The sequence below is a fragment of the Streptomyces sp. NRRL WC-3618 genome, assembly GCF_001280005.1.
GTDB lineage: Bacteria > Actinomycetota > Actinomycetes > Streptomycetales > Streptomycetaceae > Streptomyces.
Genome location: NZ_LGDW01000467.1, coordinates 115,344 through 173,014, shown reverse-complemented (window position 1 = coordinate 173,014; position 57,671 = coordinate 115,344). Strand labels below are relative to the sequence as shown.

Genomic DNA, 57,671 nt, shown 5'->3' with positions numbered 1-57,671 from the left:
TCGAGAAGCCGGCCGCCGAGTTCGCCGAGCGTCTCGCCACCGCCCTGGCCACGGACGCCCCGCTCACTCCGGAGGAGCGGCGCGCCCGCGGCGGCCTGACCAACCGACAGGTGACTCTCAGCTGACGCCCCGTCGGATTCACGGGCGCCGATGCCCGTGAATCCGGCCACAACTCCCTGTGAAACCAAGGGAATCGGTGTCCGAATAGCCGAGATCGAATTTGCGAACAGCCGATCTCTTGTTAGCGTTGTAGTTGCCCGGTTGCTGGTGCATCCCCCGTCGCCAGCAACCGGGTCTTTCTGTACCCGGGCTTCTGTACGAAACCGGGCCGAGCGTCAACTCCCGTCAGTTGCCCCGGAGTTGCTCCCCGACCGCAGCAGCAGCGGTCCCTGCTCGCCCGCTCCCGCGAACTCCACGACAGCCGTGTACGCCCCCGGCTCGCCCGCCGTGCGTTCCCTGGGCGTCTCGCACATCCCCGGCTCGTCGTCGGCACCCACCGCGCACCGCAGCTGCACTGTGCGGGCGTCGGGCCCCATGAGGCTCAGCTCGGACGTCAGTTCGTGGCCGGTCGCGTTGCGGTAGTAGGTGCGCGCCCAGGTCTCCTCCCCCTGCGACAGGACACAGGTCTGTGCCTCGATGCCGTCGGGGGAGGTGAGTTCGGGACCGCAGCGAGCGGCAGTGGCGAGTCCCAGGCCCAGCAGCAGCGGGGAATCGGCGGAGGGATCGGCGGCTTCTCGCACCTTGCCGTCCTGAGAGCCCTTCTCGGGGCTCTCCTCAGGGGTCTCCTTTGGGCCTGCTTCCGGCATCAGAGAAAGGAGGGCGTCGCGGTCCGCGTCGCCCACGGGCCCCGCGGACGCCACGGCCAGCGGCAGCGCGACCGTGAGCGCCACGACGCCCGAGAGCGCGAGCAGACGGAGGTTCATGGAGCTGAACATAACGACAGGGGACGGGCGCCCGGTTGTCCGCGCGCCCGACACCCCTACAACTCGGGCGCGCTCACACCCGTACGAGTGAGAGCCTCGACCACGGCGTCCACCACGGCCTCGACATCGGGCACCCAGGGCGAGGCCGAGCCGGGCAGCGGGGCGCGCTCCCAGCGGATCTGGCCCTGGCCGGTCTCGGACGGGGGCAGCGCGATGTAGCCGCCCTCGCTGTGGAAGCGGAGGGAACCAGGCACGAAGTCCTTCGCGTACAGCAGCTCGCCCAGCTGTTCCATCGTGTACGGCTTCACGAGCAGCGACCAGCGGGTGGGGGCCGCGACGACCGGACCCAGGCGCATGCCCTTGCGGTCCAGGGCGTCGAGCGCGCGGGCCGCGGCCAAAGCAGGCAGGCTGACCGCGCACGGGGCCGCGCCGCCGGTGGCGAGGATGATGGGGGCCGTCGGCCGGTTGGTCCACCACCAGCGCACCATGCGCTCGTCGGTGGTGGCCGCGAGCAGGCCGGGTTCGAACGGGTGAGCGCCGGGAACCGTGCACTCCGGATCAGGGCAGCCGCAGCGCGCGCGCCCCTGTGGATCCGGTGCCACGCCCGGGAGTACGGGCCACTGCCATCCGGTCGCGAACATCAGAGCCGCGCCGAGCACCTCAGGCTTCCCGCCGTCACGCCGGGACAGGAGCCTGCGTCGCCTTCCGAGCCTTCCGAGGATCTCGCGCATGAGCGCTCGTTCCTTTCCGTTGCACGCCTGGCAACACCGTGGGCCACATCAACATCACGTCATGTGCAGATCACTTCACTGTGCGTACCTTCTGGCGCATCCCACCCGTGGGAGGCAAGGGGCAGCCCCCCTGTGCGCCGAGCGCCGAGCATTGGCTGTGTCCGCGTCCATACTGCGTTCATCAAAAGCATGGGCATGGCGCGGGGTGGCGGAGTCTGGCGTTTTGCCGTCCCGCTGTTTCTCTCCGCCTCCGCCAAGGGAGGATGGGGCACGGTCGTCGGTGGTTAAGACGCCCGGGTCCGTCGCCAGGTTCCGGGCGGTTTCCACAACCACCCCTGGCCTTCACCGAGTACGTACCCATCAAGACCGCTGTAACGCTCCGTCGAACCAGGCCAGTCGACCTCAATAACCCACTACCCGAGTCAGTTTTAGGCCAACTTCGGCTTTTCGCAAGGGGACACCGGGAAACCCACGGACACCAGGAATCCCGGCAGGACAATGCTGGACATCCCCTCACGAGTGCGTGTACATGTGGAGACACTGCTAGCGACGCAGAATCACATGGGGGTTTGCGATGCTATTGAGCAATAAGCGCCGGTCGGAAGGCCGGACGCCATGAACGCCCCGCACCTCCCGAAAGTGGCTGGAATCGATTCAACGGTTCCCTCGCCCGCACACACTGTCGCGCCCGCGCCCGCATCCCCGGCCGCCCCTGCGGACACCAACGCACTGACCTGCCCGAACGGCCCCGGTGCCCTTCTGCAGGACCGCCTCGCCGCCTGGGTGTCCGACCTCACAACACTGCACGAGCTCACCGAGCGCCTGGCGCGCACGGCAACACTCGCCGACGCCCTCCAGGAACTGCTGCGCGCCGGATCCGCTCTCGTGGGCGCCCGGCGCGGTCTCGTCGTCCTGGAACCGGGTGACGGCCTCGGCCCCGACACCACCATCGGCCTGGGGCTGGCCCGCGCCGACCTCGGGCACATCGAGACGATCCCGCGCGTAGCGATGCCGTACGGGCAGCTCCTCGACACGGCCGCCGGGCTGCCGGGCGGCGAGAGCGACATCACACACCCCGACCTCCTCGCCGAGGACGGTCTCGACCCCCGCCACCGCGAGGTGGCCGCCCGCCTCGGCTACGCGGCGAGCTACGCGCTCCCCCTGACCACCGAGTCCGCGGGCCGCCTCGGCGCCGCCGTCTGGCTGTACGACGAGCCCGCGGAGCCGGTCGAACGCCAGCGCCACCTCGTCGGCCTGTACGTGCGGCACGCGACCGAGCACCTGGCCCGGCTGGTCGAAGTGGAGCGCACACGCGCGTGCGTGCGGACGATTTCCGCTGAGCTGCTGCCCGCCCGCCTGCCCCGGACGGCCGGTGTCCAGCTCGCCGCCCGGCACCGCACCGGCCCGCGCGGCGGCGGCGACTGGTACGACGCGCTGCCGCTCCCGGACGCGGCCCTCGGCCTGGCCGTGGGCGCGGTGACCGGCTCGGGGCCCAGCGCGATCGCCGCGATGGGCCGTCTGCGGGCCTCCCTGCGTGCGTACGCCGTGATGGAGGGCGAGGACCCGGTGGCGGTCCTCTCCGACCTGGAGCTGCTTCTGCGCCTCACCGAGCCCGCCCGCTGCGCCACCGCCCTGTTCGCGTACTGCGAGCCCGCGCTGCGCAAGATCACGCTGGCCGGCGCCGGGCACTGCCCGCCGCTGGTGATCGGCGAGCGGCGCACGGAGTTCGTGGAGACCACCGTGTCGGCACCACTCGGGATGCTCACCTGCTGGGAGGCGCCCAGCGTGGAGTTCCGGACCGAGCCCGGAGAGACGGTTCTGCTCTACACCGACGGGCTGCTGTACCGAACCGGCGACCCGGTGGACCGGGCCTTCTCCCGGCTGCATGCGGCGGCGGCCGGCGTACCCAGGCAACTGAGGGACGATCCGGGCGCGATCGCCGACCACGTCCTACGGAGCATGCTGCCGGACGAGCTGGACGCGTCGGACGGTCAGGAGGACGTCGTGCTGCTGTCGGCGCGGTTCGAGTGAACCGCCGCTCGTCCGGAGCACCTCTGGGCCCCGTCCCGTACGACCGTACGATGGACGGGGTCCAGTGCCGTATCTAGGAGGATGACCGTGGCGGACGAGCTCAATCCGGTGACCCCGGAGACTGAGACCGAGCCCGAAGAGCCCATCAAGCAGCGGAAGAACGGCCTGTACCCGGGCGTGACCGACGAGCTTGCCGAGAGCATGAAGTCCGGCTGGGCCGACACCGAGCTGACGGGTCTCGAGCCCATCGCGCAGGCCGGGCACACCGCTGCCCGCCGCGCCGCGCTGTCCGCGCGCTTCCCGGGCGAGCGTCTGGTGATCCCCTCCGGCAATTTGAAAACGCGTTCGAACGACACGGAGTACCCGTTCCGGGCCTCGGTCGAGTACGCGTATCTGACCGGGAACCAGACGGAGGACGGCGTCCTTGTCCTGGAGCCGGTCGCCGACGGTCACAAGGCGACGATCTACCTCCTTCCCCGCTCCGACCGCGAGAACGGCGAGTTCTGGCTCTCGGGACAGGGCGAGCTGTGGGTCGGCCGCCGGCACTCGCTCACCGAGGCCGAACAGCTGTACGGCATTCCCGCCGCGGACGTGCGTGAGCTGGCCGGTGCGCTGACGGAGGCCACCGGACCGGTGCGGGTCGTACGCGGGTTCGACGCCGGTATCGAGGCCGCGCTGACCGACAAGGTCACCGCCGAGCGCGACGAGGAACTGCGGGTCTTCCTCTCCGAGGCGCGGCTGGTCAAGGACGAGTTCGAGATCGGTGAGCTGCAGAAGGCCGTCGACTCGACGGTGCGTGGCTTCGAGGACGTGGTGAAGGTCCTCGACAAGGCCGAGGCGACCAGTGAGCGGTACATCGAGGGAACGTTCTTCCTCCGCGCGCGCGTGGAGGGCAACGATGTCGGCTACGGCTCCATCTGCGCCGCCGGCCCGCACGCCTGCACGCTGCACTGGGTGCGCAACGACGGGGCCGTGCGCTCCGGTGAGCTGCTGCTGCTGGACGCGGGCGTCGAGACGCACACGTACTACACGGCCGACGTCACGCGGACGCTGCCGATCAACGGCACGTACAGCGAGATCCAGAAGAAGATCTACGACGCGGTGTACGACGCCCAGGAGGCCGGTATCGCGGCCGTTCTGCCCGGGGGCAAGTACCGGGACTTCCACGATGCGGCGCAGCGGGTGCTGGCCGAGCGGATCGTGGAGTGGGGGCTTGTCGAGGGGCCCGTGGAGCGGGTGCTGGAGCTGGGGTTGCAGCGGAGGTGGACGCTGCATGGCACCGGGCACATGCTCGGCATGGACGTTCACGACTGTGCGGCGGCGCGGGTGGAGTCCTATGTCGACGGGACGTTGGAGCCGGGGATGGTGCTGACGGTTGAGCCCGGGCTCTACTTCCAGGCTGATGATCTGACCGTGCCTGTGGAGTACCGGGGTATCGGGGTGCGGATCGAGGACGACATCCTGGTGACGGAGTCCGGGAATCGGAATCTGTCGGATGGGCTTCCTCGGCGGTCTGATGACGTGGAGGCTTGGATGGCGCGCCTCAAGGGTTGAGTTTCGTCTGCGGGTAGTTCGTGGCTGGTCGCGCCCACGCGGCGGTAGCCGCAAATTCACCACAGCCCCGCGCCCCTGGGGGTTGGTGTGGATCTGCATCTGGAAGTGATCGCCGCTGAAGGGCGTCGCGCGGGGATCGAGCGGGCCCTGCGTGACGCCGTGCGGGACGGACGGTTGACACCCGGCGCCTTGCTGCCCGCCACTCGGCGGCTCGCGACCGAACTCGGTGTGTCCCGAGGGACCGTGAAGGCTGCCTACGACCAGCTTGTCGCCGAGGGGTATCTCACCGCTCGGCAAGGGGCCGGTACGCAGGTGGCCGCGCTGCCATCCGTGGGCGCCGAACCGCCGGAGGCACACGCACGCGCGCGTGTGCCTCGTCTCGATCTGCGGCCCGGGAGCCCGGACGTGGCGACGTTCCCGGCGGACGCCTGGCTACGGGCGCTGCGCCGGGCCATCGCGACGGCGCCCTCCCCGGCGTACGACTATGGCGATCCGCGCGGCCGGATCGAGCTGCGGACGGCGCTGTCGGACTACCTGGGGCGGGCCCGCGGCGTGCTCGCGCCCCCGGAGCGGATCGTGATCACCTCCGGGTACGTGCAGGGGCTCGCGCTCCTCACACGTGTGCTGGACGGCGCCTCGATCGCCATGGAGGACCCGGGGCTGCCCTTCCACCGGGAGGTCGTCCGGCGGGCCGGCGGGCGGGTCGTGCCGGTGGGCATCGACGAACGGGGCGTCCGGGTCGAGGGGTTGACGGGTCCGCGCGAGGTCGCCGCGGTCGTCGTCACACCCGCCCACCAGTACCCGACCGGCGTGACCCTGCACCCTGAGCGGCGTCGGGCGCTCACCGACTGGGCACGCGCGCGTGACGGGCTGATCGTCGAGGACGACTACGACGGGGAGTTCCGGTACGACAGACAGCCCGTCGGCGCTCTCCAGGGCATGGCTCCGGGGCAGGTCGCCTATATCGGCACCGCCTCCAAAACGCTCGGGCCCGCCCTGCGCCTCGGCTGGATGGTGCTGCCGCCCCACCTGGTCGACGCGGTCGCCGACGCCAAGCTGCACAGCGACCACCACACCGAGACCATCGGTCAGCTGGCCCTCGCCGAACTGATCACCAGCCACGCGTACGACCGGCACGTGCGCGCGTGCCGCCTGCGCTACCGGCGCCGCCGGGACCGGCTCGTCGACCTGCTGGGCGCGCGTTCGAAGGTGCGCGGGATCGCGGCGGGGCTGCACGCCCTGGTGGAGGTGGCCGACGAGGCGGAGATCCTGGCGCGGGCCGCGGAGGCGGGCCTCGCGGTGGGGTGTCTCGGGGAGCACTGGCACGAGCCGGGCGCGGTGGCGGCGGGGCGGGCGCAGGGGCTGGTCGTGGGGTACGGGACGCCTCGGGAGCGGGTCTACGAGGAGGCGCTTGCGGTGCTCGGGCGGGTTCTGGAGGGCGGCTGAGGGCGGCTGAGCGCGGTCCCGTCGGGGAGGAAATTGGGCCATGAAAGGGCGCGACTATTGGGCCTGCCCATCGGTCCACCGGGCTTCTAACGTCGTGCGTATGACCAACTCCCTCGTGCCGCCCGCAGGCCCGCAGCGCGTGCTCGCCCTGGCCCAGCTGACCAATTCGGTCGGCGACGGGGCGTACTACGTCACCTCCGCCCTCTACTTCACCCACGTCGTCGGGCTCGCCCCCGCGCGCGTGGGACTCGGGCTGACGCTCGCCTGGGCGGTCGGCTCGCTGGTCGGGGTGCCACTCGGGCGGCTCGCCGACCGGCGTGGGGCGCGCGGGACCGCCGTACTGCTGGCGCTCGCCACGGGAGCCGCGGTGGCGTCCTTCCTCGTCGTGCGGGGCTTCGTGCCGTTCCTGATCGCGGCCTGTGCCTACGCGTCCGCGCAGTCCGGGCTCGCGGCGGCCCGGCAGGCGCTGCTCGCCGGGCTGGTGTCGGCCGGGGACCGGACACGGCTGCTCGCCCACCTCCAGTCCACGCTGAACGCCGGTCTCGCGGTGGGCGCCGGGCTCGGCGGCCTCGCACTGAGCGCCGGGACGCGGGCGGCGTATCTCGGGGTGTTCGCGCTGGACGCGGTGAGTTTCCTGGTGTGCGCGGGCCTGCTGCTGCGGCTGCCGTCGGTGGCGCCCGTCGCCGCGACGGCGTCGCACGGGCTCGGGGTGCTGCGCGACCGGCCGTACGTCGTGGTGACGCTGCTGAACACCGTGCTGCTGCTGCGCATGCCGTTGCTGAGCCTCGGCATCCCCCTGTGGATCACTGAGCGGACCGCTGCTCCGGCCTGGGTCGTGTCCGCGCTGTTCGTGCTCAACACCGGGGCGGTGATGGTGTTCTAGGTGCGGATGGCGCGCGGGGTGACGGGGCTCGGTTCGGCCACGCGCGCGGTACGGCGCTCCGGGTGGGTCATGCTCGCGGCGTGCGCGGTGTTCGTCCTGTCGGCCGGGGTGAGCCCCTGGGTGAGTGTGGGCGTCCTGGTGGTCGGCGCGGTGCTTCAGGTCGTCGCCGAGATGGGACAGTCGGCGGGGTCCTGGCAGCTGTCGTTCGACCTGGCTCCGGCCGACCGGGTCGGCGAATACCAGGGCTTCTTCGGCGCCGGCGTCACCGTGGCCCGTACCGCGGGCCCCCTCGTCCTCACCGCCCTGCTGGTGGGCTGGGGCACCCCGGGCTGGCTGCTCCTGGGCGGGGTCCCACTGGTCGCGTCGTACGCGATGGGACCTGCGGCACGGTGGGCCGCTGGCGGCGAGGTGGGCGCGGCTGCCAGGCAGCCTGTGCCGGCGGCCTGACCGGCAAGGGCACCCGGCGCCGCAGAGCCTCCACACACACGTGGAGGCCGGCGCCGAACGCGTGCCGTGGCACCCGCCGCCCGTGGACGTGCCCAAGGGGGGCCCGCCGTGTACGGGGACCCTGTGGGCGTCGTACGCCATCGGGCCCCGGCCCGGTGGGCGCGGCCGTCAGGCAGCCCGTGCCGGTGAGCTGACCGGCAGGGTGCCTGACGCCCCACGGCCTCCACACGCGCGCGTGGAGGCCATCGCCAAAGGCGGCCAGCGCCATGGCCCCCCGCCGTGGACCAGCGAACGAGTGTGCGAGCCCGCCGGGTACGGGGACCCTGGGGGCTCGTACGCCGCCTCCACACACACGCGCGTGGAGGCGTCGCCGAAGGCGGCCAGCGCCGTGGCACCCGCCCGTGCAGCGACCCGGTGCGCTGGAGCATCGCCGCGCCCACCGCACCCCCCGGGCGCCGACCGCGCCGGTACCGCGTCGCGGGCGCGGGTACGTCAGTCCGCCGTAGGGCGCCAGTGGGCCGCTGCCCGGCTCGCCGTTCTGGCGCCCAGGGCGCCGATCAGTACGGACAGCAGCGCGCACGCCGCCACCGCCGCCCAGTACACGCCCCAGGAGAAGGTGGCGCCCTCCTGTGCCGCCGTGGTGAAGAACAGGGAGTGCCAGGCGGTGACGACGGCCGCGACGGCGGTGGAGATGAGCAGCGGGACCGTCAGGTGCCAGAGGGCGACCGAGCGGTAGATCCGGTCGCTGCCGGTCACGACGGCGAGCGGCGCCAGCGCCGACCGCACCCGGACGAACTCCGCCGCCACGCCGATGCTGCCCGCCAGCAGCAGGAGAGCGAGGCCCGTCGAGCCGAACAGCAGGACCCAGTTGCCCAGCCGGGCCTTCTCGGCGGCGCCGACGGTCCAGGTCTCGCCCAGGGTCTCGACGGTGATGCCGGGCACGCGCGCGTACGCCGCCCGCTCGACCGTCGCCTGGAGCCCCGGCCGCGGGTGCGCGGTGACGACGAGAAGCGTGCCCTGGAAGGCGTCGGCGCCGAGCTTCGCGGGGTCGGCGACCTGGGCGTGCGGGTTGCGGCCGAACCAGTTGGCGATCTCCGCGACGCGCGGGTCACCGCTGCGGACCGCCTCCGGTGCCTGTGGGCAGGGCAGGGCGAGTGAGCGCAAGGCGGCGCAGGAGCCTTGGATGAGCACCGACTCGGTCGGCTGGTCGGTCCGGAGGGAGACGATGTGCGAGTCCGCCGGGAGCGCTCGGGCCAGGTCCTCGATCACCGGGGGTGTGAGATACCGGCTCTGGACGCTGAGCGCGCTCGCGCCGACACGGGCCCGTGACGCCTGCGCCGCGGCGGCCTTGTCACCGAGCCGGCTGTTGCCCGCCTCGAGCTGGCACACCAGCCCCAGGCCGATGATCATGGCCGCCGAGATCCGGACCACGACACCGGGGTGCGCGGCCGTCCACCGTCCGCCGATCAGCTGTCCGGCGCGGCCCGCGCGGAATCCTCGTACGGCCAACTTCTTCCCCAGTTCGCGGCTGGCCACGGCTGCCACGGACGGCAGCAGCACCCACATCACGACGGTGCCGCCCACGAAGACGGCGAGGTCGACGCCCTCGCCCGCGTACTGGCTGCACGCGATGGCGGCGACGCCCACGCCACATCCGACGAGCCGCCATCGCGGCACCTGTGACGAGAACGAACGGGGCCCGGTGGCGGTTCCGTCCCGACCTACCCGGTGCAGCAGGACCACGGCGGCCAGACAGCCCGCGAACGACAGCAGCAGCGCGAGCGCGAACCGGGGCCAGGCCGTCCGCAGGTCGCCGCTGTCGAGCAGGTAGCCGGTCGGGGGCAGTCGTACGTCGGTGACGAGAGCCGGAAGCAGCACCAGCGCCGCGAGGGCCGTGCCGACCGCCAGGGGCAGCACCGCCTCGCCGAGGTTGACGAGCGCCCGGTGCCGCCAGGTCCCGCCGAGCGCCTGGAGCAGTCCGCCGCGCCGGTCCCTGGTGCGCGAGCCGACCCGCGCGGCGAGGACGAGCAGCGCCAGCGCCGGTACGCCGGTCAGCGCGCCCAAGGGGCGCAGCACATCGGAGAGGGTGCGGCCGTTGAGGGCCTCGCCCATCGGGTAGTCCTGCCCGAACCCGCGGACGAACCACCAGGAGTCGTCCTGTGTCACGGGCGGGTCGTGCGCGACCCTGACGTACGCCAGCCGCTCCGACGGAGAGACGAGGCCGGACTTGGCGATCGTGCCCCCGAACCGGCCGTACCGGCTCTTGATCCCCTCGTCCTGGCCGTCGCGGACCAGCTCCGGGGAGAGCATCGCCTCGCCCGGGGCCGGCCAGCGGGACAGACCCGGCGGGGGCGCGGCCCCGGCCTTGAGCGGCTCGACGTAGATCACGCTGTGCTGGACCTCGCCGACGACGTCGAACGCCTCGCGCCACAACGCCACGGCATGCTGCCGGTCGGAGAGCAGCGGGCCGCGCGCGGTGTTCCGCGCGTCGCGGCCGTCGTGGGTGGCGACGGCAGCGACGCCCGCCAGCGCGACGACGGCGACGGCCAGGGCGGCGGCGCACAGCGACCAGAAACGCAGCCGGTCACCGGGGGTGCCGCGGCCGGCCGCGAGCCCCATCCGGATGAGCTGCCCGGAGAGCCTCCCGCCGGTCCGGCCCGCAGTGGTGGCGGCAGTGCGGGTGGGGCTGGGGGCGCCGCTCTGCCGGGACGTGTGAGGTTGCGCGGGAATACGCGACTGCGAGGGGGTTTGCTCCCACTCAGGGAAATCGGCGCCGGGTACGGAGTTCTGGGCGTCCGTACTCACGCGCCCACCCCGGTTTCCCGCAGCAGGCCGGACTCCAGACGCAGGGTGCGGTCCGCGCGGGCGGCCACCGAGGGGTCGTGGGTGACGACGAGCAGAGCGCAGCCCCGGTCGCGGGTGACCTCGAAGAGCAGGTCGGCCACGGCCTCCCGGGCCTGCGGGTCGAGGGCGCCGGTCGGCTCGTCGGCGAGCAGGACGTCGGGGTCGGTGATCAGGGCCCGGGCGACAGCGGCGCGTTGACGTTCGCCGCCGGAGAGCATGCCGGTCGGCGTACCGTCGTGCGGCACGCCCAGTTCGGCCAGGAGTTCGACGGCGCGCCGGTACGCGGCCTCGTGATCGCCGCCGTCCAGGAGGACGGGCAGGGCCACGTTTTCCACAGGCGTGAGTTCGGGCAATAGTTCGCCGAACTGGAAGACGACGCCCAGGTGTCGCCGACGCAGCTGCGCCAGCTTCCGCCCCGACAGCCCGGTGAGCCTGTGGCCGTTGACGGCGACCGTGCCTTCGTCCGGGGCGATCAGGCCAAGTACGCAGGTCAGCAGGGTCGACTTGCCGGACCCGCTCGGTCCGGTGACGGCGACCGACCGGCCGGGGCCGACGGCCAGGTCGACGCCGGCCAGCAGGACGCGGTCCCCGAGCCGGTAGCGCAGGCCCTCCACCTGGAGTCCGGCGCCGGTTCGCGCGGTGGTGCCGGTGCGGGTCGGGGCTCCGGCTGCCACCGTCGTTCGCTCGTTCATGTCCTTACACCTTCGTTCCCCCGTGCCGATGGCCTGTTCGGCTCGGCACTCGGATGCCTCGATGCGACAAGACGCGACCCGCCGGGCCGGCCGAGGAACGGCCGGCCCGGCGGGCGGAACCAGGGTCAGCGCTTGACCAAGGTCAGTACTTGACCAAGGTCAGCGCTCGACCAGGGGCAGCACTTACGGAGCGACCCAGCCCGAGCAGTCGTCCCCGCTGCCGTCGTTCTCGTCGCAGGCCTTGAACTTGATGATGGCCGAGCCGTCACCCGAGATCACGCGCGTCCCGGGACCGCTGTGGTTCCAGAGGGTGCGCTTGGTGCCCGCGCTGTCGTGGCGGTAGTACTCCGCCTTGCCCGGGTCGCCGTCGTTACTGCCGTCGTAGACGGAGATCTTGCCGGTGTCGCCGCCGTACGGAGCGGTGGCGGTCACACCGCCGCCCGTGACACTCCGGGCTACAGCGGTGGTGGTCGGAAGCGCGATGCCGGTGGCGAGGAGTGCCACAGCGACAACCTTCATTCGGTTCACATTTCCCCCTTGCGTCTGACGGACCGTCAGGTGCCGTCAATTCCGTCAAGTGACTGGAAAGCCACCGGAGTTGGGACGCGAAACGGCGCCTGTGCCGCGGCCCGCCCGGCGGCCCCAACCATCACACAGGCACCGCGCGGCCCGACAGGTGCTTTATTCCCCACAGAGCAGAACCGGGCATCTTGCCGAAGGGCCCGTCCGGCGCGTCGGCGCTCGGCGCGATCGGGAAGGGCCGGGCACCGGTCGGGGGTAAGCGGAACTCGCTGTCCGCGAGGAGCCGTTGCCGATCACGGCCACCGTCCCGCCCGACCGATTCGAAACGGAGTCGAATGCGTCATGCGCTCACGATTGGCGAACGCACAAGAGGTTCGCGGTCGCGAGCAACGTATGACTACCGGCCGCGAATGACCGAAAACCATCGGCACCGTGAACCCCATCGAACCCGACGCGACAAGTACTCGCCGCGTCACACCGCCATCAGCGGAGCGCCCTTCTGCCACTTGAGGATCTTGTCGAAACTGACCACCGCCCCGCCCCGGCCCGGCTTGTTGCCGATGGTGACGTGATCGGCGAGCTCCTCGATCAGCGACAGCCCCCGGCCGCTCTCCGCGTCGTACGGGACCGCGGCCACGGGCACCGGGCGGCGCGGAGTCTCGGGGACCGCGGGACCCGCCGGGAAGCCCGGCCCCGAGTCGGCGACCTCGATACGGCACTTTTCCCCGTCGAGGTACGCGGTGACGCGATAGGCCCCGCGGGAGTCACCGTGCCCGGCGTCCCCGCCGTGCTCGACGGCGTTCGCACAGGCCTCGCTGAGCGCGACGGAGAGGTCGTAGCAGATGTCGGGGTCGACGCCCGCCGTCTCCATGGTGCCCAGCAGCAGGCGTCTGGCAAGGGGAACGCTCGCAGCCTCTCGCCGAAGATGGAGTGACCACCAGATGCTCATGCTCCAGCCTCCAGGCCGCGGCTCGACATACCTGTACGTATTGCCGCGAGTGGCAGTGTGTAAGCACACCATTGACGTGATGCCGCCCATACGGGGGATGCGCCGAGGGCTGCAATCGGTGTATGTAGTGCATCAAAAGGCAGAAGCGACCTTCCGGTTTTACGTCTTTTTACGTACCCATATATGGCGGTACCTGACCGCACGCCACCTTGTGGACCTGCCGTACGGGTGCCGTGGGGCCAGTGCGATGATGAGCCCGCCATGACTGCCCGCCGCAGGCGCACAGCGCCCTCCGGAAGCCCCCTCCGGATGCTGAGGGCCGCGGTGTTCGCCGCGGTCTGTGTCGTGCTGGCCGGAGCCGGTCATGCCCTCGCCTCCTGCGCCACCGTTCCGCTGTGGACCCTGGGCGCCGGTTTCCTCGGGGTCCTCGGGTGCGCGGCTCCGCTCGCCGGACGGACCCGCTCACTTCCGGGCATCGTCGCTCTGCTGGCCGTCGGCCAGACGGTCCTGCACACCCTGTTCGGAATCGGGCAGCACGCCATGTCGTCCACGGTGGCCGCCACGACGGACACCGCCCTCGTCGCACGGGCCGCCCGGCTGCTGTGCGGGGTGCCGCTCGCGGCCATCAGCCCGGCCCGGGCCCAGCAGATCCTCGCCGACGCGCGGATCAGCGCTGGCGGTACGGGGACGAGCGCCGGCATGGACATGGGGTCCATGAACCACCAGGCGGACGCCCTCGCCTCCGCCGGGTCGGTCACCGCCCTGCTGCCGACGCTGCCCATGCTGCTCGGTCACGTCCTCGCGGCCGTCGCCACCGGCTGGCTGCTGCGCCGGGGAGACCTCGCCCTGCTGCGGCTGATGCGGCTGTCGGCGCACGGGGTGGCCGAGGGAGCACTCGTACGATCCCTGCGCGGGGCGCTCGCGCTGGCGCGCGCACTCCGTGCGGGCCTTCCGGGTACGCCCGGTACGGCACCGCACGCACCGAGCGCGTGGACCCTCGTCCCCCTCGGCCCGTCCGCCACGGAGCTCCAGCACACGGTGATCCGGCGCGGTCCGCCTACCGCCCCGCTCGTTCTCGCCGCCTGACACGACGCGACCGCTCCCCGTCGGGTCCCCTGGGTCTTCGGATCCGAGGGTCCGAGGGCCGGAGGAATGGGCCGCCGTCGTGCGGCACACGCGCGTGTGCACCCTTTCGCCCGCGCGTCCCTCTTCCTTTCCGACCAGTCGCACTCTCCGACCCGTCGGAGACTCCGACCCCGTCGGACCTCACCCGAAGTGGAGCGCCTTCCGTCATGAAGGTTTCCCGTATCGCCGCCACCGCCGCTGTCGCCGGTGCCACCGTCCTCGCCCTGTCAGGCCCCGCCTTCGCCCACGTCAGCGTGTCGGCCGAGGGCGCCGCCGCCAAGGGCGGCTACGCGACCGTCAACTTCAAGGTGCCGAACGAGCGCGACAACGCCTCGACCACGAAGCTCGAGGTCAGCTTCCCGGCGGACCACCCGCTCGCCTCGGTGATGCCGCAGGCGATCCCCGGCTGGACCGCCAAGGTCACCAAGGCCAAGCTCGACAAGCCCCTGGAACTGCACGGCAAGAAGATCACCGAGGCCGTCTCCCAGGTCACCTGGACCGCCAACGACGGCAAGGGCATCCAGGCCGGCTTCTTCCAGAAGTTCCCGCTCTCCCTCGGCCAGCTGCCCGAGGACACCGACGAACTCGTCTTCAAGGCGCTGCAGACGTACTCCAACAAAGAGGTCGTCCGCTGGATCGAGGTCCAGCAGGACGGCGCCGAGGAGCCCGACAACCCCGCCCCGGTGCTCGCGCTGTCCGCCGCCACCGAGGGCGGCCACCACGGCGCCTCCGCGGCCACGAAGGAGTCCGCCGCGGCCGCGGAGCCCGCCGCGAAGACCACGACCACCGTCGCCGAGCCGGCCGACAGCAGCGACACCACCGCGCGCGTGCTGGCCGTCGTCGGCATCGTCGTCGGTGTCGCGGGCGTGGCCTTCGGCGTCCTGGCCGGCCGTCGCCGCACCACCGTCTGACGTCCGCTCACCTCCGGTGCGCGCCGGGGGCGTGCGGTCGCTCCGTACGCCCCCGGTGTCCCGTACACCCCGTTGGGTGCGCGCCGGACCTCCCACGAACCACACCTTCGGGAACCTCCTTATGCGCAAGAAGCTGTTCGCCGCGTCCGCCCTGCTCGTCGCGGCCACCCTGACCCTCTCCGCCTGCGGCAGCGGCGACGATGCCAACCAGTCCGTCGCCGATGTGTCGGTCGAGGCCGGCTCGGACAGGGCCGCCACGATCCTCGACCAGCCGTTCGAGAAGCCCGACCTCGTGCTCACCGACACCCAGGGCAAGCCCTACGACTTCCGCGCGGAGACCAAGGGTCGCCCCACTCTCATCTACTTCGGCTACACCAACTGCCCCGACGTCTGCCCGCTGACGATGAGCAACATCGCCGTCGCCAAGAAGCAGCTGTCCCCGGCCGAGCAGGACAAGCTCCGCATCGTGTTCGTCACCACCGACCCGAAGCGGGACACCCCGGCCGCCCTCGGCAAGTGGCTCAAGGGGATCGACCCCCAGGTGATCGGGTTGACCGGCGACTTCGCCACCATCCAGGCCGGCGCCCGCACCCTCGGCATCTCCATCGAGCCGACGTCGAAGGACAAGAACGGCAAGACGATCTCGATGCACGGCACCCAGGTCATCGCCTTCTCCCCGAAGACCGACGGCGGCTATGTCCTGTACGGCGAGGACGCCACCGTCGACGACTACATCAAGGACCTCCCCAAGATCATCAAGGGGCAGAACCCGTGAGGCGGCTCTCCGTCGCGACAGCCGCCGCGCTCGCCGGGGCGCTCGCCCTCGCCGGGTGCGGGAGTTCGGACTCCGGGGACGGCGCCGGACTGTCCGTCGGCGCCGCCTACATGCCCCAGCCCGTCTCGGACTCCATGGCGGCCGGATTCCTCGTCATCACCAACAAGGGCGCCGCCGGTGACACACTCACCCGCGTCACCAGCGAGGTCGCCGGCGCGGTCACCGTGCACAAGACCGTCGGGCAGACCATGGAGGAGGCCGAGCGCCTCGACATCCCGGCCCACGGCGAACTCGTCCTGCAAAGCGGCGGCGACCATCTGATGTTCGAGCAGCTCAAGCGCAAGCCGCGAGAGGGCGAGAAGGTCTCCGTCCAGCTGCACTTTGCCAAAACCTCGCCGATCACCGTCGAGATGCCGGTGAAGTCGGCGACGTACAACCCGAAAACCGGACACTGAGACCGAGGGAGGGATCACCGTGACACAGACCATCGCACGCCGCGTACGGCCCCTGGTGCTGCTGTTCCTCGCGGCCGCCGCCGCGCTGCTCGCCGGGCTGGCCGGCGCCGCGCCTGCCTCCGCACACGCCGCGCTCACCGGCAGCGCCCCGCAGCAGGGTGTGGTGGTCGACAAGGCCCCGACCCAGGTGACGCTGACCTTCTCCGAGAAGGTCGCGCTCTCCGACGGCGCGTTCCGCGTGCTCGACCCCCAGGGCAAGCGCGTCGACACCGGCAAGGCGACCGAGCTGAGCGGCACGACGTACGGCGTCCCGCTCCACGCCGGCCTGCCCGACGGCACGTTCACCGTCGCCTACCAGGTCGTCTCGGCGGACAGTCACCCCGTCGCCGGCGCGTTCACCTTCTCCATCGGCGCCCCCTCCGTCACCTCCGTCTCGGTCTCCGACCAGACGGCGGGCGGCGGAGTCGTCGGTGCCCTCTACGGCTTCGGCCGGTACGTCTCCTACGCCGGCTTCATCGTCATGGTCGGCGGCGCCGCCTTCGTCCTCGCCTGTTGGCAGCGCGGCGCAGGCGTACGGGCGTTGCAGCGGCTCGTCGTCTCCGGGTGGCTCGCGATGACCGCGGCCACGCTCGCGCTGCTGCTGATGCGCGGCTCGTACACCGGCTCCGGCAAGGTCGGTGCCATCTTCGACCTGGGCCTGCTCGGGGACGTCCTCCAGACCAAGACGGGCGCCGCCCTCGTCTCCCGGCTGCTGCTGCTCGCGGCCGGCGCCCTGTTCATCGCGGTCCTCTTCGGGGCGTACGCCCGGCCCGAGCCGGCGGACGACGAGGCCGGGGAAGAAGGAGAAGACGGCGAGAACCGGGCGGAGCTCGACGACAGTTCCGCGCGGCGGGACCTCACCTTCGGGCTCGGCATCGGCGGCGGTGTCGTGGCGATCGGGCTGGCCGCCACCTGGGCGCTGGCCGAACACGCCTCGACCGGCCTCCAGTCCGACATCGCGATGCCCGTCGACGTGATGCACCTGCTGGCCGTCGCCACCTGGCTCGGCGGACTCTCGGCACTCCTGGTCGCCCTCTTCCGGGCGCCCGCGGACACCCCGATCGAGGGTTCGGCCGTACGCCGCTTCTCCCGCGTCGCCTTCGGCAGCGTGCTGGCGCTGGTCGCGACCGGCGTCTACCAGTCGTGGCGCCAGCTCGGCTCCTGGTCGGCGCTCACCGACACCTCGTACGGTCAGCTGCTGCTCGTCAAGATCGGCCTGGTCATCGTCCTCGTCGGCATCGCCTACATCTCGCGCCGCTGGACCGCCCAACTGCCGGAGACCGCCACGACCGAGGCGGCCGAGTCCACCGAGGACCAGGCCGCCGACCCCGAGAAGGAACCGGTCGCGGCGGGCGCCGCCGGCGGCTCGGACGCCAAGCGGGCCACCCAGCTCGCCCGGCAGCGGGCCGCCGTGGACACCGCGCGGCTCAAGCGGCTGCGCAACGCCGACCCGCTGCGCTCGGGGCTGCGCCGCTCGGTGCTCGCGGAGGCGGGCGTCGCCGTCGTCCTGCTGGCCGTCACGACCGTGCTGACGTCCACCGAACCGGGCCGGACGGAGGAGGAGGCCAAGGCCGCCACCTCGGCATCGTCCTCCTCGTCGTCGTCCTCTTCCTCCTCGGACCCGGACGGGACGGGCGCCCTGACCCTGGACATGCCCTTCGACACCGGCGGCCAGGACGGCAAGGGCCTCGTACGGCTCGACATCAACCCCGCCCGCGTCGGCGGCAACGTCATGCACGTCTATGTGGAGCGGCCCAACGGCAGGGCGTTCGACGTGCCCGAGGTGAAGGTCGCCTTCACTCTCACCGCCAAGAACCTCGGACCGCTGCCCGTGAACCCGGACCGCGTCGCCACCGGACACTGGACGGCGAACGAAGTCCAGATCCCCATGGCCGGCGACTGGAAGATCGCCGTGACCGTACGGACCTCCGACATCGACCAAGTGACCGTCGACAAGAACGCGCAGATCGGCTGAACCGCACCATGGCTGACCAGTCCATCAAGGAAAGCAACAAGGAAAGCAGCGGTGAACCCGCCGCGGGGAGCGCCGACGGGAAGCCCGAGCAGGGCATCTCGCGTCGGCGGCTGCTCGGCACCGCCGGTGCCACTGGGCTCGTGCTCGGTGCGGCGGGCGGGGCCACCGGCTACGCCGTCGGCTCCTCCGACGCCGACTCCTCCGGCTCACCCGGCCAGTCCCTGGCGCTTACTTCGGTGGGCGCGGACAGGGCGATGTTTCACGTGAAACATCAGGCCGGCATCACCGACGCCCTCCAGGCCCGCGGCCACCTCGTCGCCTTCGACCTGGCGGCGGGCTCCGGCCGCAAGGAGGCTGCCGCGCTGCTGCGCCGCTGGTCCGACACCGCCCAGCGGCTCATGGCGGGCGAGGCCGCCGCGCACGACGACACGGATGTCGCCCGGGACGCGGGGCCCTCGTCCCTGACCATCACCTTCGGCTTCGGATACGGCTTCTTCGCCCGCACCGGGCTGGAGAAGCAGCGCCCGGTGGCGCTCGATCCGCTGCCCGAGTTCTCCTCCGACCACCTCGACAAGGCCCGCAGCAACGGCGACCTGTGGGTCCAGATCGGCGCGAACGACGCCCTGGTCGCCTTCCACGCCCTGCGCGCGATCCAGAAGGACGCGGGCAGCGCGGCCCGCGTCCGCTGGCAGATGAACGGCTTCAACCGGTCGCCGGGCGCCACCGAACGGCCGATGACCGCCCGCAACCTGATGGGCCAGATCGACGGCACCCGCAACCCGAAGCCGTCCGAGCCCGACTTCGACAAGCGCATCTTCGTACCCGCCTCCGGCGAACCCTCCTGGATGGCGAACGGCTCCTATGCCGTCGTACGCCGCATCCGCATGCTTCTCGACGACTGGGAGCAGCTGTCGCTCAAGCAGCAGGAGGACGTCATCGGGCGGCGGAAGGCGAACGGGGCGCCGCTCAGCGGCGGGACCGAGACGACCGCGATGGACCTGGAGAAGGTCGACGCCAACGGCGATCTGGTGGTCCCCATCAACGCCCACTCCCGGATCACCCGCCCCGACGAGAACGGGGGCGCGGCCATCCTGCGGCGCCCGTTCTCCTTCCACGACGGGATCGGCGTGGACGGAACGCCCGACGCGGGGCTCCTCTTCGTGTGCTGGCAGGCCGACCCGCTGCGCGGATTCGTCCCTGTCCAGCGCAAGCTCGACCGGGGCGACGCGCTGTCCACGTACATTCGGCACGAGTCGAGCGGGCTGTTCGCGGTGCCGGGCGGCGCGGCCGAGGGGGAGTACGTGGGGCAGCGGCTGCTGGAGGGATGACGCCCGTGACGGCAGGGCGGTGAAGTGGCCGGCATGGTCCAGTCGCCCCCTGCGTGGTGGGGGTCGGGAAGCGTGCGCCGGGTCCGGCAAGGGCCATTAGGGTGAGGGCATGCCAGCCAGCTACGCGTATCTCGGCCCCGAGGGCACCTTCACCGAGGTTGCCCTGCGCACGCTTCCGGAGACGGCCACCCGAGAGCTGATCCCGATGGTGTCCGTGCCGGCCACCCTCGACGCGGTGCGCAGCGGTGAGGTCGAGGCCGCGTTCGTGCCGATCGAGAACTCCGTCGAGGGCGGCATCACCACCACGCTCGACGAGCTGGTCGCCGGCTCCCCGCTGATGATCTACCGCGAGGTGCTGCTGTCGATCACCTTCGCGCTGCTGGTGAGGCCGGGCACCAAGCTGTCGGAGATCAAGACCGTCACCGCCCATCCGGCCGCGCAGTCGCAGATCCGCAACTGGATGAAGGTCAACCTGCCGGACGTGGTGTGGGAGTCGTCGGCCTCGAACGCGGACGGTGCCCGGCTGGTCCAGGAGGGCCGCTACGACGCCGCCTTCGCGGGCGAGTTCGCCGCCGCCCGGTACGGTCTCACCGCGCTGGAGACCGGCATCCACGACGCGGAGAACGCGCAGACCCGGTTCGTCCTGGTGGGCAGGCCCGCCCGGCCCGCGGCGCCGACCGGCGCGGACAAGACGTCCGTCGTCATCTGGCAGCGCGACGACCACCCCGGTGGACTGCGTGATCTGCTGGACGAGTTCGCGGTACGGGGCGTCAACCTGATGCTGCTCCAGTCCCGGCCGACCGGGCAGGGCATCGGCAACTACTGCTTCGCCATTGACGCCGAGGGCCATATCTCGGACCGGAAGGTCGCCGAGGCCCTGATGGGGCTCCGGCGGATCTGTCTCAAGGTGCGGTACCTGGGTTCGTACCCGCGTGCGGACATCGGTGTGGAGGATGTCCGCCCTCCGCTGCCAGGGACGTCCGACGAGGCGTTCGTGACGGCCTCGGACTGGGTGGCTCGCTGCCAGGACGGCCGCTTCTAGCCGGTTCGTCGGCGATCACTCGGCGATCCCCGGCAATCACTCGGTGGTCCGAGCCAGTCCTACCAGCCGATTTCCGTTATCCACAGAAGTTATCCACAGGCTGGCTTCTCGACCTGGGGACAAGTCGACAACGAAACGTGAGTCTGTCGACAAGTCGCCCTACAGGCAGTCGACTCGTCCACAGTCCAGCACCCCACCCTTCGTCCACTCGTTTCCCTGGTGTAACTCCCCGGGTTGCGCATTTCCACCCAAAAGGGGGCGTGAGGGTGGTTTGCTTCGGGAATTGATCGTCTCGCGGACACCTTTCTCAATGATCACTTCCGTAATCCACAGATCTTTCGCACAGCCTGTGGATAACTCTGTCCGGGTGTGGATTACTGTGGACGACCCCGCCCCCAAGTCCCCTACTCCACAAGGGATTCGAGTCAACCAGGCGCCGCCGTCCGACCCTTTCCAGGGAAGCCGCATGCCGCCATTTGACACCCTTCGAATAGATCGACATTTCGGGCAAACAGCAACACGGGGCGCGCGGGGAAATACCGAGTCGTGAGTGCCGACCTCACACCGGTAGCCTTGGAGGGTGATTGACCTTCGCCTGCTTCGTGAGGACCCCGACCGTGTGCGCGCTTCGCAGCGTGCCCGTGGAGAGGATGTCGCGCTCGTCGACGCTCTCCTGTCCGCCGACGAGCGGCGCAGGGCGTCCGGCGTCCGCTTCGACGAGCTGCGTTCCGAGCAGAAGGCACTCGGCAAGCTGATCCCCAAGGCCTCGGGCGACGAAAAGGCCGAGCTGCTGGCGAAGGCCGGACAGCTCGCCGCCGGCGTCAAGGCGGCCGACGCCGAGCAGCACGAGGCCGACGAGGAGACCAAGAAGCTCCTCGGCCAGCTCGGCAACCTGGTCCACCCGGACGTCCCGATCGGCGGCGAGGAGGACTTCGTCGTCCTCGAGACGCACGGCACGATCCGCGACTTCGGCGCCGAGGGCTTCGAGCCCAAGGACCACCTGGAGCTGGGCGAGGCGCTGGGCGCCATCGACGTCGAGCGCGGCGCCAAGGTGTCCGGCTCGCGCTTCTACTACCTCACCGGCATCGGCGCGCTCCTCGAGCTCGCCCTCGTCAACGCGGCGATCGCGCAGGCCACGGAGGCCGGCTTCACACCGATGCTGACCCCGGCGCTGGTCCGCCCGCGCGCGATGGAGGGCACCGGCTTCCTCGGCCAGGCCGCGGAGAACGTGTACCACCTGGAGAAGGACGACTACTACCTGGTCGGCACCTCCGAGGTCCCCCTCGCCGCCTACCACATGGACGAGATCCTCGACGCCGACAAGCTGCCGCTGCGCTACGCCGGCTTCTCGCCGTGCTTCCGCCGCGAGGCCGGCACGTACGGCAAGGACACGCGAGGCATCTTCCGCGTCCACCAGTTCGACAAGGTCGAGATGTTCTCGTACGTCGACCCGGCGGACGCGGAGAACGAGCACCAGCGTCTCCTCGACTGGGAGAAGCAGTGGCTGACCGGCCTCGAACTGCCCTTCCAGGTCATCGACGTGGCCTCGGGCGACCTGGGCGCGTCCGCCTCGCGCAAGTTCGACTGCGAGGCGTGGATCCCGACCCAGGGCAAGTACCGCGAGCTGACCTCGGCCTCCAACTGCGACGGCTTCCAGGCCCGGCGTCTGTCCGTGCGGATGCGCGACACCAGCGACGGCAAGAACCGGGTCCAGCCGCTGGCGACGCTCAACGGCACGCTGTGCGCCGTACCGCGCACGATCGTGGCGATCCTGGAGAACCACCAGCTGGCCGACGGCTCGGTGCGCGTGCCCGAGGTGCTGCGTCCGTACCTGGGCGGCCGGGAGTTGCTGGAGCCGGTCGCCAAGTGACCGCAGCCGCCGGGTCGTTCCCCTACCGGCTCGTCGCGACCGACCTCGACGGAACGCTGCTGCGCTCCGACGACTCGGTCTCGGCGCGCACCCGTGAGGCACTCGCCGCGGCCACCGCGGCGGGCGCCGCGCACATCGTCGTCACCGGCCGGGGAGTGCGCTGGACGCGGCACATCCTCGACGAACTGGGCTATGAGGGCCTCGCGGTCTGCGGCCAGGGCGCACAGGTGTACGACGTCGGGGCGCATCGGCTGCTGACGTCGATCACCCTGGACCGGCAGCTGGCCTCGCTCGCGCTGGCGAAGATCGAGGCGGAGGTCGGTCCGCTGTTCCTGGCGGCGAGCCGGGCGGCCATCGACGGCGAGGTGCTGGTCGGGCCGGGCTACTTGGGCGTGGGCTCGCTGCCCTTCGTTCCGCTCACGGACCCGTCGGACCTCTGGACCGAGCCGCTGGGCAAGATCTACATCCAGCATCCGACCCTGTCCTCCGACGAGCTCACCGAGGTCGCCGTGCGGACGGCGAGCGGTTTCGTCACGGTCACCATGGCCGGCGAGGGGATCGTCGAACTCCTCCCCCTGGGCCTGTCCAAGGCGAGGGGCCTGTCCCTCGCGGCCCGTCGGCTGGGTCTGAAACCCGCCGACACGATCGCCTTCGGCGACATGCCCAACGACATCCCGATGTTCAGCTGGGCGGCCCACGGGGTGGCGATGGCCAACGCCCACGCCGAACTGCGGGCGGTGGCGGACGAGGTGACGTCGTCGAACGACGAGGACGGCATCGCGGTGGTGCTGGAACGGTTGCTGGCGTAGTCCCCCGCGCCGCTCTGCCGAGGTCGGGGGCCTGGGAGGGCGGCCCGCGCGAAGTGACTCGCGCGCTCGAAGTGGCCGCCCCGGGCAGCTCCCCCCGCTCAACGGGCCCGCCGGAGGTAGTGGTGCTCCGGCGCCCGCCACGGGCTGCCCTGAAGGAAGCCGCGCGGACCGCCGTGCATCGGCGTCGCCCGGCTCCGCTCCCAGAACCGACACCAGCCACCGGATCTTCGACATCGGACAGATCCGGCGTACTGGACACAACTACTGTGCCCGTACGCCGAGTCGGGCGCCACCGAGTAAAACTGGTGAGCGACTCCAGGGCCGGTCGGCCGCGCTACTTCCGGCGCCACCTGCGGCGACGGGACTTGCTGAAGAACCAGCCGGCCGGGGGCTCGTCCGACCGCCAGGGCTGCGGCTCCGGCGCCTCGTCGCGCCACCGCGCCGCGAGCATCCGGGCGCGGGCGGACGGTTCGGCCGTACCGGCGGAACGTATGAAGTCCTCGTCGAGAACCAGCTCGTCCCAGGCCTCCTCGGAGACCTCACCGGATCCGGCCGGTCGGTCACCCTGGCCCTGACCCTGGCTCTGCCCCTTGCCGGGCCCGTGGCCCCGTACTGCCTTCCCCGCCATCCCCGTTCCCCTCTGCCCCGTGTCCCCGTTTTGTCCAGTCTGCCCGGACACGTGTGAAGTCTCCGTCAGGAGACCGCACCGCGCCCCGGGCCGTACGGACTACTCGTCGCCGGTCGGTGTCAGCGTGCGCAGCTTCTGGCCGGCGTACCAGGTGGCGAGGACGGTGACCGCGATCAGCAGGACCGTCGCCGTGGTCAGGCCGACGTCCGAGGTGACCAGGTCGCCGCCGGTGACCTTGTGGCCGATGGCCAGCGCCCACTGCTGGACACTCAGCGTGCGCGCGCCGGGCACCAGAGAGCCGAACAGGGCCTCCCAGACCAGGGCGTAGACGAGCCCGAAGACCACCGCGTGCCGGGACACCGTGCCGAGCAGCAGGAAGAGCGCGGCGTAGGCGATGGAGGCGACCAGCGCGGCGACCGTGTAGGCGACGGCGACCTGCTGGCCGTTGCCGTTGAGGATGAGCCCGGCGATGAACGTCGGCACCGCCGAGAACGCCATGGTGACGCCGATCGCGACGATCAGCTTGGTGTAGATGATCTTGGGCCGCTTGAGCGGCTTGGAGAGCAGGTACACCACGGAGCCGTCGTCGATCTCCGGGCCGATCGCGCCGGTGCCCGCGATGACGCCGATGATCGGCACCATCGTGGCGAGCGCGAGTCCGCCCAGCACGTCCGCCGCCGTCTGGTCGTCGGCGCCGACGAGGGCGCGTACGGCGACGGAGATCACGATGAGCAGCAGGGGCAGCGCGCCGAGGATGAGGGCCCGGCGGCGGCCGAGCAGGGCCCGGTAGGTGAGCCGGGCGACTGTGGGGTCGTACATTTTCGGCCTCCTACGCGGCGACGAGATACGAGAACACGGATTCGAGGGACTCGTCGGACGGCGAGACCGTGAGCAGCCGGATGCCGTGATCCCGGGCGACGCGGGGCAGCAGGGCGGTGAAGCGGCCGAAGTCGACGGCCTCGATGCGCAACGCGCCCTCCGCGAGGTCCACTTCGATGCCGGAGGTCGACGGATCGGCGATCAGCGCGGCGGCGAGGGCCCGGTCGTCGCTGGAGCGTACGAGGTAGCGGTGCGGGCGGTCGGTCATCAGCCGGCGGATGCGGCGGAAGTCGCCGCTGGCCGCGTGCCGTCCAGCGACGACGACCTCGATGTGGGCGGCCAGTTGTTCGACCTCTTCGAGGATGTGCGAGGAGAACAGGACCGTGCGGCCCTCGGCGCCCATACGGCGCAGCAGGTCCATGAGCTGCATGCGCTGGCGCGGGTCCATGCCGTTGAAGGGCTCGTCGAGCAGCAGGAGCGACGGTTCGTGGACGAGCGCGCTAGCCATCTTGACGCGCTGGCGCATGCCCTTGGAGTACGTCGAGATCTTGCGGTCCTGCGCGTACTCCATCTCGACCGTGGCGAGCGCCCGCTGTGCCGCCTTGGCGCCCAGTCCGTGCAGCTCGGCGTTGGCGACGACGAACTCCTTGCCGGTGAGGAAGTCGTACATCGCCTCACGCTCGGGGACGATGCCGATGTGCTTGTAGATCTGCTCGTTGCGCCACACGGGCTGTCCGTCGAGGGTGACGGTGCCGGTGGAGGGGGCCAGGAAGCCGCCCATCATGTTGATGAGGGTGGACTTTCCCGCGCCGTTGGGGCCGAGGAGGCCGGTGACGCCAGGGCCGATCGTCATGGTGATGTCGTTGACCGCCACCACGTTGCCGAACCAGCGCGAGACGTGGTCGATGTTGAGCGTGGTCACAGTCCGACCTTTCGGTAGCGGCGCATCAGAAGGCCGTAGCAGCCGGCGATGAGACCCAGGACGACGAGGAGGAAGACCACACCTTCGCCGGCGCCGGGGCCCACCCCTCCGGGGTAGGCGGACTTCGCGCCCAGGAAGGCCGTCTGCACCCCGTCGATGAGCGAGATGGGCGAGAAGAGGCCGATCCAGGGAACGACGCTCGAACTGCCCCCGTCCCCCAGGGTCTGCGCGTCGGCGATGGCCTGGAGTGTGGACACCGCCCCGTAGGAGATGGTCAGTACGGCGATGACGGCCGCGATGCCGAAGCCGCGGCGCGGGGTGACCGCCGAGATGACGAGGCCGATACCGGCGAACAGCAGCGAGAGCAGTGCCACGGAGACGAGCCCCTGGAGGAATCCCTTGGTCTGGTCGGTGAAGTCGAGCTTGGCCAGCAGGGCGCCCGCGTAGAGCACGACCAGCGGCACCGCGGTGATGATGAAGAGGGCCGAGGCCAGCGCCGCGAACTTCGCCCGGACGTAGTCGGCGGTCTCGATCGGCCGCGAGAAGTACAGCGGTACGGTCTTGAAGCGCAGGTCGCGGGAGACGGCCTGGGGTGCCTGCGAGGCGACGTACAGGCCGATGACCGCCTGCATGACGATCGCGTAGTTCGTGTACTCGACGGGCAGTTCCTTGGCCTTGGTGGCGACCGTGACCGCCACCATGATGGCCGCCGGAACGCACATCACCGCGAACAGCACCATCGGCAGCACCTTGGACTTCACCGAGCGGCCGAGGCCGTAGGCGCCGCGCAGGGACTGCGAGTAGAGCGAGCGGCGGGCGTACGCCCGGCCCAGGCGCGGGCCGTCGTACGAGCGGTAGCCGATGTTGTGGATACGGGACTGGGCGCCCGCCTGTGCCGGGGTCTGCTCAACCGCCATGGCCGACCGCCTCCTTTCCCGCGCTGTGCTGTGCGGTGCTCTGTTGTGCGGTGCTCTGCTGGTCGTCGCTGTCCGTGAAGACCTCGGAGATGTGGTGCCTGCGCTGTTCCATGCGCACCAGGCCGAGGCCGAGGTCGGCGACCGTGTCCCGGACGAGGTCGTAGGTGTCCTCGCCCTGCGCGGTGAGCAGCAGGATGTGTCCGGCGCCGGGCAGGCCGCTGCCGTCGTGCGTCTCCACCCCGCGCGCGTGGAGCGCGTCGCGCACCGCGGCGGTGCCGTCCGGGTGTTCGTCGGTGTCGGTCACCTCGATGGCGAGGATGGCCGTGGACTGGGTGAAGTCCGTGGTGGAACTGGACCGCAGCAGCTTGCCGCCGTCGACGACCACCACGTGGTCACAGGTCCGCTCCAGCTCGCCGAGCAGGTGCGAGGTGACCAGTACCGAAATGCCGAAGTCGGTGTGGATACGGCGGATCAGGCCGAGCATCTCGTCGCGGCCGACCGGGTCCAGGCCGTTGGTCGGCTCGTCCAGGAAGACCAGCTGCGGGTCGTGGACCAAGGCCTGGGCGAGCTTGACGCGCTGCTTCATGCCGGTCGAGTAGCCACCGATGGGACGGTAGCGCTCCTCGTAGAGCCCGACATGGCGCAGGGTGTCCGCGGTGCGCTCGCGGGCGGCGGCCGGCGGGAGCCCGGACATGCGCGCCATGTGCACGACGAACTCGGTGGCCGAGACGTCGGGCGGCAGGCAGTCGTGCTCCGGCATGTAGCCGACGCGCTCACGGATGGCGCCGCCTTCGGTGGCGACGTCGAGGCCGAGCACGGTGGCGCGGCCCTCCGTGGCGGGAGACAGACCCAGCAGGATCTTGATCAGGGTGGACTTGCCGGCGCCATTGGCACCGACAAGTCCGGTCACACCGGGTCCGATGTCCATGGAGAGCCGGTCGAGCGCGGTCACCCGGGGGAACCGCTTGCTCAGGCTTTCGGTCGCGATCACAGTCACATCCATGACGGTAGTGGCGCACGCCACATCCGTCGTCAACCCGAAGAGCTGTCTCGGCATCCACCTTCAGTCGTACGTGCCCGTAGGGGGACCCTCTCAGGTAGAACAACCGGTGACGGGTTATCCACAGACAGACGTTCGATTGTTGACGCCGGCTCTAACAGGTGCCAGATTCGCGAGTTCAGGTCAGGTCACGGGCACACAGCGCGGTCGACGGGGGCTCGCGTACGAGTGCGCGTGCCGGCTGGACGACGAGTCGCCGCACGTGCGGCGCCGGACGGAGGCGAAGTGACGGTCGACGGGGCGCGTGAGCGCCAGGTACGGACGGGCGGGGTCGAGCTGTGCGTCGCCGAGCTGGGGGACCCGGCGCACCCCACGGTGATTCTCGTGCACGGTTATCCGGACTCCAAGGAGGTGTGGTCGGCGGTCGCCGCGCGCCTCGCCGGCCGCTTCCACGTCGTGCTGTACGACGTGCGGGGCCACGGCCGTTCGACGGCGCCGCGTCCGCTGCGCGGCGGTTTCACCCTGGAGAAGCTGACCGACGACTTCCTGGCCGTCGCGGACGCGGTCAGCCCGGACCGGCCGGTGCACCTGGTGGGGCACGACTGGGGCTCGGTGCAGGCCTGGGAGTTCGTCACCGTCGCGCGCGCCGAGGGCCGGATCGCGTCGTTCACGTCGATGTCCGGGCCGTCCCTCGACCATATGGGCCACTGGGCGAAGGGACGCCTTAAGCGGCCCACGCCCCGCGCGGTCGCCCAACTCCTGGGCCAAGGCCGTAGATCCTGGTACGTGTACGCGCTGCACACGCCCGTGCTGCCCGAACTCGCCTGGCGCGGCCCCCTCGGCAGACGCTGGCCGAAGCTGCTGGCCCGCCGCGAGAAGGTCTCCGGGGACGGCTACCCGACCGCTTCCCTGCCCTCGGACGCGGCCAACGGCGCCTGGTTGTACCGGGACAACGTCCGGTCCCGGCTGCGCAGGCCGCGCACGGACGCGTACGCGCACGCGCCCGTGCAGCTCATCACGCCGCTGGGGGACGCGTTCCTCTCCGAGCGGCTGAACGACGGACTGGAACAGTGGGCACCCGGGCTGGTGCGCCGCACGCTCGACGCCAGGCACTGGCTCCCGCGTACCCGGCCCGACCAGGTGGCCGCCTGGATCGGGGAGTTCGTGACCACCACCGAGGCCGGACGCCTCCCGGCGACGCCAACGGGCAGGTACGCACAGCGTTTCGGCGGTCGGCTCGTCCTGGTCACCGGCGCGGGCAGCGGCATCGGACGGGCCACGGCCTTGGCGTTCGCCGAGTCGGGTGCCCGCGTGGTGGCCGTCGACCGGGACGCCGAAGCCGCCGCCCGCACAGCCGAGTTGGCCCGTCTGCTCGGCGCCCCCGAGACCTGGGCGGAGCCGGTCGACGTCACCGAGGAACAGGCGATGGAGAAGCTCGCCGAGAAGGTCGCCACCGAGTACGGCGTCGTCGACGTGCTGGTGAACAACGCGGGGATCGGGCTCTCCGGGTCCTTCTTCGACACCACTCCGGAGGACTGGAAGAAGGTCCTGGACGTCAACTTGTGGGGCGTGATCCACGGTTGCCGGCTCTTCGGGAAGCAGATGGCCGAGCGCGGGCAGGGCGGCCACATCGTGAACATCGCGTCGGCCGCCGCCTACCTGCCTTCCAAGGCGCTGCCCGCGTACAGCACTTCGAAGGCAGCGGTGCTGATGCTCAGCGAGTGTCTGCGTGCCGAGCTCGCGGGCCAGGGCATCGGCGTCTCGGCGATCTGCCCCGGGTTCGTCAACACGAACATCACAACGACCGCGCGCTTCACGGGAGTCGACGCGCAGGAGCAGGCCCGTCGGCAGAAGCGGGCGGCACGTCTTTACCGGCTGCGCAACTATCCGCCAGAGAAGGTCGCTTCGGCCGTCCTGCGCGCGGTGGTACGCAACGAGGCGGTCTCGCCGGTGACGCCGGAGGCCAGGGCGGGGCGTCTCATGTCCCGCGTCATGCCGGGGGCATTGAGGGCGCTCGCACGGATGGAACCGCCGCTGTGAACCAGCGACGACAAAAATACGCATACGTAACCAAGTTGACCAAGCGCGCTAAAACGCCGCCCGATTGTCCACAGTTTCTTCAAATCCCTTGTGGATAACTGCACTTGGCTGTGGATCAAACCTGGTGAACAAAATCATGTGCGTGATCGCTGTCTCGCAGCTCACCCTTACGGGATGGATGAAAGACGCACCGTGAAGGTGTCGAAGTACCTGTCGAAGCATCTTCGGCACCAGCCGGAGCGGATCGGGCTCGCCCTCGACGAGGGCGGCTGGGTCGAGATCGACACGCTGATCGCGGCTGCCGCGGCCCACGGCTTCCGGTTCACCCGGGAGGAACTGGACCACGTGGTCGCCGCCAACGACAAGAAGCGCTTCGCGATCGACGGCACCCGTATCCGCGCCAGCCAGGGCCACAGCGTCGAGGTCGACCTCGGGCTGCCCCCGGCGACCCCGCCGCCGTACCTCTACCACGGCACGGTGGACCGCTTCCTGGACGCGATCCGCGCCGAGGGCCTACGGCCCATGAATCGGCACGCCGTGCACCTCTCGCCCGACCGTGAGACCGCGACCCGGGTCGGCGCGCGCCGAGGCCGGCCTGTCGTGCTCTCGGTGGACGCGGCCGCCATGCACCGCGACGGCCACCTCTTCCACGTCAGCGCGAACGGCGTATGGCTCACGGAGACCGTGCCGCCGCGCTATCTGCGGTTCCCCGGGCCGCACTGACGACGCCGAGTCATGTTTCACGTGAAACAGATACCGCACCTCACGGCCGAGCTGATCCAAACGACAGGGCATAGGCTTGGCCTAGGCTCTGACGCATGAATCTGCGCCTGAGCACCGTGATCCTGCCGTACCGCCGCTGGCACGAGGGCGGCCGTGCGACCTGGCAGCGCGCGGAGGAGCTCGGGTTCCACTCCGCTTTCACGTACGACCACCTGTCCTGGCGCACCTTCCGGGACGGCCCCTGGTTCGGTGCCGTACCCACGCTCACAGCCGCCGCCGCTGTCACCGACCGGCTGCGCCTGGGCACCCTGGTGACCTCACCGAACTTCCGGCACCCGGTGACCCTGGCCAAGGAGCTGATCTCCCTCGACGACGTGTCGAACGGACGGATCACCCTGGGCGTCGGCGCGGGCGGTACCGGTTTCGACGCCACCGCGCTGGGCCAGGACCCCTGGATGCCCCGGGAGCGCGCCGACCGGTTCGGTGAGTTCGTCCCTCTCCTCGACAGGCTGCTGACCGAGGACGGCAAGGACGGTGTCTCCTACCAGGGCGACTACTACTCGGCGCACGAGGTGCGCAACATCCCGGGCTGTGTGCAGCGCCCCCGGCTGCCGTTCGCGGTGGCCGCCACCGGGCCGCGCGGGCTGAAGCTCGCCGCACGGTACGGGCAGGCGTGGGTGACGACCGGCGACCCGCGGCTGTTCGAGAGCGGCACGCCCGAGCAGTCGGTCCAGGCGCTGCGTGGGCAGGCCGAGAAGCTGGCCGACGCCTGCGCCGCGATCGGCCGGGACGTCAGGGAACTCGACCGGATCCTGCTCACCGGGTTCACCCCGGACCGTGGGCGTCCGCTGGAGTCCGTGGACGCGTTCGTCGACTTCGCGGGCCGGCATCAGGAGCTGGGGTTCACCGAGATCGTGATCCACTGGCCCATCCCCGACTCCGACTTCGCGGCCGACGAGCGGGTCTTCGAGCGCATCGCGACGGAGGCACCGGCGCAGCTGCGCTGACCCAGCACCGGTCCGGGCGCCACTCACCTGTGCGGGCGCCCGCACGGCCGTGCACGCGCATACGCGAGAATGGCCGGGTGACCTCAGCGACCCGAGAGCCCGAGACCCCCGCCGCCGCACTTCCCATCCGGCTGATCGCCACCGATCTCGACGGCACGCTGCTGCGTGACGACCAGTCGGTGTCCCCGCGGACGGTCGCCGCGCTGGCAGCCGCCGAGGCAGCGGGCGTCGAGGTCTTCTTCGTCACGGGCCGCCCGGCCCGCTGGATGGACGTCGTCAGCGAGCACGTCCACGGTCACGGTCTGGCGATCTGCGGCAACGGTGCCGCCGTGGTCGACCTGCACGGCGGCCCCGGCACCCACCGCTTCGTGAAGGTGCGCGAGCTGGCCAGGGACAACGCCCTGGAAGCCGTACGGCGGCTGCGCGACGCCGCGCCGGGGACCGTGTACGCCGTGGAGCAGACGTACGGCTTCCACCAGGAGCCGGAGTACCCGAAACTGCACATGGAGGTGCCTGACAATCTGGCGCCCGCCGAGAAACTGCTGGCCCCGGGCGGACCGAGCGACGGTGAGCCCGTACTCAAGATCCTCGCCTACCACCACACGATCGACCCCGACGCGTTCCTCGCCACCGCCCGGATCGCGATCGGCGACCGTGCCAACGTCACCCGCTCCAGCCCCAGCGCCCTGCTGGAGATCAGCGGCCCCGGTGTCTCCAAGGCGAGCACGCTGGCCCTTTCCTGTGCCGAGCGGGGCATCGCGGCCGAGGAGGTCGTCGCTTTCGGGGACATGCCGAACGACATCGAGATGCTCACCTGGGCGGGCCGCTCGTACGCCATGGGCAACGCACATCCCGCCGTCCTCGCGGCAGCCAAGGGTCGGACCGCGCCCAACAACGAGGACGGGGTGGCCGTGGTGATCGAGCGGCTGCTCGCGGAACGCCTCTGAGGATCCCGCCACCCGGGGGCCGCCCTTACACCTGCACCCCGCGTGCCGTCAGCCAGGCCACCGGGTCCACCCCCGACCCCAGTTCCGGTGTGACGCGCACCTCGAAGTGCAGGTGCGGGCCGGTCGAGTTGCCGGTCGTGCCGGTCTGACCGATCCACTGGCCCGGGCTCACCCGCTGACCCTGGTCGACGGTCACAGCGGCAAGGTGCGCGTACTGCGTGTAGTAGCCCCCGGGATGCTCGATCACGATCTCGATGCCGAAGGCGCCTCCGCACGACACCGACACCACGGTGCCGGCGCCGACCGCCCGCACCGGGGTGCCGATCGGCACCGCGAAGTCCTGCCCGGTGTGCCCGTTCGCCCACCGGTCGCCGCCGCTGCCGAAACTCGCGGAGAGTTCGTACGTCTCCACGGGAGTGACGTACTCCGGCATGGTCCCGGGGTCCGGCTGGTCGAGCCGGACGGCGCCCCTGCACGAACCGGCCGCGACCGAGGCCTCGGCCCGGCCCTGGAGCGTCCAGCGGGCCTCTTCGAGCTTCGCCTCGATCGTCCGCTTCAGCTCGGCGATCTCACTGTTGCGCCGCTCCAGCTTCCGCCACTCTGCCGCCGCTTTCGCCTCGTCGGCGGCGAGCCGGGCCTCCGCGCGCCGGCTCTTGCCGATCGCGTTGTTGACGGCGAGGTCGGCCTGCCACACGGCTCGCTGACCACGCATCAGTTGCTCGGGGTTGTTGGCGAACAGCATCTGCGCCGTCAGAGGCAGACCGCCGCCGCTGCGGTACTGGCTGCGGGCGATCCGGCCCAGGTCCGCGTGCAGGACGGCGATGTCGCGCCGTTCGCGGGCGAGGAGTTCCTCGTACCGCCGGGCCCTGGCCCCTTCCGCCTCGGACTCACGCCGCCCGGCCTCGTACCGCTGCGTCACCATGGCGGCATCCGCGTACAGCCGGGTCACCTCGGAGGCGAGGCCCGAATCCGTACCGGCATCCGGTCCGAAGTCCCCGTCCTCGGCCAAGGCGGCCGTGGGCCGGGCGACCAGCATCGTGAGCGCGCACAGGAGAGTCGGAACGAGCAGTGGATGACGGCGATGTGAGCCCATGTCAGCGATCGTGTACCGCAAACCGGGCCCGGTGCCTGTTCACGTCGTACGCCTGGGGGACCCGTTGCCACGAACGGCTCAGCAACGGGGTCCGCGGCGGGCGCAGTACGGGGCCCTGCCACACCACTGTCGTACCGCCGCCGTCGGGGCCGCCGCCGGGCCCGTGCCCGCTGTCGCCGCCCAGCGACTCCGCACGCCGTTTCAGATTCCCGAGTCCGCTGCGCCGACCGCCCTGGGGATGCCCACACCGTCGTCGGCGACGGTCAGCCGTACCCCCGGCCGGCCGTCCGGCAAGGTCACGTTCGCGTCGACGACGACGTCGATCCGGGAGGCGTCGGCATGGCGGAAGGCGTTGGACAGCCCCTCGCGGAGCGCGGCGACGAGCTTCTTTCCGGTCAGGTCGCCGACGGCGGTGTCGACCGGGCCGGCCACCCGGAGCGAAGGCTGGAACCCGAGCGCCACGGCGGCCTTGTGGATCTCCCGCTCCACCCGCGCGGACAGCTCGCACGCGACCTCGCCAGGGTCGAGTGAACGCACCGCCGCCGTGCTTGTCCCCCAGATACAGGTTCCCGAAGACCTCGCCGTGCACCCGGATCGGCTCGACCCACCGGACGGTCTCCTCGTCGACGCCGTGGTGAACGAAGTCGGCGAAACTCGTGCAGTCCTCGGCGAGGACACCGATGGCCACGCGTCCGGCGTCCACCAGGGCGGTCGCCGTCGCACAGATCCGCTCCAGCGTGGCATGCGGCCCGAGCCCGCTCCCGACGGCCCGCATGGCTTCCCGTAACTGCGGCACGCACGGCTCGGGACGGAGCGGTAGGTCGGGCATCCCTCGATGCCTAATAAGTACTCTTTGCCCGCGAAAGTCGAGTTGGCGGAACCCGTGACGGGCAGGGGATCACCGCACCGCCGCTGCCGACGCCAGTTGCTCGGACTCCGCCTCCCGTTCTGCCATCCCCCGCAGCGGCCCGTCCACGGCGACCAGTTCCGCGTACGTCCCCCGCTGCACGACGTGCCCTCCGTCGAGCACGAGCACCTCGTCCACGGTGTCGAGACCGGCCAGCCGGTGGGTGATGAGCAGCGTCGTCCGGCCCTCGGTCGCGGCCAGCAGATCCGCGGTGAGCGCGTCGGCGGTCGGCAGGTCGAGGTGTTCGGCGGGTTCGTCGAGCACGAGCACCGGGAAGTCCGCGAGCAGCGCCCTGGCGAGCGCCAGCCGCTGCCGCTGCCCGCCGGAAAGCCGCGCCCCGTGCTCGCCGACCAGCGTGTCGAGGCCCTCCGGCAGCGACTCGGCCCACTCGAGGAGCCGCGCCCGCGCGAGGGCGCCGCGCAGGTCGGCCTCGGTCGCGTCCTTCTTCGCCAGCAGCAGGTTCTCGCGCACGGAGCTGTCGAAGAGGTGCGCGTCCTGGGCGCACAGCCCGACCAGCCGCCGTACGTCGTCGCCGTCCAACGCGTACGCGTCGACGCCGCCCAGCGTGTAGGCGCCGGCGTCCGCGTCCAGGAACCGCAGGAGCACCTGCGCGAGGGTCGTCTTGCCCGAGCCTGACGGGCCGACGACGGCGATCCGGCGCCCTTCGTGGAGGGTGAGGTCGAGGCAGGCGAGCGCGTCCCGGTCCTGTCCGGCATGGCGGGCGGCCAGCTCCCTGACGACGACCGGGAAGGGCGACAGCGGTGCGGGGAGCGGCACTTCGGGTTCGCGTACGGGCTCGGGCGCGTCCAGGACCTCGTACACGCGCTCCCCGCTCCTGCGCACCCGCTGCCGGTACCGGACAGCGAGCGGCAGCCCGAGGACGGCCTCGAAGGCGGCCAGGGGAGTGAGGACGACAACAGCCGTCGCCACTCCGTCGAGCCGCCCGTCGGCGACTCCTTGGGCAGCCACGAGGGCGGTGGCGGCCACGGTCAGTCCGGACAGCAGCGCGGTGAGCGCGTCGCCGAGCGCGGTGGCCGTGGCGGCGCGCGAGGTGATCCGGGTGAGCGCCGAGTCGGCCCGCCGCACCTGCTCGGTACGTCCGTTCAGGGCGCCCGCGACCGTCGACTCGGCGGTTCCGGTCAGCAGGTCGGTCACCCGGGTGGCGAGCGCCCCGCGGGCCGGGGCGAGCCTGCGTTCCGTGCGCCGTGCCACGGCACTGGTCACGAGGGGGACGCCGACGCCGGCCGCGAGCAGCCCGGCGGCGAGGACGGCGCCGGCCTCCGGCAGCAGCCACGCCGTGAACCCGACGGAGGCGGCGGAGACGACAAGGGCGGCCCCGGCGGGCAGCAGCCAGCGCAGCCAGTAGTCCTGGAGGGCGTCCACGTCGGCGACGAGCCGCGACAGCAGGTCGCCGCGCCTGGTCGTACGCAGCCCGACGGGCGCCAGCCTCTCCAGGCGCCGGTAGACGGCCACCCGGGTGTCGGCGAGCATCCTCAGCACGGCGTCGTGCGACACCAGCCGCTCGGCGTACCGGAAGACGGCCCGCCCGATCCCGAAGGCCCGCGTGGCCGTCACCGCGACCATCAGGTAGAGCACCGGCGGCTGCTGCGAGGCCCGTGAGATGAGCCACCCGGAGGTCGCCATGAGCCCGACAGCGCTGCCGAGCGCGAGACTCCCGAGCAGCAGCGCGAGGGCGAGCCGCCCGCGCCGGGCCCCGGACGTGGCCCGCACCCGCGTGAGCACACCGAGACGCTCCGAGGGAGCGCCGGGTACGAGTTCTTCCTCGTCGAGCACAGGGAGATGTGCGTCCCGCGAGCCGCCCACCACGAGCCCGTCACCGCCGAAGGAACCCCCGGCCTGCCCAGAATCAGGCAGGTGCGCGGGCCGGACGGCCTCCTCCAGCCGCACCACCCGGTCCGCCACTCCCAGCAGCGCAGGCCGATGCACGACCAGCAGCACCGTCCGCCCGACGGCCAGCCGCCGTACGGCGGCCACGACCTCGGCCTCGGTCTCCCCGTCCAGCGCGGCCGTCGGCTCGTCGAGCAGCAGCACGGGCCGGTCCGCGAGGAACGCCCGGGCCAGCGCCAGCCGTTGCCGCTGCCCGGCGGAGAGCCCGGCCCCGTCCTCGCCGAGCACCGCGTCGATGCCCTCGGGGAGCGCCTCCACGAACTCCAGCGCACCGGCGTCGGCCAGTGCCCTCCGTACGGCGGTGTCGTCGGCGTCGGGCCGGGCCAGCCGTACGTTCTCGGCGATCGACCCGGCGAACAGATGCGGCCGCTGGGGCACCCAGGCCACCCGCGAACGCCACTGCTCCAGATCCAGGCCGGCGAGGTCGGTGCCCCCGACCGTCACCCGCCCTTCCGTCGGGCGCACGAACCCGAGCAGCGCGTGCAGCAGCGTCGACTTGCCCGCACCGCTCGCCCCGACGAGCGCGACGGTCTCGCCGGCCTCGACAGCGAAGGACGCGTCCGTCACCGCGTCCGCCGACCGCCCGGGATACCGGACCGTCACGCCCTCGAAGGCCACCCCGCCCTCGGGAACCGTCCCGGTCCCGGACTCGGGAACGGGAGTCTCCAGGACGGCGAAGATCTCCTCGGCCGCGGCCAGCCCCTCGGCCGCCGCGTGGAACTGGGCGCCCACCTGTCGCAGCGGCAGATACGCCTCGGGCGCGAGGATGAGAACGACCAGCCCGATGTACAGGTCCATCTCGCCGTGCACGAGCCGCATACCGATGGTCACCGCGACCAGCGCGACGGACAGCGTCGCCAGCAGTTCCAGCGCGAAGGACGAGATGAAGGCGATGCGCAGGGTTCGCATCGTCGCCTGCCGGTACTCACCGGTGATCCGCCGGATCGACTCGGCCTGCGCCTTGGCCCGGCCGAACACCTTCAGCGTCGGCAGCCCCGCCACGACATCGAGGAAGTGGCCCGACAGCCGGGACAGCAGCCGCCACTGACGGTCCATGTGGGACTGCGTGGCCCAGCCGATCAGCACCATGAAGACCGGAATGAGCGGCAGGGTGCCGACGATGATCGCTGCCGACACCCAGTCCTCGGTGACGATCCGCGCCAGCACAGCGACGGGCACCACGACCGCGAGTCCCAACTGCGGCAGATAGCGCGAGAAGTAGTCGTCGAGCGCGTCGACTCCCCGTGTCGCGAGGGCGACCAACGACCCGGTCCGCTGTCCGGCGAGCCATTCGGGCCCGAGGGCGACGGCCCGTTCCAGCAACCGTCCGCGCAGCTCCGACTTCACCGCCGCGCTCGTTCGGTGCGCGGCCAGCTCAGTGAGCCAGGAGACCACCGCCCGGCCACCGGCGACGGCCACCAACAGCAGAAGGGGGGTACGGAGTTCAGTGACCGACAGTCCGTGCTGGAAAGCGCCGACCACCACCTCGGCGATGAGCATCGCCTGCGCGACGACCAGCCCCGCGCCGACGGCACCGAGGCCGACGACCGCCAGCAGGAAACGGCGCGTGGCGCCGGCGTACCTGAGGAGCCGCGGATCGATTGGTTTCACGTGAAACATGCCCTTCGGTCCAGGGAGGACGGGTTCGCGATGTTTCACGTGAAACATCGCGAACCCGTCCTCCACAGACAAAGACGACTCAGTGCGCGGCGTCGGCGAGGTGCTGCGTGCCGATCCGCTTGCGGAACACCCAGTACGTCCAGCCCTGGTAGAGCAGGACCACGGGGGTGGCGATCCCCGCACACCACGTCATGATCTTCAGCGTGTACGGGCTCGACGAGGCGTTGGTGACCGTGAGGTTCCAGTCCGCGTTGAGCGAGGACGGCATGACGTTCGGGAAGAGCGTCAGGAACAGCATCGCGACGGCTGCCACGATGGTGACCCCGGAGAACGCGAACGCCCAGCCCTCACGCCCCTTCCAGGCCGCCCCCAGAGCGGCGACGAGGGCGAGCACGGCCACGATCGCCGCGGCCAGGGAGCCGCTGTCGCCCTTGTCTGCCTGAGTCCAGCTCAGGAACACGAGCGCGACGACCGCGGCAAGGAGACCGACGCGCACCGCCAGCTTCCGGGCCCGTTCCCGTATGGCCCCGACGGTCTTGAGACCGACGAACACCGTGCCGTGGAAGGTGAACAGCGACAGGGTGACCAGGCCGCCGAGCAGGGCGTACGGGTTGAGCAGGTCGGCGAGAGTGCCGACGTACTCGAAGTCCGCGTCGATCTTCACCCCGCGCACGATGTTGGCGAAGGCCACGCCCCAGAGGAACGCCGGGAGGAGCGAGGTCCAGAAGATCGCGGTCTCCCAGTTGCGCTGCCAGTTCTCCTCGGGCCGCTTCACGCGGTACTCGAAGGCGACGCCCCGCACGATCAGGCACACCAGGATGAGCAGCAGCGGCAGATAGAAACCGGAGAAGAGGGTGGCGTACCACTCGGGGAAGGCGGCGAAGGTCGCACCGCCCGCCGAGAGCAGCCACACCTCGTTGCCGTCCCAGACGGGCCCGATGGTGTTGATGAGGACCCGCTTCTCGGCCCGGTCACGGGCGAGCAGCTTGGTGAGGACACCGACCCCGAAGTCGAAGCCCTCCAGGAAGAAGTAGCCGGTCCACAGGACGGCGATGAGGACGAACCAGACGTCGTGAAGTTCCATGGCGATTCCAGCTCCCTGGGCCTAGTAGGAGAAGGCCATCGGCTTGTCGGCGTCCTGTGGGTCGCCGCCGATCTTCGTGGGCGGGTTGAGGTCGGCCTCGGTCAGTTCGGGCGGCCCCGCCTTGACGTACTTCACGAGGAGCTTGACCTCGATGACGGCGAGAATCGCGTAGAGCGAGGTGAAGACGATCATCGAGGTGAGGATCTCCCCCTGCGAGACGCCGGGGGAGACCGCGTCCCGGGTCTGGAAGATGCCGTACACGACCCACGGCTGACGGCCCATCTCGGTGAAGATCCAGCCCCAGGAACTGGCGATCAGCGGGAATCCCAACGTGAGGACGGCGATGCGCCAGTACCACTTGGTGAGCGTCGGGCCGAGTGCCTTCCCGGGCAGCAGCGAGAGGTGCGGCACCTCGTCGTCGCCGACCCGCAGATGCTGCGGCAGCATGAACCTCTTGCGGGTCAGCCAGAGTCCGGCCAGCCCGATCGCGAAGGACGTCATGCCGAAGCCGATCATCCAGCGGAAGCCCCAATAGGCGACCGGGATGTTGGGCCGGTAGTCGCCCGGCCCGAACTTCTTCTGCTCAGCCTTGTTGACGTCGTTGATGCCCGGGACGTACGAGCTGAAGTCGTCGTTGGCGAGGAAGGACAGCAGGCCCGGGACCTCGACGGCGACCTTGTTATGGCCGGCGTCGACGTCACCGTAGGCGAAGACGGAGAAGGGCGCGGGCGACTCGCCGTCCCAGAGGGCCTCGGCGGCGGCCATCTTCATCGGCTGCTGCTTGAACATGACCTTGCCGAGGAAGTCACCACTGACCGCGGTCAGCAGACCACCGATGACGACGGTGACCAGGCCGAGCCGCAGCGAGGTCTTCATCACCTCGATGTGCTTGCCGCGCATCAGATGGAAGGCGGCGATGCCGACCATGAAGGCGCCACCCGTGAGGAAGGCCGCTGTGAGGGTGTGGAAGACCTGGGTCAGCGCGGTGTTCTGGGTGAGGACCAGCCAGAAGTCGGTGAGTTCGGCGCGGCCCTTCCGCTCGTTGATCCGGTAGCCGACCGGGTGCTGCATCCAGGAGTTGGCCGCGAGGATGAAGTACGCCGACAGGATCGTGCCGATCGAGACCATCCAGATGCAGGCAAGGTGGATCTTCTTCGGCAGCTTGTCCCAGCCGAAGATCCACAGCCCGATGAAGGTGGACTCGAAGAAGAAGGCGATCAGCGCCTCGAAGGCCAGCGGGGCACCGAAGACATCGCCGACGAAGCGCGAGTAGTCGGACCAGTTCATACCGAACTGGAACTCCTGCACGATGCCGGTGACGACACCCATGGCGATGTTGATCAGGAAGAGCTTGCCCCAGAACTTCGTGGCCCTGAGGTACTTCTCCTTCTCCGTGCGGACCCAGGCGGTCTGCAGGCCGGCGGTGAGCGCGGCGAGGGAGATCGTCAGCGGGACGAACAGGAAGTGGTAGACGGTGGTGATGCCGAACTGCCAGCGGGCCAGAGTCTCCGGCGCGAGAGCGATGTCCACATCTCCTCCTTACGAGCCGTGATCATTGCGGCGGTCCGTCCCGGTCGCCGACCAGCACGAGAGGGACAAACAGGACGCGCTTGTGAACGCGTTCACATTCACAAGCAATTATGGCGCATGTCCGTTCGACCCGGGAGACGCGGGGTACCCAAACAGCTTCCATCCGCCCCGGAGGGCGGGGTTCACGGTCGCCCGGGCAGCAAAACGGCACGTCACCCGGGTTGAGTGACGTGCCGCACATGGTCCGCCGGACAGGCTCCGGAGTGTCCTAGAACTCCTCGCGGAACATCTCCGCGGCCTTCAGGAAGATGTCGTTCGCCTCGGCCTCGCCGACCGTTACCCGGACCCCCTCGCCAGGGAACGGCCGAATGACCACCCCGGCCCGCTCGCACACCGCCGCGAAGTCCACCGTGCGCTCCCCAAGCCGCAGCCATACGAAGTTCGCCTGGGTGTCGGGCACCGTCCAGCCCTGGCCGCGCAGACCGTCGACCACCCGCGCGCGCTCCATCACCAGCGAGCCGACCCGGCCGAGCAGCGCGTCCTCGGCCCGCAGCGAGGCCACCGCCGCGTCCTGGGCGAGCTGGCTCACCCCGAACGGCACGGCCGTCTTGCGCAGCGCCGCCGCCACCGGCTCGTGCGCGATCGCGAACCCGACCCTGAGCCCGGCGAGGCCGTACGCCTTGGAGAAGGTCCGCAGCACACAGACGTTCGGCCGGTCGCGGTAGAACGTGACCCCGTCCGGCACCTCGATGTCACGGACGAACTCCTTGTAGGCCTCGTCCAGCACCACCAGCACATCACTGGGCACCCGGTCCAGGAACCGCTCCAGCTCGGCCCCCCGTACGGCCGTTCCGGTCGGGTTGTTGGGGTTGCAGACGAAGATCAGCCGGGTCCGGTCGGTGATCGCGTCCGCCATCGCGTCGAGGTCGTGCACATCCCCGGGCGTCAACGGGACCTTGACCGACGTGGCGCCACTGACCTGCGTGATGATCGGATAGGCCTCGAAGGAGCGCCAGGCGTAGATCACCTCGTCGCCGGGCCCACTGGTGGACTGGACCAGCTGCTGTGCGACACCGACCGAGCCGGTGCCGGTGGCGATATGGGAGACCGGCACGGCGAAACGTTCGGCCAGTTCGCTCATGAGCTCCGTACAGGCCATGTCCGGGTAGCGGTTGAAGGCCCCCGCCGCCGCCGTCACGGTCTCCAGTACGCCGGGCAGCGGCGGATACGGGTTCTCGTTCGAGGACAGCTTGTAGGCCACCGGACCGCCGGCCGCGGCCGGCCTGCCGGGCTTGTAGGTGGGGATACCCTCCAGCTCGGCGCGCAGCTTGGGGCTTGTCTCGCTCACCGCAGTCCTCCTCGCGACCACCACCGGCTCAAGACGGCCATCCGCTGCCGGCTACCGGGTTCCAATGCTCCTCACCTTATGAGGATTCGGCGTCGCCGCGTACGGGTCGGTCACGCCCGAGACGCTCCCCACCCACCGCGCCCGGTTATCACCGTACAAAGTTGTACGAATCAGGGGGCGCATCGTGCATTTCGGCACGCGCCGGTAGCTCACGCCGTGGCGCGCATCCCTCGTAGAGGTGAGTTGAGACCTCTTCGAGACATCAGCCACTTGGCAGGCCTATGCGCGCCGACAAGTCAGGTAGGGCAGTAATATCAGTCAACTGACTTTCTTTCTAAGGCAGTTGATCACGATTGACCATGCAGAAACGTGCCTGTCAACGGCTGCATATGCGTCCGCACTACCCCACCGCATGAGCCCTACTATCGGCTCGCCATGACAGCAGCAGGGAAGCACCAGGTGAGCCGCGCGGAGACAACCCGACGAGCCAGCCGGCCGGGCCGGGCAGGCATCAGAGACGTGGCCGCCGCCGCCGGGGTCTCGATCACGACCGTCTCCGACGCCCTCAACGGAAAGGGCCGGCTCCCGGACGCCACCCGACGCCATGTCCGCGAGGTCGCCGACCGGCTGGGCTATCGCCCGTCGGCCGCGGCCCGAACCCTCCGTACCGGAAAGTCCGGACTGATCGGCCTGACCGTGACGACGTACGGGGATGAACCTTTCACCTTCACCGAGTTCGCGTACTTCGCGGAGATGGCGAGGGCCGCCACCTCGGCCGCGCTCGCCCGGGGCTACGCCCTGGTCATCCTCCCCGCGACCTCGCGCCACGACGTGTGGTCGAACGTCGCCCTGGACGGCACGGTCGTCATCGACCCGTCCGACCATGACCCAGTGGTCAGCGAACTCGTCCGGCAGGGGCTGCCCGTCGTCTCCGACGGCCGCCCGGCCGGCTCGCTCCCGGTGACCGCGTGGGTCGACAACGACCACGAGGCCGCGGTCCTGGGCATCCTCGACCATCTGGCCGCCGCCGGCGCCCGCCGCATCGGCCTCCTGACGGGGACCTCCACCGACACCTACACCCACCTGTCCACCACGGCCTACCTGAGCTGGTGCGAGCGGGTCGGCCAGGACCCGGTGTACGAGTCCTACCCGGCCCACGACCCGTGCGCGGGCGCCGTGGCCGCCGACCGGCTGCTGGCCCGCCCGGACCGCCCGGACGCCGTGTACGGCCTCTTCGACCCGAACGGCACCGACCTGCTGGCCGCGGCCCGCCGCTACGGCCTGCGCGTCCCGGAGGACCTCCTGCTGGTCTGCTGCAGCGAGTCCACGGTGTACGCCAACACGGAGCCGCCGATCACCACGCTCTCGCTGAAGCCCCGGCGCATCGGCACGGCGGTGGTCCAACTCCTGATCGACGCCATCGAGAACGTCGACTCGGACCTCCCGGTCGAGCAGGTGATACCGACCGAACTGATCGTGCGGACGTCCTCGCAGCGCCGTCCGCCGCGCACGACGGTCAGTCCGCCGCGGTCGCCCGAGTAAGGGTGATCCGGGGGCTGTGGTGAGGGGCGGGACAGTGGGCTTGTGCGGGGCCGGCTGCCGGGGAGCGGGGCCGTACGAGGGGTCGGCCCCGTGGGGGAAACGGGAGCCCGGCCCCGTTCAGGAACGCGGGTCCCCGGTGTCGGGACAGTTCACAGATGCCGGTGCGATGATCGCACGAAGCGTCGATGTCCGAGGAACGAAGCAGGGAAGTTCAGGCCGGGCCCGTACGGGAAAGCCCCTCCGAATCGGGGCGAAAGCCGCGGTGAACTGGGGTCCTTCGCCGATTCACCACCCCTGGGTCATCACATGGCGCGATTCGCATTCCTATGATGGGCCCACGACACCGCGGGCCGCTGCGACCAGGCAGTCCGATGCGGTGCAGATGCGGCGCGATGGTGGAGGGGTCGATGACTCAGGGGGCCGGTCAGGGACCCGAGGTGACGCGGACGGCGACGTCGCGCGACTTCCGGGTGCCCGCGTACGTCCATGAGACCGGTCCGTTCGGCGACGGCACGGTACCCGGCGAGACCGCCGCCGGGGCGGCCGACACCGAGGTCCAGGAGACCCCGGAGGGCACGCAGACCCAGGCGGACCTGGAGGAATACCCGGACGGGTACACACCCACCCAACGCGACCTGCCGATCATCAACCGCGGTGACACGGTCCAGGTGACCGTCGACCCCGCGGCCCTGGCCGCCGAGGGCGCGGGACCTCTGTTCGTCGTCGGGGACGTGCACGGCTACCTCGACGAACTGGTGGGCGCCCTTCAGGAGCAGGGCCTGATCGACGGCGCGGGCAACTGGTCCGCGGGCACCTCCCGGCTCTGGTTCCTCGGCGACTTCACCGACCGCGGTCCGGACGGCATCGGTGTCATCGACCTCGTCATGCGGCTGTCCGCCGAGGCCGCCGCGGCAGGCGGCTACTGCAAGGCACTCATGGGCAACCACGAGCTGCTGCTGCTGGGCGCCAAGCGGTTCGGTGACATGCCTGTCAACTCCGGCGCGGGCACGGCCACCTTCCAAGCGGCCTGGCTGCTGAACGGCGGCCAGAAGACCGACATGGACCGGCTTCAGGACCACCATCTCCAGTGGATGGCCCGTCTCGACGCGATCGAAGAGGTCGACGGGCACCTGCTCGTGCACTCGGACACCACCGCCTATCTCGACTACGGCGACTCGATCGAGGCGGTCAACGACACCGTCCGCGAGACGATCACGCGCAACGACGCGGACGAGGTGTGGGATCTGTTCCGCAAGTTCACCAAGCGCTTCTCCTTCCGCGACGAGGGCGGTGTCGAGGCCGTACGCTCCCTCCTCGATACGTACGGCGGCACCCGCATCGTTCACGGCCACAGCCCCATCCCGTATCTGGTGGGCGATGTCGGCGGCGAGGACGACGGTGAGGACAGTTCCCGCCCGAACATCGAACATCCGCATGTCTACGCCGACGGACTCGCCATCGCGATGGACGGCGGTGTGACCATGGCCGGAAAACTGCTGGTCCAGAAGCTTCCGCTGGAACTCTGACGGCTGCCGGGCGCTCCCTGGGCAGGCGGCCCCCGACGACGTACCGCACCGGACGGGGGACAGTCGGACGGTAATTTCGTCAAATCCCCTGTCACCGCGCGCCGTCGCCGCTCTACCATCGGCTTATCCGTAGCAGGCTCCCCTCCGTTTCTGCCCGACGGCTCGTCAGCATGCCGAGCCCCAAGCCCTACGGAGCATCGGGGGATGCACATGAACAGCGTTCCGCAGCACCTGCTGAACGAGGACCGCCAGGAATACGAGCGGATCCTCGATGAGGCGCTGCGCTCCGCCCCACACCGCCCGGAACTGGCCGCCGTCGGTCAGCGGCTGAACCCCGAACAACTGCGCACCATGGCACTCAACGCCACCGCTCTCATCACGGTCGCCGCGTCGACCGAATACCAGCACTACGTGAAGGTCCGCGACGAACTGCGCCACCCGGCACCGTCCACCCCGGCGTCCGTCCACGACTCCGGCTCCACCGAGTCGGGCACGAACACGCTGGGGCTCGCCGCCACTCTGGGCGAGGCCGCCGCCGAGCCCGCCGGGGCGGGCGCCGTCGCCATCGTCGCGGTGCTGGCTCCCGTCCTCGCCGGCACGGCCGCGGCGATCTTCCTGCTCGTGGGCTACATCCTCAAGATGCTCGACCCCGAGCCGGCGTTCGCCAAGACCATGCTCACCACCGGATGGGTGTTCGGTGCGGTGACCGCGGCGGCGATACTCGTCGCCGCCGTCGGCCTGCTGCTCACCGCCCTGCGCAACAGCCCGGAGGCGGAGGAGGCAGGAGCCTACGGCGAGCTGACCGAGGAGGTCGCGCAGGCCAGGGAAGCCTGGCGCGAAGCCCTGCTGGAGCGCGGCATCCTGCCGTTCCTTTGCGATGCCCTCGCCGCCCCCGGTACGGCGGCGATGAAGCGCAAGCCGACCACGGAACCCACCACCGGCCGTATGCCCCAGCTCGGCTACAACCGGCCCGGCTTCACCAGCCCCGACGGCGGAGCCACGACGAGCCACCGCCCCAGCTTCACAAGCCCGGACTTCACCAGCCCGGACTTCGGAGGCCCGGACCACCCGCCGGAGTAACCGGCGGGGTCCGGATGCGGGTCTGGACGCGCGCCCCAGGGCTCAGGCCTCAGGGCCCAGGACTCAGGTGGAACGGGGGCTACTGACGCCGCCTCACCACCTGGGCTTCCGCCCGCTCCGCAGGCGTACGGCCACGCACACGGGACGATCCGCTCAGTCCGCCATCGGCAGATACACCCGGTTGCCGCTGGCGGCGAACTCCTTGGACTTCTGGAGCATCCCCTCAGCGACCTCCTCAGCCGTCGCCCCCGCAGCCGCCGTACCACCGAACTGCTCGGTGATGCTCTGGCTGATCTTCATGCTGCAGAATTTGGGCCCACACATGGAGCAGAAGTGGGCCGTCTTGGCGGGTTCGGCGGGCAGGGTCTCGTCGTGGAACTCGCGTGCCGTGTCCGGGTCGAGCGCCAGGTTGAACTGGTCCTCCCACCGGAACTCGAAGCGGGCATCGGACAGCGCGTCATCCCAGTCCTGCGCACCTGGGTGCCCCTTGGCGAGGTCGGCTGCGTGGGCAGCGATCTTGTAGGTGATGACGCCGGTCTTGACGTCGTCACGATTGGGCAGACCCAAGTGCTCCTTGGGTGTGACATAGCAGAGCATGGCCGTGCCCCACCAGGCGATCATCGCGGCACCGATGCCGGAAGTGATGTGGTCGTACGCCGGCGCGACGTCCGTCGTCAGCGGGCCGAGCGTATAGAACGGAGCTTCATCACAGATCTCCTGCTGAAGGTCGATGTTCTCCTTGATCTTGTGCATCGGGACATGGCCCGGGCCTTCGATCATCGTCTGTACGTGAAAACGCTTCGCGATCGTGTTGAGTTCCCCGAGCGTCCGCAACTCCGCGAACTGTGCCTGGTCGTTGGCGTCCGCGATCGATCCGGGCCGCAGCCCGTCGCCGAGCGAGTACGTGACGTCGTACGCGGCGAGAATCTCGCACAGTTCTTCGAAATTCTCGTACAGGAACGACTCCTTGTGGTGCGCGAGACACCACGCCGCCATGATCGAGCCGCCGCGCGAGACGATGCCGGTCTTGCGGTTCGCGGTGAGCGGTACGTACGCCAGGCGGACGCCCGCGTGCACCGTCATGTAGTCCACGCCCTGTTCGGCCTGTTCGACGACCGTGTCCTTGTAGATCTCCCAGGTGAGTTCCTCGGCCCTGCCGTCCACCTTCTCCAACGCCTGATAGAGCGGCACCGTACCGATGGGAACGGGGGAGTTGCGCAGCACCCATTCACGGGTGGTGTGGATATTGCGGCCGGTGGACAGGTCCATGACCGTGTCGGCGCCCCAGCGCGTCGCCCAGGTCATCTTCTCGACCTCTTCCTCGATGGACGAGGTGACGGCGGAGTTGCCGATGTTGGCATTGACCTTCACCAGGAACCGTTTGCCGATGATCATCGGCTCGATCTCCGGGTGGTTGACGTTCGCAGGCAGTACCGCCCGCCCGGCGGCGATCTCCTCACGGACCACTTCGGGGTCGACGTTCTCCCGGACGGCGACGAACTCCATCTCGGGCGTTATCTCGCCGCGGCGGGCGTACGCGAGTTGTGTCACCGCCTGACCGCTCCGGCTCCGGCGCGGCTGCCGGGGCCTTCCCGGGAACACCGCGTCGAGGTTCCTGAGCCCGCCCCGCGGCGAGGTGTGCTTGATCCCGTCGTCCTCCGGACGGACGGGACGGCCCGCGTACTCCTCGGTGTCGCCGCGGGCGATGATCCAGTTGTCACGCAGCGGCTCCAGCCCCCTGCGGACATCGGTGTCGACCAGCGGATCGGTGTACGGGCCCGAGGTGTCGTACAGAGTGACCGACTTCCCGTTGGTGAGATGCACCTGTCGGACCGGCACCCGCAGGTCGGAGCGTGAGCCCTCGACATACCCCTTGTGCCAGCCGATGGACTTCCCGGCCTCCTGGGACTGTTCGCCCGCAACGGGCTGTTCGTCCTGGTCGGAGGCAGGCGTGCGTGCGTCCTTGATGGTCATGAGACCTACTCCCTACGCCGGCATTACCCGGTAACAGGTTCAGCGGTCGACGCAGCGGATTCCGTCTGCCGATGTTTCATGTGAAACATCACTCGTTCCACGTGTTCCACGTGAAACATCGCTAAGACGGAGGTCAGCGCCCTCTCAGCCCGGTGCTCCGAGCTCCCGCGTGTGCAAAGTCCCACCACGCTAGCGTCTATTTGGGCGAGGTGAACAGGGGGCCCCTGCCGTTCTTGCGATGATCGAGCGGTGACCACGACGCAAGGACCCTCGTACCCGTCCTCCGAGCCACCGCGCGGAAGCGGTGCCCAGCCCGGCTCGGGACCGGGCAGCGGCCACGGAGGCGCAGGCGCGGCGACCGGATCGAGTGCCGGCCCCGGCTACGGGCCCGGCCGGAGGATCGATCGCGGCTACGGGCCCGGAGCGGGGGCGGGCCAGGGCGGCCGTAGGGGCCCGGATGGCCATCGGGGCCAGGATTTCGCGGCCGAGGGGCCGGGGACCGGTCAGTTCGGCCCCCTTCCTGTTCCTGACGGTGGCCGAGGTCCTGGTCCGGGAGCAGGCGGTGGGCACGATCATGGAACCGGCCCGGGACAGGGCGCCGGCCATGGGCACGGCCCCGGCGACGGTGCCAGGGGCGGACCTGGCGGCAGTTCTGGCGGCGAGCACGAGGGCGGGCACGGGCCTGGTGACGGCCACGGACCCGATGACGACCAAGGTCACTCACACGGCCACAGTCACAGTCATGGTCCGGCCGCTCCCGTCTCCATCCACTTGCGGAAGATCATCGGGGCGATCCTGATCCCCTTCGCCGCAGCGGTCGTGGTCGGGCTCGTCGTGCTGTGGCCAGGAGGTGCCCCGGCACACCAGCGCACCGGCGTGGGATTCGACCGGCAGACCCAGGAGGCCACGGTCACCGAGGTCGTCGCAGTGGACTGCAAGTCGGTCAACGCCTCGGGGGACACCCCGACCGGCGGCACGTCCACCGCCGAAGGCTCCTCCGCACAGCAGCAGGCGACCGGCGACTGCAAGAAGGCGACGATCCGGGTCGACACCGGTGACGACAAGGGCCGTACGTTCACGGAGATCGTCCAGCCGGACCAGTCCCGGCAGTTGCACGAGGGCGAGAAGGTCGTGGTGGCCTACGAGCCCTCGGCGCCGAAGGACCTCCAGTATTCGGTGGCCGACGTGAACCGCCGGTTCCCCATGGCCCTGCTGGCCGGGATCTTCGCGCTCGCCGTCGTCATCGTCGGACGCCTGCGCGGGGTGATGGCGCTGGTCGCGCTGGCCGTCAGCTTCATGGTGCTGACCTTCTTCATCCTGCCGGCGATCCTGCAGGGCTCGAACCCGCTGGTCGTGGCGGTCGTCGGAGCCAGCGCCATCATGCTGATCGCGCTCTACATGTGCCATGGCCTCTCGGCTCGTACGTCTGTGGCGGTGCTCGGCACCCTGATCTCGCTGGTGCTGATCGGCATCCTCGGCTCGCTGTTCATCGGATGGGCCGCTCTGACCGGCAACACGGACGACAACACGGGCCTGATCCATGGCCTGTATCCGTCCATCGACATGAGCGGTCTGCTGTTGGCCGGCGTCATCATCGGTTCACTCGGCGTCCTGGACGATGTCACGGTCACTCAGACATCGGCGGTCTGGGAGCTCCACGAGGCCAATCCGACGATGGGGTGGCGCGGGCTGTACCGCGCCGGCATTCGCATCGGCCGCGACCACATCGCGTCCGTCGTCAACACACTCGTCCTCGCCTACGCGGGCGCCGCGTTGCCGCTGCTGCTGCTCTTCTCGATCGCGCAGAGCAGCGTCGGGGCGGTCGCCAACAGCGAACTCGTCGCGGAGGAGATCGTTCGGACCCTGGTGGGCTCGATCGGCCTGGTCGCGTCCGTACCGGTGACCACGCTCCTCGCTGCCCTGATGGTCTCGGCCGACCGCCCGGGCACGCCACCACTGACCGCCGGAGCGGTGGAAGGGCCCCGAGGCACCGGAGTCGGCACACAGGCCGCCGCGGCGGGAGCCGCAGCGAACGCGGGGACCGCGTCCCAGTCGGGCCAGGCACGCGCCGGAAAGGGCCGTCGCCGAAAGCACTGACGTAGCTCCGGTGCGTCGGCTGCGCGCCTGCGCGCCTGCGCGGAAGTACGGCTGCGCGCTTCTCCTCCCATCGAGGAGAAGCGTTACACCGCCGGCGGGAGAGCTGCCGGGACTCGCTCAGCCCGCGCTCTGTTCCTCCGCCAGGATGCGGTCCAGCGCATCGTCGAGGTGGGCGTCGAAGTCGGCGAGGGAACGCTCCTGCCCCAGCGGCACCAGCTTGTCGGTGCGATCGAGGAACGCCACCAGCGGCGCCGCACCGGAGCGGAACAGCGCCTGGTCGCCGCCGACCTGAAGCCGGATCAGCACCTCGCCCAGCACCTCGGTGTCGGCCGGCGAGATCCGCACATCCCCGTCCCCGCACGGCCGCCCCACGCCGTCGATCAGCAGCTCGCGCCCGAAGGCCCAGGTCACAGGGGCGTCGCCAGGCAGATGGAAGGTCAGCCGGACGGCATAGGGATCACAGGTCTCGTAGCGCAGCTCCACCGGAATACGGAAGGAGAGCTCCTCCGAGACAAGAAAGCTCATCATGACTTCTGCCTGCACCGACTCGCGCATCGCCTATCCCTGTCACTTGCCGTGGACTGGCCTGGAATCATCGCTCTGATACTGCTCGAATCTTGCTGAAAGTACACGGTGAATCACAAGGAGTGAGTTTTCAGATACTGATAGAGATCGCAAGCGATCCCAGCAGTCTTCCGACCTCTGTCTGCAACTGCTGGGCTGCGACTAGCAGTCGATCGGTCTGCTGGGAAGGAAGAGAAATGGCCAATGTGGCGGCCGTGTTACCGACAGTGATCGGGATCGCCGCACAGACCGTCCCCAGCGCGTACTCCTGCCGTTCCACGACGAGTTCCATGCGCCGCATCCGGTCGAGGCGGCGCAGCAGCGAGTGGCTGTCCCGAACGGTGTAGGGGGTGACCGCCTGTACGGGGTGACGGTCGAGATGGTCCCGGCGGTCCTGCTCGTCCAACTGTGAGAGCAGGCACTGCCCGACGGCGTGCGCGTGCCCGGTCTCACGGAAGTCCGCCCACTCCTCGACCGCTGGGTTGCTGGGGGTGTCGGAGACGCACATGACCTCGATCTCGCCGTCGCGGTACAACGCGTAGTACACAGGTACGCCGATCATGTCCCGCCAGTGGGCGAGTGCGTCCACCACCGTGCTGCGACGTTTCTGCCTCGCACCGCTGCTGCCCAGTCGCTCGGCTGCCTCACCGAGGAAGAACAGCCCTTTCTCGCGCCGGAGATAGCCCTCGAAGACGAGCGTTCGCAGCAGATGGTAGGCGGTCGGGAGAGCGAGGCCGGTCTCCCGGGCCAGTTGTTTGGCGGGGGCTCCATGCTCGTGTGCGGCGACGGACTCCAGCAGATGCATCGCGCGCTGTACGGAGCCGATAAGGGTCGCCGTGGAGTGCGGCTCGGTGGGTGGCACGAGCGCGGGAACAGGTGGCGGGACGTGTTCGAGGGCAGGCGCCGACACGGGTCTCTCGGCGGGCCGGACGCGCGTCCCCGGGGAGGGCGCGGTCCGTTGCTCCGGTCGGCGTTGTACGGGTGGAGCCTGTGGTTCCGCGGGTGCGGTGTCGACCATGGCGAGGGTCACTCTCGAAGGCGAGGGGGCTACCCGTGCGGAAGGGCACGGGAGGAGGGGGTACGCCGTCCGCGAGGGTCGTCCCCGCGTCGAATTCCGGACTCTAACGGCCCGTCACCGCGCGCAGACGGCCCGTACGGGAAACTTCCCCCGCCCGAGGGAACCGGCGATTTCTGTTACCGGCGCCCGCGCCGTCCCGCCCATCGGCTCCCGTGCCCCTGTCGCCCCACCGCTCTCACCAGTCGCTGCGCGACGACGAACTCGACGTGAACTTCCGTACGACGTAGATGAGTCCGCCGACCAGGGCGACGAAGACCAGCGCCTTGAAGAGCAGGCCGATGACGAAGCCGACGACACTCACTATCAACCCGCCGAACACGACGAGGGCGATGACCGGCACCGCGACCCACTTAACCCACCACGGCATTCCCGCGAAGATCTCTCGCATCGCCCTTTTCCTTACGTCTTTGCCCGTCGCATCCGCACGGGGCCTGCGCCCTTCGCTCGTGCCGGGACATTCGATGTTCCGCCTTCGATGCTAGGGCGGCAGGGAGCTCGGCGGGGGCCTCGCATCCCTTGTCCGCCCCTGATCGATCCCCTAGGGAACCCTGAGGCGACAGGTCAGCTCTCGGGCGGAGAGAAGACCACCATGACCCGCAGATCCTCGCTGATGTGGTGGAACTTGTGGGCCACCCCGGCCGGCACGTACACAACGCTGCCCCGCGCGACCTGGGTCGTCTCCATGCCGACCGTGATCGCGGCACGCCCGCTCACCACGAAGTACACCTCGTCCTGGCGGTGAGGCTGCTGCGGGTCCTGCTCGCCCGCGTTCAACGCGTACAGGCCGACCGACATGTTCCGTTCGTGCAGGAACTGCAGGTAGGCGCCATCGTTGGCGGCACGTTCCGCCTCCAGTTCATCCAACCGGAATGCCTTCATCGCCCTCGCCCACACTCGTAACCGATCTCTTCTGCCACGATCAGACACATGAAGAATTTCGTAGTCAAGACGATCGCCAACGCCGGCGCCCTCGGCGTGGCCGTATGGATACTCGACAAGATCACCCTGACCGGTGACAGCACGGGCAAGAAGATCGGCACGCTGATCGTCGTCGCCCTCTTGTTCGGCCTGGTGAACTTCCTGGTCAAGCCACTCGTGAAGGTGCTTACCTTCCCGCTGTTCATCCTCACGCTCGGCCTGATCACCCTGGTGGTCAACGCCCTGATGCTGCTGCTCACGTCATGGCTGGCCGACAAGTTCGACCTGAGCTTCCACGTCGAGGGTTTCTGGACCGCCGTCCTGGGCGGCCTGATCATCTCGATCGTCTCCTGGGCGCTGCACATCGTCCTGCCCGACGAGGACTGAGGACATCCATGGCTTACCGTGTCTGTTTCGTCTGCACCGGCAACATATGCCGCTCCCCGATGGCGGAGTCCGTCTTCCGCGCGCGCGTGGAGGAGGGCGGACTGGCCGGCCTCGTCGAGGTCGACAGCGCCGGCACGGGCGGCTGGCACGAGGGCGACGGCGCCGACCCGCGCACGGTCTCCGTACTGAAGACAGCCGGTTACGACAGCGATCACGCGGCCCGCCAGTTCCGGGCTGCGTGGTTCGCCCGCCTGGACCTCGTCATCGCCCTCGACGCAGGACACCTGAAGGCTCTGCGCCGCCTGGCGCCCACTCCGAAGGACGCCGAGAAGGTGCGCCTGTTGCGCTCGTACGATCCCGCCGCGGGCGCCGATCTCGATGTCCCCGACCCGTACTACGGGGGTATGGACGGCTTCGACGAATGCCTTGAGATGGTGGAGACGGCGAGCGCCGGTCTGCTCGCCGCGGTTCGGGTGGACATGGAGGAACGGACGGTATGAGCGAGTCAGCTGCAAGCGAGAGTTCGGGCACACATTCGAACTCAGGTTTGGGTGACAGCACGCGCGCGGTGCGGGCGGGACTCCCCGAGCCGGTCAAACACGAACCGGCCCTCCCCGGTCCGGTGTTCGCGGCCCACTACCACCTGCCGGGCGCGCCCACCGGCCCGTACACCTACGGCCGCGACGAGAATCCGACCTGGACGCTGCTCGAGCGTGCCATCGGCGAGCTGGAGGCACCGGACCAGGACGGCGTCGCGACGCTCGTCTTCGCCTCCGGCATGGCCGCCGTCTCGTCGGTGCTCTTCTCCCAGCTGCGCACCGGGGACACAGTCGTCATGCCCGGCGACGGCTACCAGGCGCTGCCCCTGGTGGGGGCCCAACTCGAGGCATACGGCATCGAGGTACGTACCGCTCCGACCGGCGGCGATACTCAGCTCGACGTTCTCGACGGCGCGCGGCTGCTGTGGATCGAGACCCCGTCGAACCCGGGACTCGACGTGTGCGACGTGCGACGACTGGCCGCGGCGGCACACACACGCGGCTGCCTCGTGGCCGTCGACAACACCCTGGCGACGCCGCTCGGACAGCGCCCACTGGAGCTCGGCGCCGACTTCTCGGTGGCCAGCGGAACCAAGCAGCTCACCGGGCACGGCGACGTCCTGCTCGGATACGTCACCGGGGCGGATGCCTCCGCGATGGCCGCCGTACGACGGTGGCGCAAGATCGCCGGGGCGATTCCCGGGCCCATGGAGGCCTGGCTCGCGCATCGGTCGATCGCCACGCTCCCCTTGCGCGTCGAACGGCAGGACACCACCGCGCTGACTCTTGCCGAGGCTCTGAGCGGGCGGCCCGAGGTGACCGGGCTGCGTTATCCGGGACTGCCGGACGATCCGTCGCACAAGATCGCTTCGCAGCAGATGCGGCGCTACGGGTGTGTCGTCTCCTTCGTGTTGCCCACGCGCGCGCGTGCCGACCGCTTTCTCGGCGCGCTGCGGCTCGTCGACGACGCGACGAGTTTCGGTGGCGTCCGGTCCACGGCCGAACGGCGCGGCCGGTGGGGCGGGGACGCCGTGCCGGAGGGCTTCATCCGTTTCTCGGTCGGCGCCGAGGACCCGGAGGATCTGGTGGCGGATGTGCTGCGCGCACTGGAGGAGTCGACGGACTGACCGCCGAGCGGGCCCGAGAGGGGGGCGGATATGCGCGACGGCGGTCCGAGCCTCCCCCCTCGTGGCTCGGACCGCTGCGGTTCCGCGCACGAAGAACCGCGCGCATAAGGCTAGTTGACTCTGTGTCAGTGTCCAATCACGGTAACGACAGGAGCCTATCGACTTATTTATAGTTGGCGCGGCCGGAGGCCGGGCACAGGAAGGGGATGGTGCGCCATGGACCTGGCCTTGCTGCGGACCTTCGTGACGGTCCACAGAGCTGGCTCGTTCACCCGTGCCGCCGCCCTGCTCGGCCTGTCGCAGCCTGCTGTCACCTCGCAAATCAGGACCCTGGAGCAGCAAGTGGGACGCCCTCTGTTCCTGCGCCAGGCCCGTGGCGTGACCCCGACGACCATCGGCGACGAGCTCGCCCACAAAGCTGCGCCGCATCTCGACGCGCTCGTGGAGATCACCGAGACCGGGCTGGACGAGGACTCCTCCGTCCGCACCCTGCACCTCGCCGGGCCACCAGAGTTCACTGCGGAGCGCGCACTTCCCGCGCTCACGGAGCTGACTGGGGAGGACGGCCAGGGTTTCGCGCTGCGCGTCTCCTTCGGCACCGCCGAGGAGACCCTTGAGGGACTGTCCGCCGGACATCACGATCTGGCCATCAGTACGGCCCGGCCGCGCGGCACCCTCCTCGCGGCGACTGCGCTCTGCGACGAGGAACACGTCCTGGTCGCCGCTCCGCGCTGGGCGGCCGACATCGGCCCCGGGAGGCTGCGCCGCGAGGGAGCGCCTGTCCTCGAGAACCTCCCCATGGTGGAGGTGCACGAGTCGCTGCCCCTCATCACTCGCTACTGGGCCTCCGTCTTCGACTCCCGCCCGGCCGCCTCGGGCACCGTGATCGTGCCCGACCTGCGCGCGGTACTCGCCTGCGCGGCCGCGGGCGCGGGACTCGCGGTACTGCCCCGGTATCTGTGCGCGCCCGCCCTGGAGCGCGGGGAGGTAGTTGCTCTGCACGATCCGGCGGTGCCCCCACTGCGGACGTACTTCCTGGTGGTCCGCACCGGCACGCTGGCCATGCCGCACATCGCGCGGGCGCACGAGTGGCTCCAGCACGCGGCGGCCGACTGGGGCTGAGCACCCACTGGTCTCTGGAATCCTTCTGAGCATCTTTGCGATGTTTCACGTGAAACATCGCATTTCGCTCATGAGGTCCAGCGCTCTTGCTTCGTCGGTAGCGCTTCGCAGGGATGAGACATGTTTCACGTGGAACCAGCCGGGCCACATTTCTCCCATGACCGTCCGACCCGTGGTCAAGCGCACCGCACGCGCCATCCTGCTCGATGGCGACGACCTGATCCTCATCAAGCGGACCAAGCCGAGTGTCGATCCCTACTGGCTCACTCCGGGCGGCGGGGTCGAACCGGACGACGCGACCGTCGTCGACGCCCTGCACCGTGAAGTGCACGAAGAACTGGGCGCCAAGATCACCGATGTGGTGCCCTGTTTCGTGGACACCGTCGAGCACATCGGTGCGGACGGCGGTGCCACGGGCGTGAAGGTGCAGCACTTCTTCGTCTGCCGTCTGGCGTCCATGGATCCCGCGCTGCGACACGGTCCCGAGATCGACGAGCCCTGCGGCGAATACGAGATCGTCCGCATCCCCTTCACTCGGGTCGGCATCGCCTCCGTCCACCTCGTACCGCTGTCGCTGCGCCATTATCTGGACGGGAACATCGAGGGCGTGCGGGCCATGCACGCTCCTGACCTGGGCTGACAAGGAGCAGAAGGTCAGCTCCCGGCGACGAGCAGTTCTTCCACCGCGTCATGTCGGATCCGCTCCGCGGGGATGCCGACGCTTCGCAACGCCTCCACACCGCTGCGGATCATCCCGGGAGGACCCGACAGATAGGCGTCGTACTCGTACCAGGGCCCGTACTCCCGTACGGCGTCGGGAAGCTGCTGATGCGCCTGCTCGTCGATGACCGCGCGCACCGCGAGCCAGGGGTGGCTCTGCTGGAGCCGCAGCATGGTGTCGATCTCGTACAGATCGAGATCCCTGCGGGCGCCGTAGAACACCTCGACCCGCCGCCGGTCACCGTGCTCGGCGACATCCTCGACCAAGGCCTTGATGGGGGCGATGCCGGTACCGCCGCCCAGACAGAGCAAGCCGCTGTTGGTGGTGTGATCGACGGTCATCGTTCCGGCGGGCGGGCCGAGCCTGACCACGTCTCCGGGCCGCGCGCGGTGCACCAGTGCGTTTGAGACCCAGCCCGCGGGCACGGCCTTCACGTGGAACGAAAGAAGACCGTCGGATCGCGGCGCCGAGGCGAAGGAGTAGTGCCGCCAGACGCGGGGCCACCACGGCGTCTCCAGGCTCGTGTACTGCCCTGCGAGGAACGGGTACGGCTGGTCGGGACGGACGGTGATGACGGCGATGTCCCGGGTCCTGAGGTCGTGCGAGACGACCTCCCCGTACCACCAGGCCGGAGCGCGCAGTTCGTCGACGGCCGCCGCGTCGATCATCACCTGCGACATCGTCGTGTACGCCCGCACCCAGGCCGCTTCGGTCTCCTGGTCCCATATCGCGGCGGCGTGCCGGCTCAGCGAGCCGATGAGGCACTCGCCGACGGCCGGATAGTGCTCGGGCCGCGTGCCGTACTTGCGGTGGCCGCGGCCGAGGCTCTGCAGATACGCGACCAGGACCTCGGTGTTGTCGATGTGCTCGGCGGCGGTGAGCAGTGCCTTGAGCAGGCGGTCCCGCTGGGTGTCCATCGCGGCCGGGAAAAGGGAACGCAGTTCGGGATGACGGACGAAGAGAAGCGCGTAGAAGTACGAAGTCGCCTTGTCGGCGACAGGACCGACAACCTCCATGGTCCGCTGGATGAGCACTGCGTCCGGGGATGCCCCCTGGAGCGGCCCCGTGGCCGGGGCGAGCCTCTGCACGGGCACAGGCGGGTCGGAAAGCGGCGCGGGGGGAGCGGGTGCGACTGCGTCGGGCGAGGCGGCA

The 57,671-nt window shown here is 70.2% G+C and carries 48 protein-coding genes, 2 pseudogenes and 1 riboswitch (2 of these 51 cut by a window edge); of the genes and pseudogenes, 27 read left to right on the top strand and 23 right to left on the bottom strand.

Annotation, left to right across the window (positions count from 1 at the left end):
* A protein-coding gene (locus ADL01_RS34955; protein ID WP_053746066.1) for a DUF5926 family protein crosses the window boundary here: on the top strand, window positions 1–125 show its 3' end. Its footprint begins 865 nt before the window's first position; the window shows 125 of its 990 coding nt (coding positions 866–990); its start codon lies beyond the left edge, outside the window; its stop codon occupies window positions 123–125.
* A gap of 210 nt (window positions 126–335) precedes the next feature.
* Here the strand turns inward: ADL01_RS34955 and ADL01_RS34950 are convergent, their stop codons facing one another.
* A complete protein-coding gene (locus ADL01_RS34950) occupies window positions 336–923 on the bottom strand; it encodes a hypothetical protein (protein ID WP_053746086.1) in 588 nt (195 codons plus the stop codon).
* Between the two features lie 56 nt (window positions 924–979).
* Complete coding sequence (locus ADL01_RS34945) at window positions 980–1,654, bottom strand: bifunctional DNA primase/polymerase (protein ID WP_053746065.1); 675 nt, start codon at window positions 1,652–1,654, stop codon at window positions 980–982.
* A gap of 615 nt (window positions 1,655–2,269) precedes the next feature.
* On the opposite strand from ADL01_RS34945, the gene ADL01_RS34940 reads away from it, so the two are divergent.
* From ADL01_RS34940 to ADL01_RS34925, 4 genes and pseudogenes are all read left to right on the top strand, one after another.
* Window positions 2,270–3,685, top strand: a complete 1,416-nt coding sequence (locus tag ADL01_RS34940; protein WP_199835002.1) for a PP2C family protein-serine/threonine phosphatase — start codon at window positions 2,270–2,272, stop codon at window positions 3,683–3,685.
* An 87-nt stretch (window positions 3,686–3,772) separates the two neighbouring features.
* The gene (locus ADL01_RS34935; protein WP_053746084.1) at window positions 3,773–5,239 is read left to right on the top strand and encodes an aminopeptidase P family protein; all 1,467 of its coding nucleotides are present in this window, start codon (window positions 3,773–3,775) and stop codon (window positions 5,237–5,239) included.
* An 87-nt stretch (window positions 5,240–5,326) separates the two neighbouring features.
* A complete protein-coding gene (locus ADL01_RS34930) occupies window positions 5,327–6,685 on the top strand; it encodes a PLP-dependent aminotransferase family protein (protein WP_199835001.1) in 1,359 nt (452 codons plus the stop codon).
* A gap of 100 nt (window positions 6,686–6,785) precedes the next feature.
* Window positions 6,786–8,015: pseudogene (locus ADL01_RS34925) on the top strand (MFS transporter).
* A gap of 492 nt (window positions 8,016–8,507) precedes the next feature.
* On the opposite strand, the gene ADL01_RS34920 reads toward ADL01_RS34925, so the two are convergent.
* The 4 genes from ADL01_RS34920 to ADL01_RS34905 form a co-directional block, all read right to left on the bottom strand.
* A complete protein-coding gene (locus tag ADL01_RS34920; protein WP_234354896.1) occupies window positions 8,508–10,820 on the bottom strand; it encodes a permease in 2,313 nt (770 codons plus the stop codon).
* Window positions 10,817–11,551 carry an ABC transporter ATP-binding protein gene (locus tag ADL01_RS34915; RefSeq protein ID WP_053746063.1) on the bottom strand — a complete coding sequence of 245 codons (735 nt, stop codon included), beginning with the start codon at window positions 11,549–11,551 and terminating at the stop codon, window positions 10,817–10,819. The genes ADL01_RS34920 and ADL01_RS34915 overlap by 4 nt, the downstream gene beginning before the upstream one ends.
* 183 nt (window positions 11,552–11,734) lie before the next feature.
* A complete protein-coding gene (locus ADL01_RS34910; RefSeq protein WP_107091077.1) occupies window positions 11,735–12,070 on the bottom strand; it encodes a hypothetical protein in 336 nt (111 codons plus the stop codon).
* Between the two features lie 475 nt (window positions 12,071–12,545).
* Complete coding sequence (locus ADL01_RS34905; protein WP_053746062.1) at window positions 12,546–13,022, bottom strand: ATP-binding protein; 477 nt, start codon at window positions 13,020–13,022, stop codon at window positions 12,546–12,548.
* A gap of 261 nt (window positions 13,023–13,283) precedes the next feature.
* Between ADL01_RS34905 and ADL01_RS34900 the strand changes: the two genes are divergently transcribed.
* From ADL01_RS34900 to ADL01_RS34860, 9 genes are all read left to right on the top strand, one after another.
* Window positions 13,284–14,108 carry a hypothetical protein gene (locus tag ADL01_RS34900; RefSeq protein ID WP_053746061.1) on the top strand — a complete coding sequence of 275 codons (825 nt, stop codon included), beginning with the start codon at window positions 13,284–13,286 and terminating at the stop codon, window positions 14,106–14,108.
* Between the two features lie 206 nt (window positions 14,109–14,314).
* Window positions 14,315–15,058, top strand: coding sequence for a YcnI family protein (locus tag ADL01_RS34895; RefSeq protein ID WP_053746060.1), 744 nt, complete (start codon window positions 14,315–14,317; stop codon window positions 15,056–15,058).
* Window positions 15,059–15,179: 121 nt separating this feature from the next.
* On the top strand, window positions 15,180–15,833 hold the full coding sequence (locus tag ADL01_RS34890) for an SCO family protein (protein ID WP_053746059.1): 654 nt from the start codon (window positions 15,180–15,182) through the stop codon (window positions 15,831–15,833).
* Window positions 15,830–16,288 (top strand): copper chaperone PCu(A)C, encoded by a 459-nt coding sequence (locus ADL01_RS34885; RefSeq protein ID WP_053746058.1) that lies wholly within the window; start codon window positions 15,830–15,832, stop codon window positions 16,286–16,288. Before ADL01_RS34890 ends, ADL01_RS34885 begins: the two co-directional genes overlap by 4 nt.
* 19 nt (window positions 16,289–16,307) lie before the next feature.
* Window positions 16,308–18,302 (top strand): copper resistance CopC/CopD family protein, encoded by a 1,995-nt coding sequence (locus ADL01_RS34880; protein ID WP_053746057.1) that lies wholly within the window; start codon window positions 16,308–16,310, stop codon window positions 18,300–18,302.
* 8 nt (window positions 18,303–18,310) lie between these two features.
* Window positions 18,311–19,630, top strand: a complete 1,320-nt coding sequence (gene efeB, locus ADL01_RS34875) for an iron uptake transporter deferrochelatase/peroxidase subunit (protein ID WP_053746056.1) — start codon at window positions 18,311–18,313, stop codon at window positions 19,628–19,630.
* Between the two features lie 109 nt (window positions 19,631–19,739).
* Window positions 19,740–20,672: a prephenate dehydratase gene (pheA, locus tag ADL01_RS34870; RefSeq protein WP_053746055.1), complete on the top strand. Its 933-nt coding sequence runs from the start codon at window positions 19,740–19,742 to the stop codon at window positions 20,670–20,672.
* Between the two features lie 580 nt (window positions 20,673–21,252).
* The gene (gene serS, locus ADL01_RS34865; RefSeq protein WP_053746054.1) at window positions 21,253–22,542 is read left to right on the top strand and encodes a serine--tRNA ligase; all 1,290 of its coding nucleotides are present in this window, start codon (window positions 21,253–21,255) and stop codon (window positions 22,540–22,542) included.
* The gene (locus ADL01_RS34860; RefSeq protein WP_053746053.1) at window positions 22,539–23,351 is read left to right on the top strand and encodes an HAD family hydrolase; all 813 of its coding nucleotides are present in this window, start codon (window positions 22,539–22,541) and stop codon (window positions 23,349–23,351) included. The genes serS and ADL01_RS34860 overlap by 4 nt, the downstream gene beginning before the upstream one ends.
* Before the next feature lie 334 nt (window positions 23,352–23,685).
* Here ADL01_RS34860 and ADL01_RS46900 read toward each other — a convergent pair whose 3' ends face one another.
* The 5 genes from ADL01_RS46900 to ADL01_RS34835 all read right to left on the bottom strand — a co-directional run bounded on the left by ADL01_RS46900 (window position 23,686) and on the right by ADL01_RS34835 (window position 27,640).
* Window positions 23,686–23,979 carry a hypothetical protein gene (locus ADL01_RS46900; protein ID WP_234354895.1) on the bottom strand — a complete coding sequence of 98 codons (294 nt, stop codon included), beginning with the start codon at window positions 23,977–23,979 and terminating at the stop codon, window positions 23,686–23,688.
* 99 nt (window positions 23,980–24,078) lie between these two features.
* On the bottom strand, window positions 24,079–24,798 hold the full coding sequence (locus ADL01_RS34850; RefSeq protein ID WP_053746052.1) for an ABC transporter permease subunit: 720 nt from the start codon (window positions 24,796–24,798) through the stop codon (window positions 24,079–24,081).
* A gap of 10 nt (window positions 24,799–24,808) precedes the next feature.
* Window positions 24,809–25,720, bottom strand: coding sequence for an ABC transporter ATP-binding protein (locus ADL01_RS34845; RefSeq protein ID WP_053746051.1), 912 nt, complete (start codon window positions 25,718–25,720; stop codon window positions 24,809–24,811).
* Window positions 25,717–26,637, bottom strand: coding sequence for an ABC transporter permease (locus ADL01_RS34840; RefSeq protein ID WP_053746050.1), 921 nt, complete (start codon window positions 26,635–26,637; stop codon window positions 25,717–25,719). Before ADL01_RS34840 ends, ADL01_RS34845 begins: the two co-directional genes overlap by 4 nt.
* A complete protein-coding gene (locus tag ADL01_RS34835; protein WP_234354894.1) occupies window positions 26,627–27,640 on the bottom strand; it encodes an ABC transporter ATP-binding protein in 1,014 nt (337 codons plus the stop codon). Before ADL01_RS34835 ends, ADL01_RS34840 begins: the two co-directional genes overlap by 11 nt.
* A 282-nt stretch (window positions 27,641–27,922) precedes the next feature.
* Here ADL01_RS34835 and ADL01_RS34830 point away from each other — a divergent pair, with 282 nt between their 5' ends.
* The 4 genes from ADL01_RS34830 (at window position 27,923) to ADL01_RS34815 (ending at window position 32,354) form a co-directional block, all read left to right on the top strand.
* Window positions 27,923–29,677, top strand: a complete 1,755-nt coding sequence (locus tag ADL01_RS34830; protein ID WP_053746049.1) for an SDR family oxidoreductase — start codon at window positions 27,923–27,925, stop codon at window positions 29,675–29,677.
* Window positions 29,678–29,851: 174 nt separating this feature from the next.
* Window positions 29,852–30,400 (top strand): RNA 2'-phosphotransferase, encoded by a 549-nt coding sequence (locus ADL01_RS34825; protein ID WP_053746048.1) that lies wholly within the window; start codon window positions 29,852–29,854, stop codon window positions 30,398–30,400.
* A 95-nt stretch (window positions 30,401–30,495) separates the two neighbouring features.
* Window positions 30,496–31,407 carry an LLM class flavin-dependent oxidoreductase gene (locus ADL01_RS34820; protein ID WP_053746047.1) on the top strand — a complete coding sequence of 304 codons (912 nt, stop codon included), beginning with the start codon at window positions 30,496–30,498 and terminating at the stop codon, window positions 31,405–31,407.
* Between the two features lie 77 nt (window positions 31,408–31,484).
* The gene (locus ADL01_RS34815; RefSeq protein WP_053746046.1) at window positions 31,485–32,354 is read left to right on the top strand and encodes a Cof-type HAD-IIB family hydrolase; all 870 of its coding nucleotides are present in this window, start codon (window positions 31,485–31,487) and stop codon (window positions 32,352–32,354) included.
* 25 nt (window positions 32,355–32,379) lie between these two features.
* Here ADL01_RS34815 and ADL01_RS34810 read toward each other — a convergent pair whose 3' ends face one another.
* The 6 genes and pseudogenes from ADL01_RS34810 to hisC form a co-directional block, all read right to left on the bottom strand.
* Window positions 32,380–33,447 (bottom strand): M23 family metallopeptidase, encoded by a 1,068-nt coding sequence (locus tag ADL01_RS34810; protein ID WP_053746045.1) that lies wholly within the window; start codon window positions 33,445–33,447, stop codon window positions 32,380–32,382.
* A gap of 106 nt (window positions 33,448–33,553) precedes the next feature.
* A pseudogene (locus ADL01_RS34805) lies at window positions 33,554–33,948 on the bottom strand (ATP-binding protein); the annotation flags it as partial.
* A gap of 397 nt (window positions 33,949–34,345) precedes the next feature.
* Entirely contained in the window at window positions 34,346–37,882 is a 3,537-nt protein-coding gene (gene cydD / locus ADL01_RS34795; protein ID WP_053746042.1) for a thiol reductant ABC exporter subunit CydD, read from the bottom strand.
* A 79-nt stretch (window positions 37,883–37,961) separates the two neighbouring features.
* Entirely contained in the window at window positions 37,962–38,966 is a 1,005-nt protein-coding gene (cydB, locus tag ADL01_RS34790) for a cytochrome d ubiquinol oxidase subunit II (protein ID WP_053746041.1), read from the bottom strand.
* A gap of 21 nt (window positions 38,967–38,987) precedes the next feature.
* On the bottom strand, window positions 38,988–40,496 hold the full coding sequence (locus tag ADL01_RS34785) for a cytochrome ubiquinol oxidase subunit I (RefSeq protein WP_053746040.1): 1,509 nt from the start codon (window positions 40,494–40,496) through the stop codon (window positions 38,988–38,990).
* 268 nt (window positions 40,497–40,764) lie between these two features.
* On the bottom strand, window positions 40,765–41,844 hold the full coding sequence (gene hisC, locus ADL01_RS34780) for a histidinol-phosphate transaminase (RefSeq protein WP_053746039.1): 1,080 nt from the start codon (window positions 41,842–41,844) through the stop codon (window positions 40,765–40,767).
* A gap of 435 nt (window positions 41,845–42,279) precedes the next feature.
* On the opposite strand from hisC, the gene ADL01_RS34775 reads away from it, so the two are divergent.
* The 3 genes from ADL01_RS34775 to ADL01_RS34765 all read left to right on the top strand — a co-directional run bounded on the left by ADL01_RS34775 (window position 42,280) and on the right by ADL01_RS34765 (window position 45,992).
* The gene (locus ADL01_RS34775) at window positions 42,280–43,386 is read left to right on the top strand and encodes a LacI family DNA-binding transcriptional regulator (RefSeq protein ID WP_078960929.1); all 1,107 of its coding nucleotides are present in this window, start codon (window positions 42,280–42,282) and stop codon (window positions 43,384–43,386) included.
* Window positions 43,387–43,793: 407 nt separating this feature from the next.
* Window positions 43,794–44,912, top strand: a complete 1,119-nt coding sequence (locus ADL01_RS34770; RefSeq protein ID WP_053746037.1) for a metallophosphoesterase — start codon at window positions 43,794–43,796, stop codon at window positions 44,910–44,912.
* 204 nt (window positions 44,913–45,116) lie between these two features.
* Complete coding sequence (locus ADL01_RS34765; RefSeq protein WP_053746036.1) at window positions 45,117–45,992, top strand: hypothetical protein; 876 nt, start codon at window positions 45,117–45,119, stop codon at window positions 45,990–45,992.
* Window positions 45,993–46,145: 153 nt separating this feature from the next.
* Here the strand turns inward: ADL01_RS34765 and thiC are convergent, their stop codons facing one another.
* Window positions 46,146–47,966 carry a phosphomethylpyrimidine synthase ThiC gene (thiC, locus tag ADL01_RS34760; protein ID WP_053746035.1) on the bottom strand — a complete coding sequence of 607 codons (1,821 nt, stop codon included), beginning with the start codon at window positions 47,964–47,966 and terminating at the stop codon, window positions 46,146–46,148.
* A riboswitch (TPP riboswitch) is annotated at window positions 47,959–48,145 on the bottom strand. (Overlaps the previous gene by 8 nt.)
* A gap of 70 nt (window positions 48,146–48,215) precedes the next feature.
* On the opposite strand from thiC, the gene ADL01_RS34755 reads away from it, so the two are divergent.
* A complete protein-coding gene (locus ADL01_RS34755) occupies window positions 48,216–50,063 on the top strand; it encodes a YibE/F family protein (RefSeq protein WP_078960928.1) in 1,848 nt (615 codons plus the stop codon).
* 117 nt (window positions 50,064–50,180) lie between these two features.
* On the opposite strand, the gene ADL01_RS34750 is transcribed toward ADL01_RS34755, so the two are convergent.
* From ADL01_RS34750 to ADL01_RS34735, 4 genes are all read right to left on the bottom strand, one after another.
* Window positions 50,181–50,618 (bottom strand): SsgA family sporulation/cell division regulator, encoded by a 438-nt coding sequence (locus ADL01_RS34750; protein WP_053746034.1) that lies wholly within the window; start codon window positions 50,616–50,618, stop codon window positions 50,181–50,183.
* 100 nt (window positions 50,619–50,718) lie between these two features.
* Window positions 50,719–51,645: an IclR family transcriptional regulator gene (locus tag ADL01_RS34745; RefSeq protein WP_267889956.1), complete on the bottom strand. Its 927-nt coding sequence runs from the start codon at window positions 51,643–51,645 to the stop codon at window positions 50,719–50,721.
* A gap of 235 nt (window positions 51,646–51,880) precedes the next feature.
* Window positions 51,881–52,093, bottom strand: a complete 213-nt coding sequence (locus ADL01_RS34740; RefSeq protein WP_053746033.1) for a DUF5326 family protein — start codon at window positions 52,091–52,093, stop codon at window positions 51,881–51,883.
* 173 nt (window positions 52,094–52,266) lie between these two features.
* A complete protein-coding gene (locus tag ADL01_RS34735) occupies window positions 52,267–52,584 on the bottom strand; it encodes a cupin domain-containing protein (RefSeq protein ID WP_053746032.1) in 318 nt (105 codons plus the stop codon).
* 48 nt (window positions 52,585–52,632) lie between these two features.
* On the opposite strand from ADL01_RS34735, the gene ADL01_RS34730 reads away from it, so the two are divergent.
* The 5 genes from ADL01_RS34730 (at window position 52,633) to ADL01_RS34710 (ending at window position 56,438) form a co-directional block, all read left to right on the top strand.
* Window positions 52,633–53,010, top strand: coding sequence for a phage holin family protein (locus tag ADL01_RS34730; protein WP_053746031.1), 378 nt, complete (start codon window positions 52,633–52,635; stop codon window positions 53,008–53,010).
* A gap of 8 nt (window positions 53,011–53,018) precedes the next feature.
* Window positions 53,019–53,510 (top strand): low molecular weight protein-tyrosine-phosphatase, encoded by a 492-nt coding sequence (locus ADL01_RS34725; protein WP_053746030.1) that lies wholly within the window; start codon window positions 53,019–53,021, stop codon window positions 53,508–53,510.
* Window positions 53,507–54,676: a cystathionine gamma-lyase gene (locus ADL01_RS34720; RefSeq protein WP_053746029.1), complete on the top strand. Its 1,170-nt coding sequence runs from the start codon at window positions 53,507–53,509 to the stop codon at window positions 54,674–54,676. Before ADL01_RS34725 ends, ADL01_RS34720 begins: the two co-directional genes overlap by 4 nt.
* Before the next feature lie 216 nt (window positions 54,677–54,892).
* On the top strand, window positions 54,893–55,798 hold the full coding sequence (locus ADL01_RS34715) for a LysR family transcriptional regulator (protein ID WP_053746028.1): 906 nt from the start codon (window positions 54,893–54,895) through the stop codon (window positions 55,796–55,798).
* A 157-nt stretch (window positions 55,799–55,955) separates the two neighbouring features.
* Entirely contained in the window at window positions 55,956–56,438 is a 483-nt protein-coding gene (locus ADL01_RS34710) for an NUDIX domain-containing protein (protein ID WP_053746027.1), read from the top strand.
* 14 nt (window positions 56,439–56,452) lie between these two features.
* On the opposite strand, the gene ADL01_RS34705 is transcribed toward ADL01_RS34710, so the two are convergent.
* Window positions 56,453–57,671, bottom strand: partial view of a globin domain-containing protein gene (locus tag ADL01_RS34705; RefSeq protein ID WP_078960933.1) — the 3' portion only. 446 nt of this gene lie beyond the right edge of the window; the window shows 1,219 of its 1,665 coding nt (coding positions 447–1,665); its start codon lies off the right edge, out of view — the gene reads right to left on this strand; its stop codon occupies window positions 56,453–56,455.

Bases quoted from the DNA above. Each gene is read 5' to 3' on its own strand.
- ADL01_RS34950 (WP_053746086.1), bottom strand. From the start codon at position 923: ATGAACCTCCGTCTGCTCGCGCTCTCGGGCGTCGTGGCGCTCACGGTC.
- ADL01_RS34945 (WP_053746065.1), bottom strand. From the start codon at position 1,654: ATGCGCGAGATCCTCGGAAGGCTCGGAAGGCGACGCAGGCTCCTGTCC.
- ADL01_RS34940 (WP_199835002.1), top strand. From the start codon at position 2,270: ATGAACGCCCCGCACCTCCCGAAAGTGGCTGGAATCGATTCAACGGTT.
- ADL01_RS34915 (WP_053746063.1), bottom strand. From the start codon at position 11,551: ATGAACGAGCGAACGACGGTGGCAGCCGGAGCCCCGACCCGCACCGGC.
- ADL01_RS34910 (WP_107091077.1), bottom strand. From the start codon at position 12,070: ATGAAGGTTGTCGCTGTGGCACTCCTCGCCACCGGCATCGCGCTTCCG.
- ADL01_RS34905 (WP_053746062.1), bottom strand. From the start codon at position 13,022: ATGAGCATCTGGTGGTCACTCCATCTTCGGCGAGAGGCTGCGAGCGTT.
- ADL01_RS34900 (WP_053746061.1), top strand. From the start codon at position 13,284: ATGACTGCCCGCCGCAGGCGCACAGCGCCCTCCGGAAGCCCCCTCCGG.
- ADL01_RS34895 (WP_053746060.1), top strand. From the start codon at position 14,315: ATGAAGGTTTCCCGTATCGCCGCCACCGCCGCTGTCGCCGGTGCCACC.
- ADL01_RS34890 (WP_053746059.1), top strand. From the start codon at position 15,180: ATGCGCAAGAAGCTGTTCGCCGCGTCCGCCCTGCTCGTCGCGGCCACC.
- efeB (WP_053746056.1), top strand. From the start codon at position 18,311: ATGGCTGACCAGTCCATCAAGGAAAGCAACAAGGAAAGCAGCGGTGAA.
- pheA (WP_053746055.1), top strand. From the start codon at position 19,740: ATGCCAGCCAGCTACGCGTATCTCGGCCCCGAGGGCACCTTCACCGAG.
- ADL01_RS46900 (WP_234354895.1), bottom strand. From the start codon at position 23,979: ATGGCGGGGAAGGCAGTACGGGGCCACGGGCCCGGCAAGGGGCAGAGC.
- ADL01_RS34850 (WP_053746052.1), bottom strand. From the start codon at position 24,798: ATGTACGACCCCACAGTCGCCCGGCTCACCTACCGGGCCCTGCTCGGC.
- ADL01_RS34840 (WP_053746050.1), bottom strand. From the start codon at position 26,637: ATGGCGGTTGAGCAGACCCCGGCACAGGCGGGCGCCCAGTCCCGTATC.
- ADL01_RS34835 (WP_234354894.1), bottom strand. From the start codon at position 27,640: ATGGATGTGACTGTGATCGCGACCGAAAGCCTGAGCAAGCGGTTCCCC.
- ADL01_RS34825 (WP_053746048.1), top strand. From the start codon at position 29,852: ATGGATGAAAGACGCACCGTGAAGGTGTCGAAGTACCTGTCGAAGCAT.
- ADL01_RS34820 (WP_053746047.1), top strand. From the start codon at position 30,496: ATGAATCTGCGCCTGAGCACCGTGATCCTGCCGTACCGCCGCTGGCAC.
- ADL01_RS34810 (WP_053746045.1), bottom strand. From the start codon at position 33,447: ATGGGCTCACATCGCCGTCATCCACTGCTCGTTCCGACTCTCCTGTGC.
- cydD (WP_053746042.1), bottom strand. From the start codon at position 37,882: ATGTTTCACGTGAAACCAATCGATCCGCGGCTCCTCAGGTACGCCGGC.
- cydB (WP_053746041.1), bottom strand. From the start codon at position 38,966: ATGGAACTTCACGACGTCTGGTTCGTCCTCATCGCCGTCCTGTGGACC.
- ADL01_RS34775 (WP_078960929.1), top strand. From the start codon at position 42,280: ATGACAGCAGCAGGGAAGCACCAGGTGAGCCGCGCGGAGACAACCCGA.
- ADL01_RS34770 (WP_053746037.1), top strand. From the start codon at position 43,794: ATGACTCAGGGGGCCGGTCAGGGACCCGAGGTGACGCGGACGGCGACG.
- ADL01_RS34765 (WP_053746036.1), top strand. From the start codon at position 45,117: ATGCACATGAACAGCGTTCCGCAGCACCTGCTGAACGAGGACCGCCAG.
- thiC (WP_053746035.1), bottom strand. From the start codon at position 47,966: ATGACCATCAAGGACGCACGCACGCCTGCCTCCGACCAGGACGAACAG.
- ADL01_RS34750 (WP_053746034.1), bottom strand. From the start codon at position 50,618: ATGCGCGAGTCGGTGCAGGCAGAAGTCATGATGAGCTTTCTTGTCTCG.
- ADL01_RS34745 (WP_267889956.1), bottom strand. From the start codon at position 51,645: ATGGTCGACACCGCACCCGCGGAACCACAGGCTCCACCCGTACAACGC.
- ADL01_RS34740 (WP_053746033.1), bottom strand. From the start codon at position 52,093: ATGCGAGAGATCTTCGCGGGAATGCCGTGGTGGGTTAAGTGGGTCGCG.
- ADL01_RS34735 (WP_053746032.1), bottom strand. From the start codon at position 52,584: ATGAAGGCATTCCGGTTGGATGAACTGGAGGCGGAACGTGCCGCCAAC.
- ADL01_RS34730 (WP_053746031.1), top strand. From the start codon at position 52,633: ATGAAGAATTTCGTAGTCAAGACGATCGCCAACGCCGGCGCCCTCGGC.
- ADL01_RS34725 (WP_053746030.1), top strand. From the start codon at position 53,019: ATGGCTTACCGTGTCTGTTTCGTCTGCACCGGCAACATATGCCGCTCC.
- ADL01_RS34720 (WP_053746029.1), top strand. From the start codon at position 53,507: ATGAGCGAGTCAGCTGCAAGCGAGAGTTCGGGCACACATTCGAACTCA.
- ADL01_RS34715 (WP_053746028.1), top strand. From the start codon at position 54,893: ATGGACCTGGCCTTGCTGCGGACCTTCGTGACGGTCCACAGAGCTGGC.
- ADL01_RS34710 (WP_053746027.1), top strand. From the start codon at position 55,956: ATGACCGTCCGACCCGTGGTCAAGCGCACCGCACGCGCCATCCTGCTC.